Annotated in this window: 36 protein-coding genes; 19 read left to right on the top strand and 17 right to left on the bottom strand. The window is 57.1% G+C overall.

Features of this window, described 5'->3' with window-relative positions; translation table 11 throughout:
- Positions 1-645: 645 nt before the first annotated feature.
- Both Q1Q75_RS15420 and Q1Q75_RS15415 read left to right on the top strand, forming a co-directional pair.
- A complete protein-coding gene (locus tag Q1Q75_RS15420; protein WP_300672425.1) occupies positions 646-1,191 on the top strand; it encodes a transposase in 546 nt (181 codons plus the stop codon).
- 283 nt (positions 1,192-1,474) lie between these two features.
- Entirely contained in the window at positions 1,475-2,239 is a 765-nt protein-coding gene (locus tag Q1Q75_RS15415; RefSeq protein ID WP_300672423.1) for a YaaA family protein, read from the top strand.
- A gap of 260 nt (positions 2,240-2,499) precedes the next feature.
- On the opposite strand, the gene fliW is transcribed toward Q1Q75_RS15415, so the two are convergent.
- The 10 genes from fliW to Q1Q75_RS15365 all read right to left on the bottom strand — a co-directional run bounded on the left by fliW (position 2,500) and on the right by Q1Q75_RS15365 (position 12,129).
- Complete coding sequence (gene fliW / locus Q1Q75_RS15410; RefSeq protein WP_300672421.1) at positions 2,500-2,952, bottom strand: flagellar assembly protein FliW; 453 nt, start codon at positions 2,950-2,952, stop codon at positions 2,500-2,502.
- A gap of 4 nt (positions 2,953-2,956) precedes the next feature.
- Entirely contained in the window at positions 2,957-3,217 is a 261-nt protein-coding gene (gene csrA / locus Q1Q75_RS15405; protein ID WP_300672419.1) for a carbon storage regulator CsrA, read from the bottom strand.
- 21 nt (positions 3,218-3,238) lie between these two features.
- Positions 3,239-4,528 (bottom strand): flagellar hook-associated protein FlgL, encoded by a 1,290-nt coding sequence (gene flgL / locus Q1Q75_RS15400; RefSeq protein ID WP_300672417.1) that lies wholly within the window; start codon positions 4,526-4,528, stop codon positions 3,239-3,241.
- A gap of 238 nt (positions 4,529-4,766) precedes the next feature.
- The gene (gene flgK, locus Q1Q75_RS15395; protein WP_300672415.1) at positions 4,767-7,499 is read right to left on the bottom strand and encodes a flagellar hook-associated protein FlgK; all 2,733 of its coding nucleotides are present in this window, start codon (positions 7,497-7,499) and stop codon (positions 4,767-4,769) included.
- A 2-nt stretch (positions 7,500-7,501) separates the two neighbouring features.
- Positions 7,502-7,987 carry a flagellar protein FlgN gene (locus Q1Q75_RS15390; RefSeq protein WP_300672413.1) on the bottom strand — a complete coding sequence of 162 codons (486 nt, stop codon included), beginning with the start codon at positions 7,985-7,987 and terminating at the stop codon, positions 7,502-7,504.
- Between the two features lie 121 nt (positions 7,988-8,108).
- The gene (locus Q1Q75_RS15385) at positions 8,109-8,453 is read right to left on the bottom strand and encodes a rod-binding protein (RefSeq protein ID WP_300672411.1); all 345 of its coding nucleotides are present in this window, start codon (positions 8,451-8,453) and stop codon (positions 8,109-8,111) included.
- 10 nt (positions 8,454-8,463) lie between these two features.
- On the bottom strand, positions 8,464-9,561 hold the full coding sequence (locus Q1Q75_RS15380; protein ID WP_300672409.1) for a flagellar basal body P-ring protein FlgI: 1,098 nt from the start codon (positions 9,559-9,561) through the stop codon (positions 8,464-8,466).
- A gap of 41 nt (positions 9,562-9,602) precedes the next feature.
- A complete protein-coding gene (flgA, locus tag Q1Q75_RS15375) occupies positions 9,603-10,592 on the bottom strand; it encodes a flagellar basal body P-ring formation chaperone FlgA (RefSeq protein WP_300672407.1) in 990 nt (329 codons plus the stop codon).
- Between the two features lie 9 nt (positions 10,593-10,601).
- A complete protein-coding gene (gene flgG, locus Q1Q75_RS15370; protein WP_300672405.1) occupies positions 10,602-11,384 on the bottom strand; it encodes a flagellar basal-body rod protein FlgG in 783 nt (260 codons plus the stop codon).
- 67 nt (positions 11,385-11,451) lie between these two features.
- Positions 11,452-12,129, bottom strand: coding sequence for a flagellar hook-basal body protein (locus Q1Q75_RS15365; protein ID WP_300672403.1), 678 nt, complete (start codon positions 12,127-12,129; stop codon positions 11,452-11,454).
- A 610-nt stretch (positions 12,130-12,739) separates the two neighbouring features.
- Here Q1Q75_RS15365 and gspG point away from each other — a divergent pair.
- The 13 genes from gspG (at position 12,740) to Q1Q75_RS15300 (ending at position 25,115) form a co-directional block, all read left to right on the top strand.
- Positions 12,740-13,195, top strand: coding sequence for a type II secretion system major pseudopilin GspG (gene gspG, locus Q1Q75_RS15360; RefSeq protein WP_300672401.1), 456 nt, complete (start codon positions 12,740-12,742; stop codon positions 13,193-13,195).
- Between the two features lie 106 nt (positions 13,196-13,301).
- Positions 13,302-13,814, top strand: a complete 513-nt coding sequence (locus tag Q1Q75_RS15355) for a type II secretion system protein (RefSeq protein ID WP_300672399.1) — start codon at positions 13,302-13,304, stop codon at positions 13,812-13,814.
- Positions 13,798-14,211 carry a prepilin-type N-terminal cleavage/methylation domain-containing protein gene (locus Q1Q75_RS15350; protein ID WP_300672397.1) on the top strand — a complete coding sequence of 138 codons (414 nt, stop codon included), beginning with the start codon at positions 13,798-13,800 and terminating at the stop codon, positions 14,209-14,211. Before Q1Q75_RS15355 ends, Q1Q75_RS15350 begins: the two co-directional genes overlap by 17 nt.
- On the top strand, positions 14,208-14,885 hold the full coding sequence (locus tag Q1Q75_RS15345) for a type II secretion system protein (RefSeq protein WP_300672395.1): 678 nt from the start codon (positions 14,208-14,210) through the stop codon (positions 14,883-14,885). Before Q1Q75_RS15350 ends, Q1Q75_RS15345 begins: the two co-directional genes overlap by 4 nt.
- The gene (locus Q1Q75_RS15340) at positions 14,878-15,978 is read left to right on the top strand and encodes a type II secretion system protein GspK (protein WP_300672393.1); all 1,101 of its coding nucleotides are present in this window, start codon (positions 14,878-14,880) and stop codon (positions 15,976-15,978) included. Before Q1Q75_RS15345 ends, Q1Q75_RS15340 begins: the two co-directional genes overlap by 8 nt.
- Positions 15,979-16,066: 88 nt before the next feature.
- Complete coding sequence (locus Q1Q75_RS15335; protein WP_300672391.1) at positions 16,067-17,521, top strand: PilN domain-containing protein; 1,455 nt, start codon at positions 16,067-16,069, stop codon at positions 17,519-17,521.
- Positions 17,518-18,039, top strand: a complete 522-nt coding sequence (locus tag Q1Q75_RS15330; RefSeq protein WP_300672389.1) for a hypothetical protein — start codon at positions 17,518-17,520, stop codon at positions 18,037-18,039. Before Q1Q75_RS15335 ends, Q1Q75_RS15330 begins: the two co-directional genes overlap by 4 nt.
- 14 nt (positions 18,040-18,053) lie before the next feature.
- The gene (gene gspN, locus Q1Q75_RS15325; RefSeq protein WP_300672387.1) at positions 18,054-18,920 is read left to right on the top strand and encodes a type II secretion system protein GspN; all 867 of its coding nucleotides are present in this window, start codon (positions 18,054-18,056) and stop codon (positions 18,918-18,920) included.
- Between the two features lie 10 nt (positions 18,921-18,930).
- The gene (gene gspC, locus Q1Q75_RS15320; RefSeq protein ID WP_300672385.1) at positions 18,931-19,812 is read left to right on the top strand and encodes a type II secretion system protein GspC; all 882 of its coding nucleotides are present in this window, start codon (positions 18,931-18,933) and stop codon (positions 19,810-19,812) included.
- 42 nt (positions 19,813-19,854) lie between these two features.
- The gene (gene gspD / locus Q1Q75_RS15315; protein ID WP_300672383.1) at positions 19,855-22,008 is read left to right on the top strand and encodes a type II secretion system secretin GspD; all 2,154 of its coding nucleotides are present in this window, start codon (positions 19,855-19,857) and stop codon (positions 22,006-22,008) included.
- Positions 22,008-23,732, top strand: a complete 1,725-nt coding sequence (gene gspE / locus Q1Q75_RS15310; protein ID WP_300672381.1) for a type II secretion system ATPase GspE — start codon at positions 22,008-22,010, stop codon at positions 23,730-23,732. Before gspD ends, gspE begins: the two co-directional genes overlap by 1 nt.
- A complete protein-coding gene (yidD, locus tag Q1Q75_RS15305; protein WP_300672379.1) occupies positions 23,725-24,159 on the top strand; it encodes a membrane protein insertion efficiency factor YidD in 435 nt (144 codons plus the stop codon). Before gspE ends, yidD begins: the two co-directional genes overlap by 8 nt.
- A 29-nt stretch (positions 24,160-24,188) precedes the next feature.
- Entirely contained in the window at positions 24,189-25,115 is a 927-nt protein-coding gene (locus Q1Q75_RS15300) for a hypothetical protein (RefSeq protein WP_300672378.1), read from the top strand.
- Between the two features lie 1,440 nt (positions 25,116-26,555).
- Here the strand turns inward: Q1Q75_RS15300 and Q1Q75_RS15295 are convergent.
- The 6 genes from Q1Q75_RS15295 to Q1Q75_RS15270 all read right to left on the bottom strand — a co-directional run bounded on the left by Q1Q75_RS15295 (position 26,556) and on the right by Q1Q75_RS15270 (position 35,874).
- Entirely contained in the window at positions 26,556-29,096 is a 2,541-nt protein-coding gene (locus Q1Q75_RS15295) for a DUF748 domain-containing protein (RefSeq protein ID WP_300672377.1), read from the bottom strand.
- A gap of 63 nt (positions 29,097-29,159) precedes the next feature.
- Entirely contained in the window at positions 29,160-30,389 is a 1,230-nt protein-coding gene (locus tag Q1Q75_RS15290; protein WP_300672376.1) for a type II secretion system F family protein, read from the bottom strand.
- Positions 30,390-30,460: 71 nt separating this feature from the next.
- Complete coding sequence (locus Q1Q75_RS15285) at positions 30,461-31,093, bottom strand: type II CAAX endopeptidase family protein (RefSeq protein ID WP_300672375.1); 633 nt, start codon at positions 31,091-31,093, stop codon at positions 30,461-30,463.
- Positions 31,072-32,496, bottom strand: a complete 1,425-nt coding sequence (locus Q1Q75_RS15280; protein WP_300672373.1) for a HEAT repeat domain-containing protein — start codon at positions 32,494-32,496, stop codon at positions 31,072-31,074. The genes Q1Q75_RS15285 and Q1Q75_RS15280 overlap by 22 nt, the downstream gene beginning before the upstream one ends.
- 185 nt (positions 32,497-32,681) lie before the next feature.
- A complete protein-coding gene (locus Q1Q75_RS15275) occupies positions 32,682-33,500 on the bottom strand; it encodes a crotonase/enoyl-CoA hydratase family protein (protein ID WP_300672371.1) in 819 nt (272 codons plus the stop codon).
- 331 nt (positions 33,501-33,831) lie between these two features.
- Entirely contained in the window at positions 33,832-35,874 is a 2,043-nt protein-coding gene (locus tag Q1Q75_RS15270) for an FAD-dependent oxidoreductase (protein ID WP_300672369.1), read from the bottom strand.
- A 508-nt stretch (positions 35,875-36,382) separates the two neighbouring features.
- On the opposite strand from Q1Q75_RS15270, the gene Q1Q75_RS15265 reads away from it, so the two are divergent.
- The gene (locus Q1Q75_RS15265) at positions 36,383-37,870 is read left to right on the top strand and encodes an SDR family oxidoreductase (protein ID WP_300672367.1); all 1,488 of its coding nucleotides are present in this window, start codon (positions 36,383-36,385) and stop codon (positions 37,868-37,870) included.
- 15 nt (positions 37,871-37,885) lie between these two features.
- On the opposite strand, the gene Q1Q75_RS15260 is transcribed toward Q1Q75_RS15265, so the two are convergent.
- Complete coding sequence (locus Q1Q75_RS15260; protein ID WP_300672365.1) at positions 37,886-39,421, bottom strand: sensor domain-containing diguanylate cyclase; 1,536 nt, start codon at positions 39,419-39,421, stop codon at positions 37,886-37,888.
- 423 nt (positions 39,422-39,844) lie between these two features.
- On the opposite strand from Q1Q75_RS15260, the gene Q1Q75_RS15255 reads away from it, so the two are divergent.
- From Q1Q75_RS15255 to Q1Q75_RS15245, 3 genes are all read left to right on the top strand, one after another.
- A complete protein-coding gene (locus tag Q1Q75_RS15255; protein ID WP_300672363.1) occupies positions 39,845-41,428 on the top strand; it encodes an AMP-binding protein in 1,584 nt (527 codons plus the stop codon).
- A gap of 406 nt (positions 41,429-41,834) precedes the next feature.
- Complete coding sequence (locus tag Q1Q75_RS15250; RefSeq protein ID WP_300672361.1) at positions 41,835-43,577, top strand: ExeA family protein; 1,743 nt, start codon at positions 41,835-41,837, stop codon at positions 43,575-43,577.
- Entirely contained in the window at positions 43,574-44,341 is a 768-nt protein-coding gene (locus Q1Q75_RS15245; RefSeq protein ID WP_300672359.1) for a general secretion pathway protein GspB, read from the top strand. The genes Q1Q75_RS15250 and Q1Q75_RS15245 overlap by 4 nt, the downstream gene beginning before the upstream one ends.
- Positions 44,342-44,714 lie beyond the last annotated feature (373 nt).

The following is a 44,714-nucleotide window of genomic DNA, read 5'->3' as shown; positions in this document are numbered from 1 at the left end:
GGCTTGCGTTACGTTAGAAGGTGCGGGAGCCGCACCCTACGCGCGGGAACCGGAGGTGTCGGGGTAATGGTAGGGTGCGGCTCCCGCACCGATTACCGCCCAAAAATCCAACACCGCTTTTTCTTGGGGTTGCCCGTGGTGGGGAAATGGATCAGGAGAAAAGGCCGGAGGCTTGCGTTACGTTAGAAGGTGCGGGGGCCGCACCCTACGCTCGGGAACCGGAGGTGTCGGGGTAATGGTAGGGTGCGGCTCCCGCACCGATTACCTCCCAAAACCCCAACACCGCTTTTTCATGGGGTTGCCCGTGATGGGGAAATGTTTCAGGAGAAAAGGCCAGAGGCTTGCGTTACGTTAGAAGGTGCGGGAGCCGCACCCTACACTCGGAAACCCGGAGGTGTAGGGGTAATGGTAGGGTGCGCCGTGCGCACCGTTTACCTCCCAAAAATCCAACACCGCTTTTTCTTACGGTGGCCCGTGATGGTGAAATGGATCAGGAGAACAGGCCGGAGGCTTGCGTTACGTTAGAAGGTGCGGGGGCCGCACCCTACGTCTCGAGAACCTGGTGGGGTCACAGAAGGGGATCAATGGAAAGTTGTTTGTGTCGTCATCAATATCTTGTTTTTTTATAAAAATAAGAGGTCGCGCATGTCCAATTACAGTCGTGCATCAACACCTGGCGCATCGTTTTTCTTTACGGTGATAACTCACCGCAGACAGCCCGTTCTGTGCGAAGAGCCTGTACGGGCTGCATTGCGAACCAGCATTCAGCGTGTTCGGGAAGTAGCTCCTTTTTCTATCGAAGCATGGGTGCTTTTGCCGGACCATCTTCATTGTATCTGGACCCTGCCCGAGGGTGACGCTGATTTCAGCAGCCGGTGGTCCCGCATCAAACGGCATGTGACCATCTGCTGTGGCGATTTGTTCCCACGCCAGGGCTTCACGACAAAATCCCGTAAGGCTCGACAGGAAGGTACCTTGTGGCAGCGACGGTTTTGGGAACACCGGATCCGGGATGAACGGGATTTTGAAACGCACATGGATTATATTCATTTTAACCCGGTGAAGCATGGTGTCGTTGAACGGGTTGCGGATTGGCCTTGGTCCACATTTCATCGGTATGTGAATAGTGAGGTCTATGCACCCCATTGGGGCGGGGGTGGTGATATGACCGGTAATTTTGGCGAATCGTGACGGGAAAACGGTCGTGTGCCGGTGATGTACCGGAAAAGGGTAGGGTGCGCCGTGCGCACCATTGATCACACAAAAATCCAACATCGCTTTTTCTTGCAGTGGCCTGTTATGGTGAAATGGTTCAGGGGAACAGGCCGGAGGTTTGCGTTACGTTAGAAGGTGCGGGAGCCGCACCCTACGGTCGCATGTCCGATGATGACGCAAACCAGCTTTCGAGGTGTTTTCGTTACCGTGGCTTCGCCACCCTCGCCGCCTGAGGCAAGGTTTTTCAAGGAGAATTTTTATGATGATCACAATCCTCGCCCCGGCCAAGCGGATGGAGGCAGGGGCCCCGGTGTGGGCAGCAAATATGGAACGTCCTTTCTTCGAGGAGAGGACCCGGGAGCTGGTGGCGGTGTTGCGGGGGGGTTCCACGGACGAGATGGGGGCGCTCATGAAGGTCAGTGATGGCCTTGCCGCAGGGACGGTGGAGAGGTTTCGAAGCTTCTCATTTGGGGCCATGGGGACCACACCGGCACTTTTTGCCTACCGGGGAGATGCCTACCAGGGGCTGGATGCGGAGAGCCTTTCTCCGGAGGCCGTGGCCTGGGCCGTAGGGCGACTGCGGATTCTCTCCGGGCTTTACGGGGCGCTTTCGCCTTTGACGGGCGTTGAGCCGTATCGTCTGGAGATGGGACTTTTGTTGCCCGGCTTCGGGGTGCTCTCCAGGTGGTGGAAGGAGGCGGTGACGGATCACCTGATGGGGCTCATGGCGTCTGACGGGGTGCTTTTGAACCTCGCCTCGGGGGAGTACGCCAAGGCCGTGGATAAAAAGAGGCTGAGCTCACGGGGGCGTTTCGTGGACGTGGCGTTCAAGGAGAAGAAGGGCGATGCCCTGAAGACTGTGGCCATTCATGCCAAGCGGGCCAGGGGGGCCATGGCGCGGTGGGTCATCGAGAACCGGGTTGAGTGTGTGGATGATGTGACGGGGTTCGATGTGAATGGCTATCGGTTTGAGGAGGCTCTTTCAACGGAGAACAGTCTGTTTTTTGTGAGGGAAGCGACATAACCAAACCAATGCCCAGGGCCTCGTTCGCGGCCGATGGAAAAGGGTAGGGTGCGCTTGCGCACCGCCGATAAACCGGGGCGTTGGCCAACCGCCAAGGGACTATGAATGTTTGAGGTCAGGGGCTGGCGGTTCGCGTTGCGGTAGAAGGTGCGGGAGCCGCACCCTACGGCCCTCGCAGATTCGGTGGTGATACGGGATGGTTTTGGGAGATGGTAGGGTGCGCTTGCGCACCGCATACCTGGGGCTTCTTTTAGCCGCCTTTAGCCTTCCGCCCTTTCTTCTTCCGCCGCAAAAATCGAGTGTTTGGGGGAGTACCGCTCATCGGGGATAAGCAGCTGCAGGGCTTCATTCAGGCCGGTGTGGACGAGCAGGGGACCGGCGAGGTTGGCGGTGATCTCTTCGGGGCAGTCACCGCTGGCGTTGATGATGGTATAGAGGAAGAGCTCCTCGGGTTTTTCTACGGCCCAGTTCATCTCTTTCACGGCGGCGTCCAGATCGATGGCGTATTCGGTCAGGAAGAGAAAGGGGTCCATGAGGGCAAAAGCCAGGTCGGGGTCCTCCACACTCTGAAAGGTGAGGATGGGGTCGATCTCTTCGTGGGAGAGGAGGATGTACCGCTCTTTGCCTGGAAATCCGGGCATGCCTTTGGGCATGGAGACGATTTTCTCTTCATCGATGTCAACGGGGCCAAATTGTCGCGTAGGGATGATCAACGTGTTACTCCTTGTTTTTTTTGCCCGGTAGCATTTTTTTATTTTTCAGCATGGACGCCGCATGAACCAGGGTGTTTCGGTTCCTGTTGGCGGCGATGAGGTTCTCTTTTTCGATGCGTTCCACCACTTCGTCGCGCATGATGGTCACCTCTTTGGGGGCTTCGACCCCGATTCGGACGTTTCCCTTGCCGATATCCACCACATGGATGGTGATGTCGTCGCCAATACGGATTTTTTCGCCCGCTTTTCTTGTCAGTATGAGCATCAGTTTTTTCCTGTCTACGTGCTACTTGAGGTAGTTGAGAAGACTCGTGTTCAGGAGCCGTGATGTGGAAGCCAGGGCCGACTCATAGCCGAATTGTTTCAGGCGCAGGTCGGAGATGGCGCGCACCACGTCGGTGTCTTCCAGTTTGGACCGGTTGGCGTCATGGCTGAGGGCCAGGTCCTTCAGCAGGTCGTCTCGCGTGTCCAGGCGGTTGGCCCGTACCCCGGCTTCGGAGATGGAGCTCAGCAGCTTGTTGTGATCGACCCCGAGGCGGGAGATGGACTGGTGGAGCCCTTCTTTGTCGTTGCTCTCAAGGGCTGCTTTTAATTCGAACAGCGAGGTAAAAATGCCCCATTGAACCCCTCTGCGACTCACCAGGGGTTCCCGGGAGGCCTCGGTGGTGGCGTCATCGGTGGAAAACCCCATGAAGGCACCCACGGATTTATGACGGTTTTCACCGGTGCGGAAGAGAACAGAGATACGGTCGAGTTTGGCTGGCGCGAGGCCGTCTTCTTCGGCGATGGTAAAGGTTTCCTGGGCTTCATTCCAGGAGACGCGGTAATCGGTCCCTTCCCCTTTGTCGGCGGAGGCCCTTTCCATGGACATCTCCACGGCGTGGGCAAGCTCTTGCCGGGAATAGGTGCCGCCGTCTACCCTGGCGGTCAGGACGGTCTCTTCGCCGGGAAGGGCACCGGCCCTTTTTTCCGTAAAATCGAGGTAGTTGTTGGTCTCATCGATGAGGGCTGTGTTCGATGAGAAGATCTCTTTTCCGGCAAAGCCTACGATCATGTCGGACTGGGGGCCGATCTTGACCCGGAAGGGGGTGCTGTTTCCTTCGTAGGCGATGGAGGAGGGGAGGTCCTCGTTGTCGGCCTGAAAGGGCCGGATATCGCTTCGGCTTCCGGAGAAGATGTATTGGCCGTCCATGCGTGTGTTGGCCTGGTCGAGCACCCCCTTGATGAGGCCGCCCACCTCAAGGGCTGCGGTTTGGAAGTCATCGGAGTTTGCGATGCCGTTGGCCATGGCGATGGAGAGCTCTTTGGCCCTGGCCACCATGTCTTTGACACGTTCCATGGACTCCTCACTTCCTTCCAGCCACAAGCTGCCTGTGGCCACGTTGCGCTGAAGCTGAAAGAGATCGCTCATGTTGGTCTTCAGAGCCGCCACGCGACTCGCGTCCACCGGATCGTCCGAGAGCTTTCTGATACGCTTGCCCGAGGAGATCAGGGAGTTCTGGTCGAGGACATTCCGGTTTTTCCGGCTGATGTTCTCCTTGGACTGATTGTATAGGCTGGTGGTCGCTACCCGCATGAATCACACTCGTCAAAAAATGGCCCGGTCGATGGATGGAAGCACGTCTTCCATATGCACCGGCGCACGCGCAGGAACTCTGATGGTTACATATCAATTACATCTGTTATCGGCAAATGGTGCCTGAAACCTGAGCCAATGGGGCACCCCGTTTACGCTTACTTCCCTTCCCTTAGCCCTTAGCCTATCGCCCTTAGCCTATCGCCTTTAGCCTTTAGCCTTCAGCCTATCCCCTTTCTTACCTCATATTTAACAGCGTCTGAAGCATCTCATCGGAGGTGGTGATGAGTTTGGAGGCGGCCTGGTAGGCCTGCTGGTGGGCCAGCATGCGGACCAGCTCTTCGTCCACGGAGACGCCAGAGATGGTTTCCCTCAGGTCGGAGAGTTTTTCCACCATGACCTGTCCCATCTCTTTTTCTTTTCTGAAACTGGAGGCCCGAACACCGATGGATCCCAGCATGTCCCGGTAGAAACCGTCGGGCGTGGTGGTGAGGGACTCTGCCATGGCGCCCCGTTCGCGAGTGTAGGCGTAGTGGGACATCTCTTTTTCCATGTGCTGCATGTCCGCCATGATCAGGGCGTTGTCGTTGTTGATCTTGCCGTAGTCACCGGCGGCGGGCACAAAGGTTTCCGGCTCGGGACGAAAGCCCGTGAGTTCGGCCAGTCCAGGGGAACGATCCCACCGGAGGGTGAGCTGCTGCAGGGGGGATCCGTCGTTTTCAGAAAACTCGAAGCGGTTTTCGTTTTCCACATAGCGCACCTTGTAGGGGTTGGTGTGACCGGAGGTGGCGTTCATGGCCTGTTCCATATCATTGGCCAGGGTGTGAAAATCCCCTCGGGAGGTGAGCACTCTCGGGGTAAGGGCGATGGCTTTGGGGACATCATCTTCCTCGAAGTAGAGGATAGGAGGCCCTGCCGCGCCGAGGGTCACAGGGCGAATTTCCGGGTTGGTGACCTGGAGATTGCTGCTGATGGCGTCCGCATCGGCGCCACGCACACGGGCTGCGGCGATGTTGGAGGGGTCCTCCACCAGGTCGGTGATGTCCATGGTGCCGGCATCCTCGCCTTTGAAAAAAGTGTTCAGGCCGAGGGCTGCGGCCACGCCACCATCGCGTGCGCTGCTGTCGGAGAAGGCGTAGGCCATCCCGAAGTCGGGGCGGAGTTCAAAGGCGCCGTTGTGGTTGATGAAGGCTTTGAGGGCCACGTCGACGTCGCTGGCCTGTCGGTTGAACTGGTCGGCCAGGGAGAAGGTGGTCCAGTGCCAGGAGGATTTCTGGTCGACGGTTGTTTTGCCGTCAAGATCCAGGGGTTGTCCGGTGTCGCCGGTTTTTACCACAAAGCTGTCTCCGGTGAGGAGGGTCCCCTGATCGATGGCGAGGCTCATGCCGTCCACGTCAAACTGGGTCTGGTTGGGGTCTTCGATGCGTACGGTGCCCCTGCCAGTGCTGTTGGCCCATTCCAGGATGATGGGATTTTTTTCTGTGACGTTTTCGATGGAACCCGCCCCTTCAATGACGGTGAGGGTGTAACTGTCCCCGGCGCATCGGGCGCGTCCTTCGGGGATGCCCCTTAGTTTGATGGGGTTGGCGGCACCGGTCTCCGAGGTGTTGAACTCAAAGACGTTGCCGGCCACGAGGCGCCCTTTTCCCAGGTTAAAGCCGATGCCTTCCACGGGCGGGGTGGTGGTAAAGCTGTTTTCACCCGTCACGGCAAAGCGGCCCATGGCCACGGGGGTGCCGTCTTCGCTGAGGCGTTCCCAGCGCATGATGGGGTTGTCGGTTCCTGGACCCACGGTGCCGCCCTGCTCCACGGTGAGTCGATAGCTGCTCATGGGCATGGCGCTGCCGCTGAAGTTTTGGGGGGAGGTGGTGGATATCCCGGTGTCCAGCTCCACGGCGGTGGCGGGGTCGGAGCTGTTGAGTTTTTTTGTCCAGATTTTCATGCCCCCCTCATAGTCGATGCGGTTGCCGAAGGGGAGGTTGTAAAGTTTTCCATCCTGGGGTGTTTCGGCGGAGGTGATGGCGCTCTGGTGGTAGCGGGTGCCCACGCCCTGGCTGTGGACGAGGTTGACGCGCCACATCACCTCTTTGGCCAGGGCATCCAGATTCTGCTCGACTTCCGAGAGGATGTCGTCTTTGACGGTGAGCCAGCCCCCCAGTTTGCCTTGATCGATGGCGCGGGAGATGTTCACGGTCCCGCCGGAGGAGGTTTGCCAGCCGACGGTGCCGCGAGTGCTCGTCAGGTCGTAGGAGCGGTCTCCCACCACAAGGGGGTAGCCGTTTCCGGTCATGACGGAGAGGTAGCCGTTGGGTTGCTCCACTGTGTTGATGTTCAGGAACTCGGACAGTTCGGTGACGATATGGCCCCGCATGTCCCGCTGATCGTTGGCGGGCCGGGTGGCTTCGGTGATACTGATTGCGACGTTGAGCTTGGCGATTTTGTCCATGAGGGTGTTGACCCGTTTCACGCCGGCGCCAATGTCTTGACTGACGTTGGTTTTCAGGCGCGTCAGGTCGTTTGATAATGAATTGAACTGGCCGGACATGTTGCGGGCGGATTCCAGGAGTACCGCGCGTGCCGACGGGTCGTCCGGATGGTTGGCCACCTGGTGCCATCCCTGCCAGAACTCGCTCATGAGGGTCCCCAGGTGATGCTCGGAGTCGACGTTGAAGAGGGACTCCAGGTTGTCGATGTAGACAATGGATTCATCATAGGTGGCAAATTTGGATTTCTGGTCAATGAGACGTTCTTCCAGGCGCTGGTCTACATGCCGGTTGACGGAATCCATGGAGGCTCCGGACCCGAGCTGGAGGCTGCCGATGGTGTGGGGCCGGTTGGAGGTGATGGTCTCGCTTTGACGGCTGAATCCGGGGGTGTCCACGTTGGCGATGTTGTGGCCGTTGACGGACATGCCTCGGCCAGCCGTGGCCAGGGCTCCCTTGGCGATGTCCATGGTGAGGCGAAAACCCATGGTTACGCCTCCCCACGAATGAAGACAGAGCCGCCGGGCTCCATCAGGTGGCGATCCATGCCGTAAATTTTGGTGGAAGACGAGGAGGCGGTGAACATCTGGATGATCTCTTCAACGGTCTCCAGATAGTTTTGCACAAAGGAGACGCTGGACTCGGCAATTTTTCTGATTTTTCCTTTCATGAAGATAAGGGTCTCCACGGACCGGGCGATCCGGGCCTCGTCTTCGGGGAAAATTCGGGGCAGCTCGCGAAGGTGCAGGGGGGCGATCCCCGCTTTCAGGTTGAGGCGGGCCGAAGCGATCTGAAGGATCTCGTCTCGAAGGGATTCGATCTCCATGGAGAGGCGGCTTTTCTCTTCCGTGAAGGCCCAGAGGCGCTCCAGGACGATGGAGGAGAGACTGCGGCTCTCCTCTTCCACAAGGGTGAGAAGCTCGGTGTAGAGGGCCTCTTTTTTTTCAAGCAGGTCAATGATGGATTGCGATGCCATAAGCGTTCCCATGACTCAATGATGATGACCGGACGCTAAGGGGTCATTGAACGTTGGTTACCGTCCTGTCGAACTGTCGGCTGGGAAATTCTTTCCCAGCGGTTGCCTTATTATTGTCTTCTCACTTTATCTTTGCATCTTCTGTGCCAGTTTTTGCGTCTTTCGCGGTCGTGGCATCCAGCCTCTCCGCCAGTCGCCGGTAGAGGAGGTCCCCGACGCCCAGGGGGCTTCGTTGCTGGGTGAGGTGCTCGGCCATCTGTTCGTCCATCATGGACTCGTAGATTTTGCGTGCATGGCTTCCCCCGAAGATGGGGTCATCGCCTTCAGGTCGCATCTCTTTAAGCATCTGGGTGACGAAGATCGCCTCAAAGTTCCGGCATGCTTCTTTGAGCTTTTTCTTTTCCGGGTCGGTGGAGGGGGTGTCCGGTTTGTGGACGGCGGCTGCCGCAGCGGGTTTTATCAGCATGTGCTTTCCTTTATATGACCACGAGTTCTGCCTGGAGAGCTCCGGCGGCCTTGATGCTTTGAAAGATACTGATCATGTCTCGGGGGCTGACGCCGATGGCGTTCAAGGCATTGACCAACTCCTGGATGGTGGTCCCCTGGGGCATGAGCATCACCTTGGCCTCTTCTTCGGTGAGGTCGGTGCTTTTTTCTTTGGTGACGACGGTTTGACCTGGGGCAAGGGCATTGGGCTGGGAGACATTTTTTGTCTCCGTCACGGTGAGGGTGAGGTTGCCATGGGCCACCGCCACGGTGCCGATGCGGACGTTTTCACCGATGATGACGGTGCCGGTCTTTTCGTTGACCACGATGCGGGCCGGGGTGTCCGGGGTGACGGTGAGATTTTCTATCTTGGCGATGAACTCGGTGACCCGGCCTTGCATGTAGGCCGGCATGGAGAGCTGCACGGCTCCTGAGTCCAGGGTGCGGGCGGTTTTTTTCCCGAAGGTGTCGTTGATCTTCAGGGCGATCCGGCTGGAGGTGGTGAAGTCCGGATTGTTGAGGTTTAAGATCATGCGGTGCTTATGGGAAAAACCGGTGTTGAGCTCTCGTTCCACATTGGCGCCATTGGCGATGCGACCGACCAGAAGGTGGTTTTTCTTGGCTTTTGCGTCTCCGGCACCCCCGATGGCCAGGGCGCCCTGGGCCAGGGCCCTGGGCTCACCGTCGATGCTGCGCAAGGGGGTGAGGAGCAGGGTTCCGCCTGCCAGACTCTTGGCGTTACCGATGGAGGAGATGGTGATGTCGAGTCGTGCTCCCTTTCTGGCAAAGGGGGGAAGAGAGGCGGTGACTATGACAGCGGCGGCGTTGCTCAGTTTCAGGGAGCCTTTGTCCACCTTGACCCCCATGCGGGTCATCATGTTGGCCAGGGAGTCCTGGGTAAAATCGGCGCCTTTTTTGTCTCCGGTACCGGCAAGTCCCACCACGATGCCGTAGCCGGTCAGCTGCAGGGGCGTGGCTCCCTGAATGGAGGTAATATCCTTCAGGCGCTCCGCGGTTGACGAAAGGGGCAGGCCCAGGAGCAGGAGAACGATCAGGGCGATGGACTGTGTAATCAGGTGTCTCTTCATGACTCTCTTTGGTCTTTTTTTTGGGTCAAAAGATGATGCCATCATAAAAAAGGTTCCACGCGGCATGCGCCGGTGATGCGGCAAGGGATAATTTTTCCTGAGCGGCTGTTTTTTACCTTGATAAAATCCCCTCTGCCGCCGGTTTCTCGGGCGATGCCGGTGGCGGTGATGAGGAGCCCTCCTAAGGTGTACCGGATGCGGACGCCATCTCCCCGTTGCACCAGAGGCGAGGCTTTGACCAACGTCGTGGTGAGCAGGGTGCCGGAGCCGATGGGGCGGGTCGCCATGCGTCCGATGGCCTGGATCGGGTCGGTGAGGATGTCATGGTCAGAGGGGGGCACCGGGCGTAAGGCCAGGGTGATGTGGGCTGATGTGAGCTTTTCTCCCTGGCGGAGGGCGGTGTGGGTGATCACCACGTTTTTAAGGACGCTGGCTTTTCCGCTGAGGGTGATCCGCCCCATGGTCTTGCCGTTTACGAAGACGGCAACCGGGAGTTCTACGCGGTTTTTGCGGATACGGGCTCTTTTTTTATCGGGGGTAAAGGACAGGGTCCCTAAGGGAAGGGTGCGTCGTCCTGTGACGCGAAACCCGGTAATGGATACGGGCTCTTTCCATGTGGCCCTGGCCAGGGATTCGAGAAAAGGGACCAGGTGTTTGTCGGTCAGGGTCTGTCCTTTGCGGAACACACAGATTCGATGGGGTGTGTTGATCGTCAGGGCGTTTACGCCTGCAAGCAGGGAGAGCTTGCGGACAAGAAAGGCACCGGGGACGAAACGCTCTTTGCCGGGCAGGGGGGCATTCATCACGGGGGTGTCGGCGTGGGGTCTGAGGGCGACGGGAAGCGGGCATGAGAAGAGATCGGCGACTCGGACGGTGGCACGCGTTACCTCTACCCGGGGGCGCATGGCGGGGGCATTTTCCGCATGCAGGATCCCGGGCAGAAGCCAGAGGAGGATCACCATCCAGAGGCACCCGGGCATGGGGCGGCTTCCGGTGATGGAGAATTTATAGGGAGCGTTGTTCAAGATCACACCCGGTCCTTACCGCTTGAGGTTGTTGGCGGTTTCCATCATGCGGTCACCGGTCTGCAGAGCCTTGGAGTTCGCTTCGTAGGCGCGCTGGCCCACGATCATCGCCACCATTTCGTCCACGATGTTCACGTTGGACATCTCCAGAGACTGGTTGGTGAGGGAGCCGAAGCCGTCGGCTCCTGCGATCCCTTCAATGGCTTCACCGGAGCCTTCGGTGGGGCGCAGCAGGTTGCCACCCATGGCGAAGAGGCCGGCGGGGTTGGCAAAATTGTAGAGGGGGACCTGGGCGGTCAGGAGGACGGTGTCGCCCTGGCCGTGGGCGGTGAGGGTGCCGTCTGAGGTGGCGGTGACCAGAACCGTGTCGGACGGAATGGAGATCTCAGGCTGAAGACGGTCCCCTGCGGGGCTGGTGATGAAGCCTTCACTGTCCAGGGTGAAGTTGCCGGCACGGGTAAAGACTTCCTGCTCGCCGTGAAGGACTTTAAAGAAACCGTCGCCTTCAATGGCCATGTCCAGATCATTGCCGGTATGGACGTAGTCCCCTTGGGTAAACACTTTCTGGACGCTGGAGGGTTTGACCCCCATGCCGACCTGAATGCCCGTGGGGACCTGCCCGCCTGATGGGGTGGGAGCCCCTGCGATAAGCTGGGTCTGGTACATGAGGTCCTGAAAGTTGGCCCGGCTTTTTTTAAAGCCCGTGGTGTTGGCGTTGGCCAGGTTGTTGGAGACGGTGTCGATGTTCATCTGCTGGGCGCCCATGCCTGATGCTGCTGTCCAGAGTCCTCTCATCATGATGTCTGCTCCCTGTTAAAGTGTGCGTGGTCTTTGGTTAATGCCCTTAATGCCCGTATTCATTTCTTTACGCCGGACGCCCCATCTGGTTGGCCCGTGCATCGGTCTCATCGCTGGTTCGCATGACCTTTCCGGATGATTCGTACATTCGCTGGGCGTCGATGAGGTGGGTCATCTCGGTCACAGCGGTAATGTTGGCCCCTTCCAGGCTTCCCTGCCGGAGTTTCGCCTCTGTGGCAGGTATTTCACGGCCTTGGTCGGCGTTCAGGGAGAACAGGTTGCTTCCCTCTTTATTCAGGGCGCGCAGATCGGTCATGGTGACCATGTCCAGGCTGTCGAAGACGAGAGAGTCCATAATCACCTCTCCTTTTTCACCGAAGAAAATATCGTCTCCGGTGAGGGTCACGGGGCCGTTTTTTCCCATGACAGGGAATCCGTCCTGGGTGACCATGCGTCCGATGGCGTCCACGGTAAAGTTTCCGTCCCGGGTGTATCGTGTCCCAGAAGGGGTGTTGACCTTGAAAAAGCCTTCCCCTTCGATGGACAGATCCAGAGGGTTGCCTGTTTCAATAAGGTTGCCCTGGCTGTAATCGGTGGTCAGGATGGGGTTTAAGGCCCGGTCAAAAGAGAGGATGTCTTTTTTGAACCCCGTGGTGTTGGCGTTGGCCAGGTGGTTCGAAATCAGTTCGTGTTGTCTCTCTTTTCTTAAGCCCGCCTGTGCGGAACGTGTCATCTCAAACAGCATTGGGTGTCTCCTTGGTTTGTGCTTGGGACAGTAAGAATGCAAATGGGATGCCAACGTGGGCACTTTGAATCGATGCTGTGGATGATTGGGAAGAAAGCGATGAGATAACAAAGGGATGTCTTTAGAAATAAGCGAGCTCTTTCATCGTCCGTTTGGTTTGTGTGTGGGCAAATAATACCGGTGACGTCAGGATACCGACGCCGGGTCTTGTGGGTTTGACGCTGTGGCGGTGGTAAGGCGTGGAGGGTCTATCTCTTTTCATCGGTCATTATTTTCTGTTTGATGTGGGGTGGCGTCTGGAAAGGGCTGGCGTTGGCATTCTTCTTGAAGTTTGGGGAGAATTCTTATACTTATAGAAAGATGTTTTGCATGTCTGGTCTTCTGCGGCCTCAATGCACAGACACCTTTGTTTTCATGAATGATTTTGTAAACCGCCCAATGGTCGCTTTATGACGCACCCGAGATACATTGCTTTGCTGATTGTCCCCATCCAGGGGACGAACGAAATAAACGGGTCAAGCATTAGGATTTTCGCGGGCTTACCCTGTTTTTATATTGATTCCTGTTTAAAAAATACGATGCGCGGTTTGGCGCTGACCGGATGAGAGGCATGATGATGCAACCCCTTGTTTCTACGACTTCTTCCGAAGACGGATTTACCTTGATTGAAATGATCGTGGTGATTTTTATTCTCGGGCTTCTTGCCACCTACGTGGCGCCCAGGATCATTGGCAAAACCGATGACGCTAAAATTGTTAAGGCCCAGGCCGATATTCGCAGTATAGAAACGGCTCTGGATATGTATAAGCTGGATATTGGCTCTTACCCTACCACGGAACAGGGGCTGACGGCGCTGGTGGAGAAACCTGAATCCGGAAATACGACCAAATGGAATGAGGGCGGTTATCTCACCAAACGAAAAATTTCCAAAGATCCCTGGGGCAATGATTATATTTATGTTTCCCCCGGTTCCAATGGAGATGTCGATCTTTCCTCTAACGGATCCGATGGCATTCCCGGCGGTGAAGGAACCGCCAAAGATATCAACAACTGGGACATCGAATAACCAACCATAGGGGCGCGCCATGCGTCGATGGGGATGGAAAAGGGTGTTTCACGTCAATTTTTATTCCAGATGCCAAAAGTTAAGACCCAATGGAAGGGAAGGCGCGGTGCCGTGTGCCACCCGGCACCGGGGAGAGTCCGGGTTTACCTTCCTGGAGTTGGTGGTGGTGATGACCATCTTGTCTCTTCTCTTTTTTTTCTCCCTTCCCAGTCTCGAATCGTATATTTTCACCGACCCCTCCAAGAAGGTGGCACGTCTGATTGCCGCAACCGTTCAGGATTTGAAGCAGCGCGCGTTGACAGATCAAAAAGAGTATCGTCTCTATATCGCCACGGATGCCGGAGAGCTTTGGGTGGCCGACGCCTCCATGGATAAAAAAGCGTTGGCAGAGGCACGGAAAAGTGGGTTCTCGTTGCCCCAGGATATGGCGGTGGCCTTGCCCGGTTATTTATCGGCGGAAAAAGATGCCTCTTCGGAGGCCATGCTGCGGTTCTATCCCAGGGGGTACTCCGACGGTGCTGAAATTCTTCTGGTACGAGATGACCAGACGATGCGGCTTATGATTGAGCCCTTTCTTTCCCGGGTGGAGATTCTGGAGGACCATGACGGCGGTTTCTGACAAGCATCAGGCAATGAAACGTAACCGGGGCTTTACCCTTCTTGAGGTGATGATCTCCGTTTCCATTCTTACCATCGGTTTTTTTGCCATCTACAGCCTCTTTCTTCAATCCCTTTCTGCCTCAGAAGAGGCGCGGTTCATGCAAAAGGCCTCTTTTCTCGCAACGCTCAAGGAGAGCGCGTGGGGCCAGGACCCTTCGGAACTCTCCCAGGATGAAGGAGACTTTGGGTCGGAGTACCCTGGTTGGCGATGGAGTCTGGTGCCGTCAAAACTCGAGAATGAAGAGTTCGAAACGGTGGTCAAACGGTTGACAAGAGTGCGATTGGAGGTCTTTCGCGATGGCGGAAAACGCCGGTACGGGGTGACCCATTATCTCTTTGTGACGGAGGCCCCATGACCCCTGTCAAGCGAGACCAGGGCTTTACTCTCATGGAGGTGCTCGTGGCCGTTACCATCATGGGACTTGTGATGGCTACCCTGGGGACGGCCTTCAGGCAACTCTCCACGGGGGCAAAAATGCTTGAAGAGAGTGGCGATGACAATCTCGCCGTGGGGGAGGCCGCCCGATGGATTGGCCTTGATCTTGAAGCCCTTTATGTGGATCAATCCCCTCTCTACAGTGAGGCGGATTCCATGGATGAGGCGTCCCCTTATCGCTTTACCCTGGACCGGGAGATGGTGGGGGGGGAGGAGATGAGTCTTCTACGTTTTACCTCCTTGAATCACCTCCCCTTTGGCGGAAGTTCGCTAAGCGGCATTGCAGAAATTATCTATTTTGTGACGGAAGACGATGGGGCGCTTCAGCTTCATCGGTCGGACCGCCTTTTTTTTCATGATTCCTTTGAGCGGGCTGACGGGCATCCGGTGATGATGACAAAGGTGAAGGCGTTTTCGGTGGTCTGTATTGATGCCGAGGGGCAGGAGCAGGAGACCTGGGATTCTGAAAGCGATACCTTTGACCGGTCGACCCCCATGGGTCTCAAGGTGAGGCTCTCTCGAGGGGAGGGCGGTCATGTTCTGGAGACCTTTTTCCTCCTTCGCAGCCGACGAAAGGGGGCCCTTGATGGATAGGGACGGGGGCTTTTCCAATGAACGCGGGGTGGTTCTCCTGGCCACCTTGTCCATGATGCTGGCTCTTTTTGTCCTGGTTTTCGAAGCCAGTCGGCACGCGAGGCGGGAGCTGGCAACGGCGAGTTCAGCCTTCATCGTTTCCGAGCTTCGGGCCACGGCGGTTTCCGGTGTTCACGTGGGCATGGCTTTTCTTGCTGCGGACGGTAAGGAGGGGGGCACCGACACCGTGCAGGAGACATGGGCCGATGAAGAGGCCTTAGGCACATTTATCTCCTCTCTCACCTTTGAGAGGGGGAAGCTTGATCTGACCCTTACCGATGAGCTGGGCAAGGTGCAGGTGAATGCCCTGGTGCAGTATCCGGACGGCAAGCAGTTTAATCCTGATCAGAAAGCGTTGTGGGATAATTTTTTCGACCTCGTCAACAAGAGCAACGATGATATAGAGAGCCTGGGTGAGAACGTCGGGATCATTAATGCCATGAAGGACTGGCTCGATTACGGGGATGGCGACGCATCCACAGGGTTGTCCGGTGCCGAGGATGATTATTACCTCAACCTGGAGACGCCTTATCCTTGTGGCAACGGGCCGTTGCGGCATCTCTACGAGATGGCGCGGATAAAAGGCATTGATGAAGAGCTTTTAACCCGGGAAGAGGCGGGATATCGCCTGTGCGATCTCCTGACTGTCTACGGGGCGGAGTCGGCCCAGGCCAAAGATGATGGTGAGACGGTCCGGCGGTTTACCTACCCGGGCAAGGTCAATATCAACACCGCAGAGCTGCCGGTCCTTTTTGCATTGATGCCCGATACCTTGTCAGATATGGACAAGGAGATGGCCGCCACATCGATGGTAGAATACCGTTTCGATAAAGGGGAAGAAGGCTTTTTACATCCCCTGGACGGGGAGTGGTACAACACCTGCCCAGGCTGCGAGAACCATGGGATCAATAAAAAGATGCTTCGGACCGATTCCACGGTGTTTGCTATTATGTCGAGGGCCGTCGATGACGGCAGGTACGTGGAGATCCATGCCGTAGTGAGGCGGGATGGAGAAAAGCTGACTGTTCTCTCCTGGCAGGAGACGGGAACATAAATGGCCTTTCAACCAGGCTGTCGCCTGGCAATGAGGGTCGGTCGCCTTTTTGCGAGGTTGACGTGAATCATAAAAGGATTGGCTACGCGTGAAACTGACGGGAATAGAGATCACTGAGGAAGGGGCTGCCGCCGTGACGGTGGAACGGCAGTCCGGCGCATTGCGGGTGACGGCTTGCCGACGGGTGTCCCGTGGGGCGCTCTCCTCCGATACGGGTGCCTCAGCCGATGACTCGGAACTTTTGGCTGCCCTGGGCCGTGCCCTGACCGACCCGGGGGAGAAAGTCGCCGTTGTTCTTCCTGCCGCGGAGATGTGGGCCCGACGTGCCCACCTTCCCTTTCGGGACTCGAAAACCATTGATAAGGCGCTGCCCTTTGAGCTGGAGCCCACGTTACCGGTGCCCCTTGAGGGGCTTCGCATTATCTGGGAGAGCCGAGCGGCCGGGGATGGGGATTCAGAAATTATAGCACTCATCGGTGAAGAAAAGGGGCTTGAGAAACGACGACTTCAGCTTAAGGCGGTCGGCATGGAGCCGATGGTCCTGGCTCCGTCTGCGGTTGCTTCCGCTTTGACTCTTGCCCGCAATGAAGATGCCTTTTTTTTGACCTTAAGGCGTGTGAACCGGACCTGCACCCTTGCCGTGGTTTGTGACCGGAAATTGGTGTTTTTAAGAGTCCTGGAGCTACCGGCGGGCGATGGGGTTGAAACCATGACCCGTGAGGTGTGGCAGACCCTGGTGGCCCTTGCCGAAGGAGAAGGGCGTTGGACGAGGCCGGAAAAAATTCTGGTTTCGGGCTGGGATGATTTTCCAGAAACTTTGAAAACGCCCCTGGGCACAGTGCCCGTTGAAGGGGCGCGTCTTCTTTCCGCCACCGGCGCGGTGCTGGAAGAGGAGGTCAAGCCTCAATGGGAGGACGGGCCTTACAATGAAGCGCTTGCCGTGGCCTGTTCGGCTCTTTGCGGCTGGAAATATCCTGTTTTCTGGCGGCAGGGCTTTGCACCGATAGAGTTCATCGGCAAGCACAAAAAACGGGTTTTCTCCACGGGGGGGCTTGTTTTGGTCTTGCTCTTGCTTTTGGTGGCTCGGGCTGTGATAGGCGTTGAGGCGACACACCAGCAGCTCGTGGCCGTGGAAAAAAAGATGGCCGGTGTGTATCTTGCTACCTTGTCCGATGAAAAACGTGCTCCGGGCGCGGGCCTGCTTTTGCGATCCATAGAGGGGCGCGTGCGTGTGGCAAAAGAGGAGGCGATTTATGCCGGGCAGGGGGCCGTCCGGGTGCGGGTGATTGATATTTTGAAGGCGATCTCTACCCATGTGCCCAGTGACCTTAAAGTGAGCCTGACCCGGATGACCCTCGCCAAGGGGAAGCTGACGGTCTCCGGGCTTGCCGAAGATTTTGGAGCCATCGATACCCTGAAGGGTGCCCTGGAAAAGAGTGTTTTGTTTACTGGGGTGACCATCGCCTCCTCCAGTAAGGAGAGCGGGGGGGACCTGTTTCAGTTTAAGGTGGTCATAGCCCTTTCGGGTGAGGAGGCCTCATGATGGATTGGTTTGAACGATTGAGCAGCCGGGAAAAGGGGGCCGTGGCCCTGGCCTTGATTCTTGCCCTTCTCATAGGCGGGCGGGCGCTTGTCCAGTCGGCTTTTGGCGATGCGTCCATGGAACGTCGTCTCCTTGCGGTCAGGAAAGTCGAACTTCAGAAGATGGAGAGCCTGTCCCAGGAGTATCGCAGGCTCAAAGGGACCGCTGTGACGTCGTCAACGGCCTTGAAACCCGGAGAGACGCTTTATGCCTTTCTTGATGAAATGGCCGGTGTTTCGGGGATTCGTTCCCAGGTGAGTTACATGAAGCCCTCATCGGTCAAGAGCAGAGACGGGAAGGTGAGCCTTTCCGTTGTGGAGATGAAAGTGGTGGACCTTGCCATGGCGGAATTAACGGCGTTTCTTTATCGCGTCGAGACCACAGGAGATCTGGTTCGTGTCCGGGGCATTTCCCTGATGCGTATTGAGAAGAACCAACTGCTGACAGCGGTGATTTCGATAGAAACCGTGACCCTATAACAAGTGGAATTTTGATGAAAAAACGTCTTCTTTATACCTTTTGGATCGTGATATCCCTCTTTTTTTTTCTCAGGGTCCTTTTCCCGGGTGAGTTCGCCGAGGTATGGATTGAGTCCCATGTCGACCGTGAATTCGGGGCGGGTTCTCTGAATGTGGAGGAGGTGACGCCGGCCCTGCCTCTGGGGTTGACGGTCAAGGGGCTGGCTTTTAAGGTGGCGGAGCTTCCGCCGCTGACGCTCCGGGATATTCGACTGACGCCATCCTGGCTGACCTTGTTTTCCGCAACGCCCGGAGCGGAAATGCAGGCCTCCCTTTTGGGTGGAGAGGCCGAGGTGGATGGGCGGTTCCAGTATGAGGGGCGCCAGTGGCAGCATCTCAAAGGAAGGGTGGCGGATGTAGATCTCTCCACCCTGATGCCTTTTATTAAAGGGAGTATGCCGCTTGAGATATCGCTCTCCGGGCGTGGAGACGGTTCCCTGGATTTGTCTCGTGAAAAGAAGAAGGTGGAAGGGACGGGGCGTCTCAGTCTCTTTGATGTGACGGTGGGGTTTAAAGATCCCATTATTCCCGTTAAAAAACTGGAGTTCGCGTCCATTGCTGTCGATGTCGAAGTGGTGGGGCGTCGCCTGGCCTTCAGCCGGGTCCATGTGGAGGGCACGGAGGTGGACGCAGAGTTGAGTGGGACCCTCACCCTTTTGAACCGGATTGAATCGAGCCGCATTGATATCCGTGGTACCGTGAATCCGGATCCCGGTTTTGTCAAAGACCTCACGGATCGGATTCCCCTGGCGATGCTTGCGGATCCAAAACTGCTAAAGCGGGGGCGTATTCCCCTTCGTATCAGCGGGACCCTGGAACATCCCAAGGTCTCTTTTAAATAAGGTTGATCTTATGACGGACAGAGTTTTTACAGCACTGCATCTTTTCCTCTTGACGGTGATCTCGGCCCTTGCCGTGAGCCTTTTTTATCAGGGGGTGACCTTGAAGATTGGTTTGCCCGAAAAGCGAAGTGGCTCAGGAGCTGTGGCCGTTACGGGGAACGGGAGGCCTCTGGCACAGACGACCCTGTCCCAATACGATGTCCTGATGACCCGGAATCTCTTCGACCTGGCCGTGCCCGGCAAAGAGGTGGCAAAGGTCGAAGAGACCATTGACGTGGAGAGCCTCGCCGAGACACGGTTGCGTTTAAAGCTCTGGGGCACGGTGTCCGGGGGCGGGGAGACGGTGACCCGGGCCATTATCGAGGATGAGGTGACCCGGAAACAGGATCTTTACAAGGTGGGGGACACGGTTCAGGAGGCTGTGATTAAGCTTGTGTTGAGGGACCGCGTGGTGATGCGTTATAAAGGCCAGGACGAGGTGTTGATGATGGAAAAAGAGAAAGCCACCGCGTCGGGCTCCCGCAGGACGTCATCAAGATCGAGAAGCCGGAGTCCCTCGACGAACTCCATCAAGAAAAAGGTGAATTTGAAACGAGACACCGTCAACGATGCGATGATGAACATCAACACCCTGATGAAGGACGTCAGAATAAAACCCCACTTTCGCAATGGGCAGCCGGAAGGGATGGCGGTCAGCGGGATCAAGAGCGACTCCATTTTTCGCAAGATGGGGATCCGGAACGGGGACATCATTATCGGCGTGGACGGACAGAAAATAGAATCGGTGGATGATGCCATGTCTCTTTACGGCACTCTGAAATCGTCCAGTGAGATTCAGCTGGATATCAAGCGGATGGGTCAGATTCAGACCATTGAATACACCATTGAATAGCGGAATCTAAAGGACCGAATAAAGATGAGTATGAAAACGGCAATGAGACGATTTGCGGCGTGTGCAGTGGCAGGAGTTCTTTTCGCGTGGCTTCCGGTGGTGCACGTGGACGCACAGGAGCCCCTGGTCCCGGCAGGGGAGACCGTTTCCATTGATTTTAACGATGTGGATATTCGGGTCCTGATCAAATATGTCAGTGAGATGACAGGGAAGAACTTCATTATTGATCGCAAGGTCTCGGGCAAGGTGACCATCATCTCTCCGGGGCAGATCAGCGTGGAAGAGGCATACCATGTGTTTGAATCGGTGCTGGATGTTTATGGCTTCTCCGCCGTCCCGTCCGGAACCCTGGTAAAGATTGTCCCGGCGCGTGAGGCCCAGAAGAAGAGCGTGGCCACGCGGTTGAAGTCGGAGGCCGTGGATTATTCCGATAACATCGTCACTCAGCTGGTTCCGTTACGGTACGCCGACCCCTCGGAGTTGAAAAAGCTCTTTGCTCCCTTGATCTCCCGCAACAGCTCGATCCTGGCGTATAAGCCGACCAACACCCTGATCATTACGGATCTGGCCTCCAACATCAATCGACTCATGAAGATCGTGGACAGCGTGGATGTGACCGGGGTGGGGCAGGAAATTTCGATTCTTCCCCTGGAGTATGCCGACGCCGGGAAACTCACCAGCCTGCTGACCAGTGTGTTCAAGGGCACCTCCAAGAAGACCAAGAGCGCCGACAAGGCGACCTTTGTGGCGGATGAACGGACCAACACCATTATCATCCTGGCGGGAAAGGGAACCACCGAAAAGATTATCAAACTCGTGAAGATGCTGGACCGTGAAGTCCCTCGGGGCAAGGAGCGTATTCATGTGGTGTACCTGGAAAATGCCATAGCCGAAGACATGGCCAAGGTGCTCCAGAACCTCTCCAGTAAAAAACAGGCGGCGGATAAGGGGAAAAAGGCAGCCATTGCTTCTGAGAGGGTGAACATTATCGCCGATAAGGCCACCAACAGCCTGATCATTATGGCGGAAAAGAGCGATTATATCATCCTTGAAGAGATCATTAAAAAACTCGATATTCCCCGTAAGATGGTTTATATCGAGTGCCTCATCATGGAAGTGAAGGTTGAGGCTGGCTTCGCCATGGGCGTGGAATGGACCGTCGGGGATGATACGACCATCGGGGGGCGGGATTCGGCCTTCGGCGGGGGATTTTCAGGCAGCGATAAACCCTTTGCTGCCTTGGGCAGTGCCGCTTCAGGAGCTCTTCCCAGTGGTTTTTCCCTCGGGGTCTTTTCCGAGGCCATCGATATCGGTGGGGTGAAATTTCCCTCGCTGGGAGCCCTGATCAACGCTTACAACAAGGACTCCAACGTTCAGATCCTCTCCACCCCCCAGGTGTTGACCCTGGACAACGAAGAGGCGAGTATCGTGGTGGGCTCGAAAATTCCCTATCTCACCAAGTCCAGCAGTGGGGACAGCACCTACAACCAGTATGAATACAAGGACGTGGGTATTACCCTGAAGATTACCCCCCAGGTGAGTGAAGACAGGCGGGTGCGCCTGAAGATTTTTCAGGAGACCAGCCGGGTGTTTGGGGACCTCACCTCGGAACCCACCACCCTGCAGCGCAAGGTGGACACCACCGTGGTGGTGGAGGACAAGAGCACCATTGTCATCGGCGGGCTTATAGACAAGAGCCTGAACACCACGGAATACAAAGTGCCTTGTCTCGGGGACATTCCGGTGATTCGGTATCTTTTTTCCTCTTTATCCAATACGGAAGACCGAACCAATCTCTACATCTTTCTCACCCCCCGGGTGGTGAGCAGCCGGGCGGACGCCGAGAATGTCATGGTGGACAAACGGGAACGCATCGACCACCTGCGTGAGGGACATATCAAGCTCTACAACGAGGAGGAAGAAAAGGCGCTCCAAGAGAAAGCGCACCGGTCCGTAATTTCAGAGGACGAGGCCTCAGAGGACGAGGCCTCCGAGGACGAGGCAGAGGCCTTTGAGGTCGAAGCTGAGGAGCCCGCGGCGAAAGATGTGCCGGTACCCGTTTCGTCTGTGGATACCGTCATTACCCTGGATGCAGATCATGGCGGCGAGGGGCCGGAGGTTGAGGTGGAGGGCGCAGAGGTTCCCGCCGATATCCCGGCATCGATGGACTCTGCGGGTACCGAGGGGGACGAGTGATGATGCCCATCGCACCGGAGACCCCGTTCCGGAACCTTCTGGCGACCCTGATTCATGAAAAGTTTGGCCTCGATGAGGCCTTGCTGGAAGAGGTCCTTGTCTACGCTGAATCCCAGGGGATTCATTATGGTGAGGCGCTTCTGAAACGGCGGGTGTTGAGCGAGTCCAAGTTTTTGACCGTCCTTGCCGAAGTCTATGCCATGGAACTCGTGGACACCGTGGATATCACTGGGATGAAGGGTGAGTTTACAGAGTTTATTCCCATTCAGTTTTTGAAAAAACATTACATGGTGCCCTTGATTCCTGAAGATGGGAATGGCCCGGTGCGACTGGCCGTGAACGATCCCTGTGCCCTTCAGGCCGCGGATGATCTGGCCCGTCGCCTCTCCTGTGGCCCCCTGGCCAAGGTGATCGCTCCGCGCAGCCGGATCCTTTCGGCCATCAACACCTTTTATGACATGAGCCGGGGATCGGCCCAGGATCTGGTTCAGGACATGGAGGAGAGCGGCAGCGATATTCTGGCCGATATGGAGGAGACCGCCGATCTCCTGGATGATACCAGTGATTCGCAACTTATCCGGTTGGTGAACCATATCATCTCCCAGTCCATCAAAGCGCGGGCCAGTGATATCCACATTGAACCCTATCAGGACAGCTTTAAAATCAGGTACCGTGTGGACGGGATCCTCTACGACCTGTTAACCCCGCCCCGCTGGATTCAGACGGCCCTGGTTTCCCGTATCAAGGTGATGGCCAAACTCAATATTGCAGAAAAAAGGCTTCCCCAGGACGGGCGCATTGATGTCCGGATTGGAGAGCACGATGTGGATATCCGAGTCTCCACCGTGCCCACCACCCATGGTGAGCGCGTGGTCATGCGACTTTTAAATAAATCGGGTTCGCTCCTCACCCTGTCCGAGTTCGGCATGAGTGACTCCACCTACGCCACCATCGGCCGTTTGATCCAGAATCCCAACGGCATTATTCTGGTCACCGGCCCCACGGGCAGCGGAAAGACCACCAGCCTTTACGCCATTATCTCTGCCATCAATTCACCGGACAAGAACATCATCACCATTGAAGATCCCGTGGAGTATCAGCTTAAGGGCATCGGCCAGATTCAGGTGAATCGAAAGATTGACCTGACCTTTGCCCTGGGGCTTCGCTCCATTGTCAGGCAGGACCCGGATGTGATCCTGGTCGGAGAGATCAGGGACAGAGAAACCGCGGAGATTGCCGTTCAATCGGCCCTTACCGGTCACCTGGTTTTTTCGACTCTTCACACCAACGACTCGGCCAGCGCCGTGACCCGTCTGGTGGATATTGGCATCGAACCCTTTCTCCTTTCATCCGCCATCAAGGCGGTCATCGCCCAACGCCTGGTGCGTAAGCTCTGTCCCCAATGCAAGGAGCCCTATCATCCCGACCCGGATCTGCTGCGTCGCGCAGGGATTAATGCCGAGCGCTCCCATGGAGGGAATTTTTACCGGGCCGTGGGGTGCGAGGCTTGTTTTCAGACCGGTTACAAAGGCCGGATGGCCATTTTTGAAATCATGGAAGTGGATGAACATCTCAAAGGGGTGATGGTGAAAACCTCCGATGCCAACCTGATTAAAGGGGAGGCGGTGCATCAGGGGATGGCCACGCTGCGGGATGATGGAATTGACAAGGCGTTGCACGGGCTAACGACCATTGAAGAGGTGCTGCGGGTGAGTCATGACTAAGGGCACTGACAAGCCCCGGGCAGGAAGGGTAGGGCACCTGCTGATGGGCCTTTTTCTTTTTTCGGGGCTGCTTTTACCGGGAGGTGTTGGCGCCGAAACCTCTGATAATCCCCTTCTTTTTTCGCTTTTTAAATCATTGATTTCAACCACCGACAGCAAACGGTGCAGCCATGTGCCCTCTTGTGCCCGGTATGCCAAAGATGCCGTGACGAAACACGGCCCCGTTAAAGGGCTTGTGCTCAGCTGCGATCGGTTGATCCGGTGTGGCGGCAACGATACAGAGCGCCTTCCCCAGGTGGTGGTGGGGGGTGAGCGGTATGCCTGGGATCCGGTGTCATCCAATGATTTCTGGTGGGGGAGTAATGAAACGCTTAAAAAAAAAGGGACGCCCCCCGTTTTACCCCTGCATTTTAAAGGGTGGGATTGAACCCACGGACAGAGGAGTTTTTTCATTTGATGAATCGTCACGCCTTTTCAGCAGGCCTTCTGGGCCTGTTTCTTTTTTGTCTGACCGTTACGTCCGCTGTTTCAGAAACGATCATTTTAGATGCAGAGGATCAGTTCGGCTATGCCCGGACCCTTTATGAGCAGGGGGAGTTCCCCGGTGCGGCTGCCGAGTTTTCACGGTTTATCCATTTTTTCCCGGAGGCGCCTCAGCAGGCTGCGGCCCATTACGCCCGGGCACTGGCTTTCTATATGGATGAACAGTATGAAAAAGCGGGAAAATCCTTTGGCCGATTTCGACATCGTTTCGACTCCTCCGCGCTTGCCCTGGCCGCTGGCATGATGGAGGCCATGTGTCACAACCGCCTTGGCGATCCGGCAGGGGGCGTGGTGCTTCTCTCCAATCTTCAGGTGGAGTTTAAAGGGGATGCCGAGGCCCAGCATCTGCTCCTCACCCGCCTGGCCTGGACCCGCCTGGCCATGGGTGACCTGCCGCGCGCCGAGGCCGCTTTTAAGGCCTCTGCAGGGGATGTGGTCCGCTCTTGCGGGGTTCAGGGCATCCTGAACAGCCTGGACCAATTCAAAGCCCTGCCTGAAAAATCCCCCACCCTGGCCGGGGGCTTCGCCCTGATTCCCGGGGGTGGGTATCTTTATCTCGGCCGTTATCAGGATGCCACCGTGGCCTTTTTGCTGAACGTGGCCCTGGGACTCGCCGCTGCCGAGAGTTTCGATGACGGCAATAACGCCCTGGGTGCCCTGATCTCCTTTGTCGGCTTCGGATTCTATTCTGGAAGCATCCACGGCTCCTACACCGGTGCCCTGAAAGCAAACCGCCAATCCCGCGAAAGCCTCTGGAAAGAGATGCTCCACTGGGGCGATGAACTCGAAAAAAACCAAAGTAAATCCTGCCTCGGTCTGACCCTGACGATTCCTTATTAAAAATAGGCCTCCGGCGGCGAGGGTGGCGAAGCCACTTAGGCAAAAACACCTCGAAAGCGGGTTTGCGAATGCGCATCGGGGGGCGTCACTCCGGGCTGAAATGCGTCCGCATTCGCGTGGAGTGCAAGGAAACGCTCAGTGCGGCGCAGTATCAGCCCTGATGGGGCTCAAAGCAAACGCATTGTCACCATGAAGCTCAAGCTCATGAAGTGTCTTCGTCTCCGGCTACGCCGCTAAAAGAGTCTTGAGGCCTCGATCATCGTTTCGGCCATCAGCGTGTCTACATCACCACCTGATCACCCTTGTCCCCTGGAGCGCCGCACTCCGGTGCGGCATTTATGCGATACCGGTGGGATAGAGAGCCGCTCGTCGGGATGTGATAACGGATGGGAGGCAAGTTTTGGCTGTGAAGGTTGTTCGGGCTGGGGCCAAGCCTCCGCCCAAAAAAGCCGCGGCGGAGCACGGCGCGCCCAGTCGGGAGCCGTGGTGAATCCACTCCATTCTCAAAATCCTGGCATTGTTCCTGTTCGGTGGCCCCATTTCTCTTCAACTTCTTAACGGTGCTGTTTTTCGGGCGCGCCGTGCTCCGTCGCGGCATTTACGCGATACCGGTGGGAGAGAGCCGCTCGTTGGGAAGTGATAACGGATGCGGGGTAAGTTTTGGCTGTGAAGGTTGTTCGGGCTGGGGCCAAGCCCCCGTCCAAAAAAGCCGCGACGGAGCACGGCGCGCCCAGTCGGGGGCCGTAGAGAATCCATTCCAATGTGAAAACCCTATCGGTGTTCCGGTTCGGTGGACCCTCTCTCTTCAATTTATCATCGGTGTTGTCTTTCGGGCGCGCCGTGCTCCGTCGCGGCATTTACGCGATACCGATGGGAGGAAGCCGCTCGTCGGGATGTGATAACGGATGCGAGGCAAGTTTTGGCTGTGAAGGTTGTTCGGGCTGGGGCCAAGCCCCCGGCAAAAAAAAGCCGCGGCGGAGCACGGCGCGCCCAGCAGGGTGCGGTGGTGCCTCCACTCCGTTGTCAAAACCCTGGCAGTGTCCCCGTTCGGTGGTCCCATTTCTATACACCTCGCCACCGGAATCTCTCTTGATTTCACAAGAGCTGAATCGTTACCTTTAATCGTAACTATTCAGCTTCATCCTGTCTCTGGCTGGTCTCTTTTTGAAAAAAGTTTCGTAAAAACGTTTCAGCCCGTAGGGTGCGGCTCCCGCACCGTTCAACGTCACGCAAACCTCCAGCCCCGTCTCAATATTTATCACAAAATGCGGCGTTGCAGGTTTATCGGACGTTAATCGGTGCGCACGGCGCACCCTACCTTTCACATCGACAAGGTTACCTAAGGCCAGACCCTTTATACGGTTTCCTTCTTCATCGACCCTGCCGTATCGGTGCGTGGCGATTGGGTGACATGAGCTGAATAGTTACCTTTAATCTTTGTTAAAGCGTCAGCGTTGCTTCTGGTTTTTCCTGTTTCGAGACGGTGAAGCGGGGGGTACAGAGGTGGATGCGGGCCGGGTTGATTCCGTGTTGGACCAGGATATCGTGGATGGAGTCGGCGCGTTGTCTGGCCAGCTCCAGGTAGAGGGTTTTATCGACTTGGGGAAGGGGTGTTTTTTCGTTTTTCAGGAGGGGGTGGGTGTTCCCTTCCGTTGTCTCTTCTTCCAGGGTCAGGTCCTCGATCACCGCGTTGGCGCAGACGGTGAGATTCAGGACCTCTTTTTTCTTCATGAGGTCTGCCACGACCTTGAGGTAGGCGAGGCCCGCCGAGCTGGGGGTGGGGCTTCCCAGCTTAAAGCTGACGGGGTCCAGGTGGATTTCTGTCATGAGTTCGCCTGCTTTGTCGGCCACCATGAGCAGGGCTCCGTAGGGTTGCAGCAGGAAGGAGAGGTATGAGACGGAGGCCTTGGTGATGGCTTTGGTCATGGCTTTCTGGATGATGCTGTTCAGGCTGATATCGGGGTTGCGAATATCGCCGGTGACGGGGAGGGCAAGGTGGATGGTGCCGTGGTCGTCCTCCAGAATGGAGAGGGCGTAGTCCAGGGGCAGGGTGAGATTCTTCATCACCTGGTCGATGGTCTCCTCATCGTCGGCGACCAGCTTAAGGTTACGCAGGGTGAGCTGGTTGGTGACGTCGAGGACTCCGGCGTTGATGTCGATTTTTGACACGGCGCTGACGTTGCCGGTGTCGATGAGGTACCCCAGGGCCTGGGAGCTGTAGGGCGAGAGGGGGGCCAGGTTGATATGGGTGATCGCGGCGTTCAGGTGTGCTGTGACATCGGCGGAAAAGGGTCGGACCGTGCCGGTAATCGAGAGGGCCTCATGGGTGCTCAGCGTTGCCTGGAGGGACAGGGGAAGGTCTTGCTCCGGTTTTGAAGAATCGATATTTAAGAGCTCGAACCGTTTGAGGGTGACGCCCTTATTAAAGGATGGGGTGACGCTTCGATCCGTAAAATGGAAAAATTTGTTTCCGAAAATCCGAAGGGTGTTGATTTTCAGTGTGAAGGCCGGGGGCTCATCAGGTGGTGGGGGAGGCTCGGCTGGGCTGTCCACTTGTGAGAAGGGTGCTTCAGTTTCTTTGGGCTGGGGAGGCATCAGGGCGGTCAGGCTCTTGAGAAAGGTAAGGTGGCCTTCCGGGTCTCGTTCCAGGGCGGTGGCTACGTTTCCGATGATGAGGGTGTCGGCGCTCAGGTCACGGAGATTGTTCAGGGCGATGCCCGTGAGGTCGAGGGAGCCTATTTCGGCTAAGGGGGGAAGCGCTTTGACTCCTTTGAGGAAGATGTGCGGCGTCCGGATATTCTTCAGGCCGTTTGCCTTGAGATCGTAGATGAAAAGCCGGGAAAGAGCCGCTAACTCGTCACGGCTGTCGGTGTCGGTGGCCAGGGCTTGATTGACACTCAGGTTGCCCCGTGCGGTCAGGCCATCTTCCCGTTTGGGTTGAACGCGCATCTCACCATTCCAGATCACCCCTTGATGGCGAAGGTGAAGCCCTGGCTTTGTCATCATGGCATTGAGTTCACTGTTGGCAAGGCGCCCCAGGCTGCGGAGGTCTGTCAGGGCGTTTTCGGCGTCAAGGGTTGCCCATAGATCGCCGAGCCAGGTCAGATCCAGATCGTTGAGGGTCACCCCCTGGCTTTTTACCTTTCCCCCTGCATTGTGCAGGGCCAGGGTGCCGGTCTGACTGAGGGTGGTCCCGGTTCCAGGGGTGTGGGTGAAGGCGAGGCGGGTATCGATGGAGAGGTCGCCTGTCAAGTCGGAGAGATGAGGCGTCGCCATGCGGTGAAAGGGCGCAAGGGAGAAGGGCTTGAGCTGAATACCGCCTCGGACGGCCAGGGTTTTGGCAAAGGGGGTGAGATCCAGGGAGATGAGAAGGGGGCTTGTGTTGAGGCTCCCTTTGATCTCAAGTCGGGCTTCTTCTTCGGGTGTCCATGCATGAAGATGGGTCAGGGATGCATCGGTAAGCTCAAGGTGAAGGGTCAGGTCCGGGATGGTGACGGCCATCGTGCTTTTTTGGATGCTGAGAGCATCGATCCCGATCTTCCAGGGATTTTCTGCCTTTATCGGGGAGGCGGGTTCCGGGGGAGGGGCCTCTGAAGGAAGTTTGATCCCGCCGATGGTGATTTGTTTCCCTTGGGTGATCGCAAGGTCTAACCCTTCCAGATGAAGGGATTCAATGCGTATACGGTTTTTCACAAGTTCTGTCATGGCCAGGTTGACGGAACATCGGGTCAGGGAGGTTGTCTCACCGCTTTGCGATCGCAGATGAACCCCCTCAACGGCCAGGGATCCGGTAAAGAGGTTGAGGTCCACATTGTCGATGTGAGCCTCCGTTATGCCGTTTTTCATCAGCCAGGAGAGAGCCACATGCTTTCCTGCAAAGGGAAGGGCCGTCAAGACAACCAGAAGGGTGAATGTCAGCATGGTGAGGAGGATGCCGACACGGGAAACCAGAAATGATTTTAAAGCGTGGTTTATTTTCACAGTTCTATCGCCGAGTAAAATGATGGATTGAGATGCCGCAGGTGATCCTGACGGCGATGGAATCTATCCGATGAACTGGTTCATGGTAAAGATGGGGAGGCAGATTGCCAGCACGATAAAGCCTACCGTCACGCCCATCACAAGGATGATGACGGGCTCAATGATGGAGGTGAGGCTTTCCAGAGAGGACTCCACTTCCCCTTCATACACGTCGGCGACTCGGCCGAGCATCTCTTCCAATTTACCGCTTTTTTCTCCCACCCGCACCATTTGCACGGCGAGGAGGGGAAAGACTCGGGATTGGCTCATGGCTTCTCCCAGCTCTCCTCCTTTTTCCACGTCACTGGCCGCACTGGATGCGGCATCGGAGAGGACGAGGTTGCCCGCCACGTTTCGAGCCACGTCCATGGCGGTGAGCATGGAGACGCCGTTGGTAAGAAGAGAGCCCAGGGTCCGTGAAAAACGGGTGACGGCGACCTTTTGAATGAGAGTCCCTATAATGGGGAGGCGGAGCAGCATCTTGTCGATCATGAGTGCGCCTTTGGGGGTCCCCTGGAACCGTTTAAAGGCGGTGATGAGAAGGATCAACAGCAGGGGAAAGACCCACCAGAAGGTGCCTAATATCTCGCCGCTGCGAAGGAGGATGCGTGTGGGCAGGGGCAGGGCCTGACCCAAGTCATCAAAAATTCCCGCCATTTTCGGGACGATGATGGTCATGAGAAAGTAGAGGATCAACACCCCGATACCCGTCATCAGGAAGGGGTAGGTGAGGGCGGCTCGGATGCGGTTGCTCAGGGAGAGCTGGCGTTCACCGATCTCAGCGAGGCGCTCCAGCACGATGTCCAGAGTGCCCGAGGCTTCTCCGGCCATGACCATGTTGATATAGACAGGGCTGAAAACGCCGGGGTAGGAGGAGAGGGCCTCGGCAAAGCTGCTTCCTTCTTCAATGCTGTCTTTCACCCGTGAGAAGACCTGCTTGAGCCGGGGTGTTTCCACCAGCTGGATCAGGGTGTCGATGGAGGCGACGAGGGTAAATCCCGCGTTGATCAACGTGGCCATCTGGCGGGTGGCCAGGGTCAGATCCCTGGGGCGCACGCGGTTAAAAAGGGCGCTGACTCGATTCAGGCTAAACCGTCCGGTGGAGAGGTTTTTATCCGACACCTCATGGACTTCGACGGGATAAAGCCGTTTGGATCGGAGTTTCTGACGGGCCGACTGGGCGCTGTCGCAGTCGATGATGCCGGTGGCGGTTTTCCCGTTGTTTGTCAGGGCATTGTATTCAAAAAGAGGCATGGGCTCAGTGTGGCTAAGGTGTGGTTGATGATGGCCTTGCAATCAGGCGAGTGAATCCTATCAATAATGCCTTATATCAGGGAAAGAGTAAAGAGTGCAGTGTTTCCCGCGGCATGGATGATGATGGGGACGAGAAGGTGGCCCTCTTTTTCAAAGGCGGCGGCAAAAAGAAGTCCCCCCACGAGCTGTGTCGCGGGCAAGCCGCCTTGTATGGCGTGGGCTGCGGCAAAAAGAAGGGTGGTGATAAGGATCGCCTGAATCATGCCAAAGGGGCGGAGCAGGCGGTAGAGGATACCGCGGAAGAAGAACTCTTCGGCGATGGGGGCCACCAGGCCGCCGGTGAGGAAGAAGAGGGCCAGGGTGGTGGGGTCTTGTGGCAGTCGCATCCTGATGAGGCCCAGGGGATTTATGCCTGAAAGGGCCAGCACCACGGCGCAAGTGGCCGCGAAGGCGCCAAACCCCAGGGACCAGGCCACGCCTTTTACAAAGGCTCGTTTGAGGGCTTCAGGTGAAAGACATCCTAACCCACCTTCGATGAACTGTTTTTTAAGACACAGGGCCATGACTCCAAGCTGAAGGGTGCGAAGGATGAGGAGGGAGGCCAGGGGGGGTGCCATGGGGGGCAGAAGCCGCATGGCTGTTTCCATCAACAGGACCCCAAGAAGGGCTGTGGCGCTTTGTTTTATCTGGGGTTTGGTCGCCATCCCAGCCTCCTCATGGCGCGATATCCATACCATTGCACGTACCATTCCGGTCGGGTGCGCACGGCCTCTTCCAGCTCTCGGAGGTAGCGGGGCTCCCGGGTTTTTCCCATGGCGCCCAGGGCCTGACACACCACATTGATGTCTCTGTCTTTGGACATCTGGAGAAGAAGTGCATGCTTCAGGCGGGGGGCTCGGATACTGGGGATGGCCAGGGCGGCGCGGTATCGTACCAGGGCGCTTTCATGATCGATGGCCCGGGTGATGACTCCGGTGGCGTCGGTGCTTTCTTTCGACAGAGTGGAGAGGTCGTCAAGGGCCGTTTGGGTACCCTCTGGAAGGGAGAGCCCCACGGCGAGAAGGAGCATGCAAAAGGCCGCGAACGCGGCCACGCCGACGGTGGATATTCGGGCCGCCAGCGCGAGGGGGCAAAAGAGCCCGGCCATGAGGGTGATGACGGTGTGAAAAAGAAGATAAAAGAGGAGAGGGAACCCCGTAAACAGGGCATACCAGGTGAGCGTTCGCAAGGGGGCGAAGGCATCGGCTTTTTGTGCAAACTCTCGGAACACCGGGGTGGGGTCTGTGAGAAACTGTTGCGTATTGACGGTGTGCTCCACCTTGGCGGTGCAAAGGGAAAGGGTGCCCTCGTTCCGGGTCAGTGTGTAATCCCAGGGTCCGGTTGAAACCGGCAGATGGCCCATTTTCCGGAGTGCGGATGTGATGGCGGGATCGGGCGCACCAGGGACATGAACCGTTAATTGACTCTTTTGATTCGGGCTTTTGAAGGCCTCCGCAGGATACAGAGTATAGGTATAGTAAAAATTTCGGACGGCGTTTCCTGCCGGGTTGTCAAAGAGGAAGGCATCCCGGAATCCGCTGAAGAGCCCTTGTGGGAGCAGCACATGGGTGCCTGCGATGCATAGGGCCAAGAGCACCGGGATCAGGGCATGGATAAGAAGAGAGGTGAGACGAACCCGTGTGACCCGTTCACCGGATGGCAGCAGGATAAGGTAAACCCCGGCAGCGCCGATGAGAAGGGGCGTGGTCTTCGTGGTGACCCCGATGAGAAGAAAAAAGAGGAGGCATAAGACGACATGAAGGCCCATGGCCCTCTTGCGGGAAAGCAGGCCCAGCCGGTGGAGAGACGGGGCAAAAATTCCGGTGCACAGGGCAAGGGCTCCTGAGGTCAGGGTAAAGAAGAGGGCGCCGCAGAGGGCCGCTTCCCAACTGTCCAGGGGCGGTCGGGTTGCCGGATTGGGGAGGGCCAGAAATCCTGCCTCCGTCACGGTTTGGGTCTTGGCCAGGAGGAGGAGGTTGCTCTTTCGCACAAAGAGGGTAGCGGCGATGTGGAACAGGGACAAGGCTGCCGCGCATTTTGAGATGGCTTTTACGTATCCGTTCATCATCGGCCGTTTGCGAGGGTGGAAGGGTGTCTGGTTGTTTCGACTATGTCATGGTTTTTCACAATTTAAAAGGGGCCGATTTTTATTGCGGGATAGGGCTTCAAGGTGATCGTAAAAAGCCCCCCTTCCGCTCTGGAAAGTGCCAGGCAGAAGGGGGGGCTTTGAATTTTATCGGGGGTCTGGGTGGATCAGGTCCCGGTGAATTTCGGTGCGCGTTTTTCGCCCATGGCGGTCACCGCCTCCATGAGGTCGTTGGAGGGGACGATGTTGCCACTGATCGCGGCCACGTATTTGAGCCCCTCGTCAATCTTGGAGGTGATGGCAGCGTTGAGTACATCTTTGGAGGCCTGGACGGCAATCGGGGCCGCTTCGGTGATCTCAGTGGCCAGGGCGCGGGCACCTTCGAGGAGGGCGTCGACATCCGGGAACACCTCGTTGACGAGGTTGACCTTCAGGGCCCTTGGGGCATCAATGAATTTGGCGGTGTAGGCCATCTCACGGGCAATGCCCTGGCCCACGATCAGGGGCAGGCGCTGAAGGACACCCATATCGGCGACCATGCCCACGGCGGCTTCTTTCAGGGAGAAGGTAGCGTCTTCCGTGGCCAGGCGGATGTCGCAGGCGCAGATGAGGTCCAGCCCGCCGCCGATGCATTTGCCCTGAACGGCGGCAATGACCGGTTTGCGGATGCGCTCAATGATGGTCAGGCCGTCTTGCATCATCATGAGTTTGCCCAGAAGGGGCCACTTGACACCCCCTTTCTGTTCCGGATCGAGGAGCTCGGGGAGCAGGCCGATGATTTCAAAGAGGTCGATGCCCGCGCAGAAGTCTTTTCCTTTGCCGGCCACAATGATGACGCGGACTTCCGGGTCTTCATCCAGCTCTTTGAAGACGCCCACGCTGTCGACCCAGGCTGCTGGGTTCATGGCGTTTTTCTTTTCGGGCCGGTTGAGCCACACCGTGGCTATGGGGCCATCTTTCTCCACCAGATAGTAGTCGCTCTGCATTTTTTACTCTCTCCTTATGCATTCATCTTTCGGGTTGAACACGGAAACCTTTGATTATGCCATACAGGCTGGCAGGGAAAGGCCCTGCCGGTATGTTGTATGCGATTCACAATCAACCCAAGCCAATCTGCCTTGTCGAAAGAGGTATTCTATCTTAGCAGGGCTTTAAAATCAATTGATACCTTAATTTTAGGGAATGCTTCGACGGGTGATTAATTGATTCTAAAATATGTTGTAGACGTAGTTTATTGGGGGTGTATGGCTCTTTGTTATGGCGACCCGGCCGCAAGGTATCGGCCCCTTGCGGCAGAGATGGGGGTCTTCGATGTTTTCAGGGTGCGCCTGGGGCGTCCAGCTGAAGCGCGGCCAGGAATCCTCCGTGGATGGCGTGGTTGAATTTTCCGGGGGTCAGCCCGTCACCGATGCGGGTAAAAGGGATGCCGAGCTCGGGCAGCCGGTCGGAAAGAGCCGTCACCGATTGGGACCCGGTGGCCAGGATGATCGTGTCAAATTCTTGGCTCCATTTTTCGTTTCCATCATGCCAGGTGACCTTTTTCGACGAAAGCCCCGTGACCTTTTTCGCCGAAAGCCCGGTCACCCGGGCGCCGGTAACAAGGTGCACCCCGTATCGTTTGATATGGTTCATCATGACCCATCGGGTGGAGCGGCCGAGATCCCCTCCGGCGCGAGGGGCCATTTCAAAAACGGTCACCTCATGGTTGCCGCTGAAGAGCCGTTCCCTCAACTTTTCAGGGGGTTCGGTGTCGTGAATAGAAAGAAAGTGGAACATCTCCGGGGAGAGTGTGCCTTTGACGGCAATATGAAGGGCGGTTTCAAGTCCCACGGCACCACCGCCGATGAGGGCCACCCGATGCCCTAGGGGACGGTCTTTTTTCAGGACGTCCCAGGAGGAGAGAATGCCTTCGATATCTGCGCCGTCAATGGGGGGGACCGCCGGTGCGGCCCCTTCGGCCACAAAAATATGGTCGGGCTGTTCTGCCCGGATGAGATCAAGTGTGACCGGGGTGGAGAGGGAGACGGTGACGCCGTGGCGGGTCAGCATGGCCCGGTAGTAACGGATGTATTCCAGGAGCTCCTCCTTGTGGGGCGGGGCGGCCGCGAGTTCGATTTGCCCGCCGATGGCGTCCCGGGTTTCGAAGAGGTGGACGGCATGGCCCATTTGAGCCGCTGTGACGGCGGCTTCGAGGCCAGCAGGCCCTGCCCCTGCCACCATGATTTTTTGAGGTGAGGCGGTGGGCTTGATGATCCGCTCCGCCTCGTATCCGGCCCTGGGGTTGCCGATACAGGAGACGGGGTTGCCGCTGAAAATTTCGTCGGTGCAGCCTTGGGAGCAGGCCACGCAGGGGCGGATTTCATCGACCCTTCCCGCTTTGGCCTTGGCGGGCCAGAAGGGGTCGGCGATGAGGACGCGGCCCAGGTTGACCATGTCGCAGTAGCCGTCGTTTAAGAGGCGCTCCGCGTCCATGGGGGTGGAGATGCGGTTGGAGGCCATGACAGGAACCGTCACCGCTTTTCGGATGGCGGCGGCCAGGTAAGCGTACCCGGCGCGGGGCAGGTCCATGGGGAGCTGGGGGACCTTTGATTCATGCCAGCCACCGGTGACGTTGATCAGGTTGACCCCGCTTTTTTCATAGGCCCGGGCGATAAGGGGGGTGATTTCATCGGTGTTGCCTTCGGGGACGAAGTCGTTTCCAGCCATGCGGATGGACAGGGGAAAGGCCTTCCCCACGGTTTTTCTACAGGCCGCAATGACCTCGGTGGGGAAGCGCAGGCGGTTTTCAAAGCTGCCGCCATACTCATCGGTGCGTTTGTTGGTTTTGGGGGAGAGGAACTGGGTGAGGAGATATCCCGCCGACCCAATGATCTCCACGCCGTCGAATCCGGCCTCTACCGCTCTCCCGGCGGCATCGGCGAAGGCGCTCTGAACGGTTCGGATCTCCTCTGAGGTCATCTCCTTCGGGGTGGCCTTGGTGTATTTCGAGTAGACGGCCGAGGGTCCTAAGGGGGTCTCTCCATTGATGAGGATGGGGTGGGAGTAAGCCCCTGCGTGGAAAAGTTGAATCCAGGGGGAGGCCCCTTCGGCCCGTATGGCATCGGTGACACGTTTAAAGTCGGCAATGGGCTTGTCGTGGTCCAGGCCGAGGACGGCCAGGCCGGAGCCGAGGAAGTCGACACCGACGGGGCCGACGGTGACGATGCCGGCGCCGCCCCGGGCGATCTCGGTGAAGTAGTGCAGGTAGCGGTCGTTTAACTTTCGGTCCCAGCTGTAAAGCAGGCCCAGGGATGGGTAGGCGATGCGATTTTTAAGGGTGAGGTGGTGGATGGTGATAGGAGAGAAAAGGGTCTCAAACATCGTGCCTCCTTGGATTAGACGGGTCGGTTATAGATGTCGAATGGGCTTTGCCTGGCCGGAGCCTGTTGTGTGGTGGAAAGGGGTGAGGCTTATGCCGGCAGTGAGGATCGGGGCCAGCTCGTTAGGGAGTCATCATGAAAAACCCGATGAATAAAGCAGTGTGCCTGTGGGGATCTTTTAAAAATAATTTTAACTTAACACGCCTTTTTCTTTTTTGTCCATGCTGTGTCAACCCTTTGAGACAAAACGTCTTTCTCGTGGGATGAGGTGGTGTATAATAGGGCGACAGGGCGGAGAAGCCCCTGAATAACAGCCAAACCCGCGGTTCAGGATGTGCCGCCAGGTCATGCGCTGTCCACGTCCAATGCAGACCCTCACCCTTCACGCGAATGCGGACGCCTTTTAACCAGGAATGACGACGGCCGAAGCACAATCGCAAACACGCTCTCAAGGTGGCGTCACCTTGCCGCCGGAGTTATGCTTTTCCCAATAAATTAAGGAGTGAACCATGGATGACCGTCCATTGATTTTGCTGACCGGAGCCACGGGGTATGTGGGAGGGCGTTTGTTGCGGGTCCTCGAAGGGGAAGGCCTCCGGGTGAGGTGCATGGCCAGGCGAGCGGCTTTTCTCAGGCCTCGGGCCGCGGAGGGAACGGAGGTGATCAAGGGGGACGTTTTTGATGTGGCGTCTCTGGATCGGTCCCTGGAAGGGGTTCATACGGCCTTTTATCTGATCCACTCCATGGGCGCGTCCGGTGGGTTTGAGGGGATGGACCGGAAGGCTGCGGAAAATTTTGCTTCAGCGGCAGCGCGGGCCGGCGTGCGGAAGATTATTTATCTCGGGGGGCTGGGCTCTGGTGAGGCCCTTTCGGTGCATCTTCGAAGTCGCCAGGAGGTGGGACGGATTTTGAGGGCCTCGCCGGTTCCTACACTGGAGTTCCGAGCGTCCATTGTCATTGGGTCGGGCAGCCTCTCTTTTGAGCTGGTTCGGGCGTTGACCGAGCGGCTTCCTGTGATGCTTCTGCCTCGGTGGGTTAAGGTGATGGCCCAGCCCATTGCCATCGAAGATTTGATTCGCTATCTGACCGAGGCCGTGGGGCTGCCCTTCACCGAGAGTTTGATTGTGGAGGTCGGGGGGGCGGAGCCGCTTTCTTATCAGGACCTGATGGAGGCCTATGCAAAGGAGCGGGGCTTTTCTCGTCTGATGATCCCGGTGCCGGTTTTAACCCCGGCGGTCAGCAGCCTCTGGCTGGGGTTGGTGACGCCGGTGTACGCACGGGTTGGCCGCAAGCTCATCGAGGGGGTGCGAAATCAGACGGTGGTGAGTGATCCGGTGGCCCGGAAGCTTTTTACCGTGAAGCCCATGAGCGCCCGGGAGGCGATTCGAAGGGCCCTGATGAATGAGGAGCGCGCCTTTGCAGAAAGCCGGTGGACCGATGCGGTCTCCTCGGCCGGAGGCAAACCCCCGGGGCCTGAAACCTCCTGGATGGGGGCTCGGTACATAGATCAGAGAAAACGACGGGTCCGTACCTCTGCAGGGCGGGCTTTCTCCGCTTTTGCCCGGATTGGCGGTCGCAATGGCTGGTATGCCTTTAATTTCCTCTGGCAGATTCGTGGGGCGGTGGACCTCTGGATGGGCGGGGTGGGGGTGCGGCGCGGGCGGCCCTACCGGCGTGAGCTTCGAAGCGGGGATCACCTTGACTTCTGGCGTGTGGAGCGGTTCGAAGAGGGGCAGCTTTTACGGTTGATCTCTGAGATGAAATTGCCGGGCAAGGCGTGGCTGGAGTTTGAAGTGAAACAGGACAAAGGAGGGGTGGTGATTCATCAGACCGCCATTTTTTATCCGTCCGGGTTGGTGGGGCGCCTTTACTGGTTTGCGGTGCTTCCGTTCCATGCCCTTGTGTTTCAGGGAATGATCCGAAACATGGTGCGATGGGCGGAGGAGAAGACGGATTCTCCCTTTACAAAGGAGCGTCGCCGCGGGCGCTTATTTTGATAGATGAGGCCCCTGTTACTCCCGCCGGAAGGGGTGGCTCTCTTTTTTTCGGGTTTTGGAGAGACGGCGGTCGGCTTCTTTGAGGGGGTCGTTGTTCCGATCGGGGTCGTATTCGGCCACGCCCATGCTGAGGGTGGCCGAAAAATCCGGGGTGCGCCACGAGAGCTCGCGCAGCGAAGAGTGAATGCGTCCGGTGACTTTTTCCGAGGCTCCCAGGTCGGTGTCGGGGAGGAGTATCAGGAACTCATCCCCGCCGAAGCGTCCCACCAGGTCCACCTCTCGAACGCATGCTAAGAGCAGTCGGCTGATGCGCTGGAGGACACGATCTCCAAAGGGGTGCCCGTAGATCTGGTTGATATGTGTGAAGCCATCGATATCGGCCAGGATCAGGGTGGCGGGTCGATGGGTCCGCTTGCTCTTTTTGAACTCGTGATCAAGCAGGGGGATGATGTGCCCCTTGCTGTAAAGCCCGGTCAGGGCGTCGATGGTGGACAGCTCGCTCAGTTTTTTGTTGGCTCTGTCAAGGGTTGCAATCAGGGCTTCCCGCTCTTCTTCGGATTTTTTACGTTCGGTGATGTCGCGGATCTCTGCCATGCGGACCATGCGTCCGTGGAGGGACAGGATGCGGCCCTTGACCTCAATGGGGAAGGGGGTCCCATCTTTGCGAATCCCCATGGCATCGAAGGGCTTTTCCTGGCCGGCGAGGATGTTGCTTTTGGCCTGGAGCTGGTATTCGGGGCTGATGAGTGTTTGGCCGTCCATGCCCACCAGCTCTTCCTGGCTGTACCCGGTGATGTCGGCCAGGGTTTTATTGCAGTCGATGATGCGTCCCCGCTCATGGATGATCACTCCGCCGAAGGAGGCCTCCTGAAGGCATCGAAACCGTTCCCGGCTCTCTTTGAGATCCTGTTCCGCTTTTTTTCGCTGGGTGATGTCCAGCATCACCCCGGCAATGCCAGCCACCTCTCCTTTTGGGGTCACCATGGTGGCCTTGCTGAAAAAGAACTCACGGGTCTCTCCATCTGCGCATCTGACACGGGCTTCGTAGAATTGAGTCCCCGGGGAATCAATGAGCTCCTGGTCCTTGGCATGGTATTTTTTTGCCAGCTCCGGAGGAATTTTGTCGGGCATGTCGGTGAGGGATTTACCGATAATATCGTCGGGGGCAATGCCCAGAATCATCGTGGCAAAGGCCTGGTTGCAGCCGAGGTAGGTTCCGTGGCGGTCTTTGTAAAAAACGGGGCTGGGCACGGTGTTGAGCACGGCGGCACTCTGTTCCATGGCATAGGTGGCTTTCAGTGTGCTCTCTTTCATCGCTTGGGTGATGGCGATATTCTTTGTTGTTAGAAGGATCATCCGCTTTTTTAAGGTGCGGTTCCAGTAGAGGAGGAGCATTAGCGCCATCAGGGCCAGGACGCCAAGGCCCCAGGGGGTGGTGGTGAGGTGTGTGTCCATGGCCTCGGAGGCAGCCTGGGATAGTGTGGGCATCAGAAGGACCCCGATGGAGAGATAAAGCCCCTGTGGTTTAGGGGGGGTTGAGATGTGGGCCATGACGGTCTCCCGTGCTGTCGGTGGGGTATGGGGGAGGAGAGGGGCGCCACCTCACTTCGAAAGGTGATGTGGTTAACTTATCTATTATAGAGAATAAACAGGGCTTGGGCAAGGCCCTCGGTCCGGTATGTGTTGGTGCGTTTCCGGTGGGGGCGGTTTTCGTTGCAGGGTCTGCCGTCATACGCTCATGGCGCCGGGTGTGATCAGGGGTAGAGGTTCTTCAGGGCCTGTGTTATGAAATAAGTTTTCTTAGAACGATTCCTCGTACAGGGTCTTCAACGATAAGGCTCTGTGGCTTTGATCATTATTTAATGGCCTCGCAGAAGGTTCGATCCGGGGTGCTGGCAGGCATTGCGGTCGACTGTCACCGCGATTCGTTCTCAATGCGGCTTTTGACGGTGCCATTTTTTACAGGGTTTCCTTATGCTGATTACGGATATACTGGCCGAAAACGCCTCCCTTTATGGTTGCGAGACCTCTCTCATTGAACGCGAGCCCGCAAAAAATCTCCGGCGTGAAATCACCTGGTCCCGATTTGATGCGTATGCCACAGAACTTGCCGTCGCCCTTCAGGGGATGGGGGTGAGAAAAGGGGGGCGGGTGGTTCAGCTGATGAGCAATTCCCTGGAGTGGCTCCCTATCTATTTCGGCATCCTTCGCACCGGCGCCTGGGTGGTGCCCCTGAACTTTCGATTTGATGCTGAAAAGATTGCCCTCTGCACCGACGTCTCCGAAGCGGAGGTGTTTATCTTCGGAGAGGAGTTCATCGGTCGCCTCGAAGAGGTGAGGGAGGGGCTCTCTTCCACCGTACGCCACTGGATTTTCGATGGCCCGGTCCGGCGTTGCCCCCAGTGGGCCATTCACCTGGGGAGCCTTCTGGACGGCAACATGGCCTCGATGGAACCGGTCTCTTTGACCCGGGCAGACACCGCAGCCCTCTATTTTACCTCCGGCACCACGGGCACCCCCAAGGCGGTGCGGCTTACCCATGGGAACCTTGCCTTCGCCTGCGAGGTGGAAAATGCCCACCATGGCCAGACCCATCTCGACAACTTTCTCTGTATTCCGCCTCTCTACCATACCGGCGCCAAGATGCATTGGTTCGGGAACTTCAAGGTGGGCGCCAGGACGGTGATCCTCAAGGGGGTGAAACCTGAGTATATTCTGCGAGTCGCCTCCGAAGAGCAGGCCACCATCATCTGGTTGCTGGTTCCCTGGGCCCATGATATCCTGATTGCCATTGAAAACGGGGATGTGGTGCTCACCGATTACAATCTCGATGCCTGGCGGCTCATGCACATCGGCGCTCAGCCTGTGCCGCCCTCCCTGATCGACGAGTGGAAAAAACTTTTTCCCCGCCATGCGTACGATACCAACTACGGCCTGACCGAATCCTCGGGGCCCGGCTGCATTCATCTCGGCATTAAAAACGAACACAAGGTGGGTGCCATCGGCTTGCCCGGTCACGGCTGGGAGGCAGAAGTGGTCTCCTTGAACATGACGCCTCTGCCCGGGGGCGAAACCGGAGAGCTGATTGTGAAAGGCCCCGGTGTCATGACCGAGTACTACAAAAATTCCGAAGAGACCTCCCGGTGCATCGTGGATGGGTGGCTCCGCACGGGAGATATGGCCCGAAAAGACAAAGACGGCTTTATCTGGCTTGTGGACCGCAAAAAAGATCTCATCATCTCCGGCGGGGAGAACATTTACCCTGTGGAGATCGAAAATCACATCATTACCCACCCCGATGTCCAGGATGTGGGCATTATCGGCTACCCCGATCATCGTCTGGGGGAGGTCGTGGCTGCGGTGGTTATGATCAAGGAGGGGCGCTCGATGACGCGGGATGCCCTGGAGTCCTTTTGCGAGAATCTTCCCCGCTACAAACGCCCGAGAAAAATCTTTTTTGGTGAGGTGCCGAGAAACCCCACCGGTAAAATTGAAAAACCAAAGCTCAGGCGTAAATACATCCGCACCAACCGAGATTTTCGAAAGCTGTACGAATAAACGTCAGCCCAGGGTTCCCCCTTGGGCGATAACGAATCTAACCCGGATATTTCATGGGGAAATTGCTTGTTTTTCTCGCTCCCAGGCTCTGTCCGGCACTTACCCTTGTGATAATGCTGTACACGTTTTGCTATCGCAACACTTCATGGGTAAGTGCCGGGCTCTATCTGGGAACGAGAGAGAACCACGCTCGAGATCTATCAAAAAATGTGGCCGAAACGATGACTAAGGCCCGAATCTAAAAGCCAAAGCGCAGCGGCTCTTCTTCCGATCGCCCATAGCCGATGGCCCCTCTCCGTTCTGTTTTCCAACACCCGTTTTTCTATGACCGTGGCCCGAACGATGAGCAAGGCCCAAGTGTTTCTCTGTGGTCCCATGTTTTCACTCACAAGCGAAGGCAACAAACATGTACCGACAACATTTCCATTTGAGGGAGAGGCCCTTTCAGTTGGTGCCGACGCCTTCCTACCTGTTTCCTTCCCGTTGTCATCAGGAGGCCCTGGGGCACCTGACCTATGCGCTGGAGAGTGGCGAGGGCTTTGTGGAGCTCACCGGAGAGGTGGGGACCGGCAAGACCACCTTGTTGCGGACCTTTCTTGACGGGCTGGATGAGACGGTGGCCGTGGCCTGCATCTTCAATCCCACCTTGAACGCCGTGGAGCTGCTTCAGTCCATCAACCGGGATTTCGGGGTCTCCACCGACTCCACCAGCCGGTCCGACCTCACGGCAGCACTTCAGGGATTTCTCATTGAAAACAGGGAAGCCGGGAACAAGGCGCTCCTTGTGATCGACGAGGCCCAGAACCTCTCCATTGAGGTCCTGGAGGAGCTTCGCCTCCTCTCCAACCTGGAGACCACCCGCGCCAAATTGCTTCAGATCGTTCTGTGCGGACAGCCGGAGCTTGGGGTGATGCTGGAGCGCTATGAACTCCGGCAGCTGGCCCAGCGGATCTCTCTGGCTTGCCGTCTGCGGCCTCTCTCCGCGGTGGAGACCCATCGCTATATCGTCCACCGTCTGGTCAGGGCTTCTTTTGACGGAAACGCCTCTCTTTTTACCCGGCGGGCGAGGGAACGGGTGTTTCGTTATTCTCGGGGGACCCCACGCGTCATCAACATCTGTTGTGACCGGGCGCTTCTCTGCGCCTATGTGGCTGGAAGAGAACGGGTGGATGTGACCTCCGTGAAGGAGGCCCTCGCGGAGCTGTCGGATCGGCCCTATATGCAGGTGCCCTTTCTGGGGCGGTCTCCCTGGGTGTGGAGGGGCGCTCTCCTTGGGGTGGCGTTGATCCTTGCGGCAGGGATGTTTGTTTTCGGGCGGTCTTTTCAGGCCCCTGTTCCCCCGCCGTCGCTGGCGTCAGCCCAGGCTGAAATTTCGGTGCCTGTGGCGGAAGAGGCCCCGACTCTGGAACCGGTTTCCGCTTCTCCGGCGGAACCCGGAGCCGGTCTTCTGCCTGTTATGGAAGAGCCCGTTACCTACAGCCTGTTCGATCTGTTTGATGACGCGGGTATTTCGAATTCGACTCCCTGGGGAATTCAACGGATCATGAAACAGTGGGGGCATGAGGTCACGGTGTCTGAACTCCCTCCCATTGGTGATTCTTACCTTCTTTTTTCTGCAGCGGCCGCCCCGATGGGCATGGAGGTCATGCCCGTGGATGAAGATTTTGATCTGGCCCTGGCGTTTCAGTTGCCGACCCTGGTGCTTTTTGACGCCGGAAACCGGAGGCCACTGGCCCTGGTTTATGAGGGGGAGGGAGAGCGGGATTTGCTGCGGTTTCATTCGTCCAAGGGGATCGTGGAACTTTCCCGATCCGATGCGGCGCGGCTCTGGGCGGGGCGGGCCATCATCGCCTGCGCCAACCCCCTGGGCTTTTCCGAGGTGGTGACGGCACAGTCCGGGCCCCAGGAGGTGATCGCCCTGGAGTCGGCTTTATCCAGGGCGGGATTCATCCAGGTCTCTGTGGATGGTCTGTTTGACGGGGGAACGCTGGCGGCGGTTTACACCCTTCAGGATACCTATGGCATTCTCAGGGACGGCAAGGTGGGGGCGCTCACCCGCGTGGCCCTGGCCAGTGCGTTAAAAAATGGGTTGCCCGATCCCGGTTCGCCGAGGACGCCCCAGGCGCGGCAGGGAGGAGAGACACCATGAGCTCAGTTCTTGAGGCATTGAAACGTATGGAAGAGGACCAACGGCGCGGTGGCGTGACGTCCTTTTCAGAGGTAGCAGACCCGAAGCCCCGGGGCAAACGACGATTTTTATCTCTTTTCTCGGTGTTCGTGGCCGGAGTGGGGGTGGCTGTGGCGGGGGTTTATCTGGTCCAAGGGCTTGTGCCGTCTCCTTCCGCCGCTGTTGTGGTTCCGGCATCGGTGGCTGTAAAAGCCGTGGCGGCTCCTGTGGATCATCGGTCGGATCATCGGGCGGCTTTCACAAAAGCCCCCGAAAAAATATCTGAGAAGACCTCGGTTTTTCGGGTGGTGGCCCCCGGGGTGCCCCCGGAGACAGGCCCTGTCCACACACCGACCGCTGAAAAAATCAGTCCGGACGTTGGAGCATCAGCGCCGATGAGCCCCCAACCTCCCTTGCAAAAAATAATTCAGACCGACCCTCCGAAAGAGACCGTGGCCACGGCTGGGGTCCCTCCCCTTTCAGAACCCGATTCGATGCCAGGGGGGGCTGCGCCCGATCCTTCCTCTGAAGAGGTCCGGAACCTCCCGGCGGCCGATGCCTCCACCTACCACCTTCAAGGCGTTCGGTGGTCTGCCACGCCCTCCCGGCGTATCGCGGTCATCAACAGCCAGATTATGCGGGAAGGTGCCGGCGTGGACGGCGCAAAGGTGGTGATGATTACGGCAGATGGGGTGGTGCTGGACGTGGCGGGGGTTCGGCAGTTTTTGCCCTTTGGGCATAGATAAAGCGTGGTGAGAAGTAACGATTCAGCCCTAACCCGGATATTTCATGAGAAAACAATCAGGACTTAGGAATAATTCGTAATTACAGCTCTTTGTAGTAATATTTTAAGTCGTTTCAAAAATGCAAAATGTAATCCACGGTATTCTGTTTGATTTTCTCACCCTTCGGGCGAGCCGGGTTAGGCAAAAACACCTTGAAAGCAGGTTTTTGTGCAGTATAAACTCTGTACATTGGGTATTGTTGGCAACCTGTAGACATAATGATTGCCAAGTAGAACCTGCGCTCCATGAAAAGCGTGGATTATGCATTATATTAAGAAAATAACGCACAGAGCCAAAATCATGGAGGCAGGTATGGAACCAATTTTATCGTATG

This window comes from Desulfoluna sp., assembly GCF_030145185.1.
Classification (GTDB): Bacteria; Desulfobacterota; Desulfobacteria; order Desulfobacterales; family Desulfolunaceae; genus Desulfoluna.
The sequence above is the reverse complement of the archived record's forward strand: the minus strand, read 5'-3'. Positions and strand labels throughout refer to the sequence as shown.

What these genes read in the sequence shown, in the direction of transcription:
- yidD (WP_300672379.1), top strand. Translation starts at nt 23,725, where the DNA reads ATGACTAAGGGCACTGACAAGCCCCGGGCAGGAAGGGTAGGGCACCTG.
- gspG (WP_300672401.1), top strand. Translation starts at nt 12,740, where the DNA reads ATGATGATGCAACCCCTTGTTTCTACGACTTCTTCCGAAGACGGATTT.
- flgG (WP_300672405.1), bottom strand. Translation starts at nt 11,384, where the DNA reads ATGATGAGAGGACTCTGGACAGCAGCATCAGGCATGGGCGCCCAGCAG.
- Q1Q75_RS15280 (WP_300672373.1), bottom strand. Translation starts at nt 32,496, where the DNA reads ATGATGAACGGATACGTAAAAGCCATCTCAAAATGCGCGGCAGCCTTG.
- Q1Q75_RS15415 (WP_300672423.1), top strand. Translation starts at nt 1,475, where the DNA reads ATGATGATCACAATCCTCGCCCCGGCCAAGCGGATGGAGGCAGGGGCC.
- Q1Q75_RS15385 (WP_300672411.1), bottom strand. Translation starts at nt 8,453, where the DNA reads ATGCTGATAAAACCCGCTGCGGCAGCCGCCGTCCACAAACCGGACACC.
- flgL (WP_300672417.1), bottom strand. Translation starts at nt 4,528, where the DNA reads ATGCGGGTAGCGACCACCAGCCTATACAATCAGTCCAAGGAGAACATC.
- Q1Q75_RS15275 (WP_300672371.1), bottom strand. Translation starts at nt 33,500, where the DNA reads ATGCAGAGCGACTACTATCTGGTGGAGAAAGATGGCCCCATAGCCACG.
- Q1Q75_RS15260 (WP_300672365.1), bottom strand. Translation starts at nt 39,421, where the DNA reads ATGGCCCACATCTCAACCCCCCCTAAACCACAGGGGCTTTATCTCTCC.
- Q1Q75_RS15330 (WP_300672389.1), top strand. Translation starts at nt 17,518, where the DNA reads ATGATGGATTGGTTTGAACGATTGAGCAGCCGGGAAAAGGGGGCCGTG.
- Q1Q75_RS15290 (WP_300672376.1), bottom strand. Translation starts at nt 30,389, where the DNA reads ATGCCTCTTTTTGAATACAATGCCCTGACAAACAACGGGAAAACCGCC.
- Q1Q75_RS15350 (WP_300672397.1), top strand. Translation starts at nt 13,798, where the DNA reads ATGACGGCGGTTTCTGACAAGCATCAGGCAATGAAACGTAACCGGGGC.
- Q1Q75_RS15345 (WP_300672395.1), top strand. Translation starts at nt 14,208, where the DNA reads ATGACCCCTGTCAAGCGAGACCAGGGCTTTACTCTCATGGAGGTGCTC.
- Q1Q75_RS15380 (WP_300672409.1), bottom strand. Translation starts at nt 9,561, where the DNA reads ATGAAGAGACACCTGATTACACAGTCCATCGCCCTGATCGTTCTCCTG.
- Q1Q75_RS15365 (WP_300672403.1), bottom strand. Translation starts at nt 12,129, where the DNA reads ATGCTGTTTGAGATGACACGTTCCGCACAGGCGGGCTTAAGAAAAGAG.
- Q1Q75_RS15340 (WP_300672393.1), top strand. Translation starts at nt 14,878, where the DNA reads ATGGATAGGGACGGGGGCTTTTCCAATGAACGCGGGGTGGTTCTCCTG.
- Q1Q75_RS15270 (WP_300672369.1), bottom strand. Translation starts at nt 35,874, where the DNA reads ATGTTTGAGACCCTTTTCTCTCCTATCACCATCCACCACCTCACCCTT.
- Q1Q75_RS15255 (WP_300672363.1), top strand. Translation starts at nt 39,845, where the DNA reads ATGCTGATTACGGATATACTGGCCGAAAACGCCTCCCTTTATGGTTGC.
- Q1Q75_RS15390 (WP_300672413.1), bottom strand. Translation starts at nt 7,987, where the DNA reads ATGGCATCGCAATCCATCATTGACCTGCTTGAAAAAAAAGAGGCCCTC.
- csrA (WP_300672419.1), bottom strand. Translation starts at nt 3,217, where the DNA reads ATGCTCATACTGACAAGAAAAGCGGGCGAAAAAATCCGTATTGGCGAC.
- Q1Q75_RS15300 (WP_300672378.1), top strand. Translation starts at nt 24,189, where the DNA reads ATGAATCGTCACGCCTTTTCAGCAGGCCTTCTGGGCCTGTTTCTTTTT.
- Q1Q75_RS15420 (WP_300672425.1), top strand. Translation starts at nt 646, where the DNA reads ATGTCCAATTACAGTCGTGCATCAACACCTGGCGCATCGTTTTTCTTT.
- Q1Q75_RS15245 (WP_300672359.1), top strand. Translation starts at nt 43,574, where the DNA reads ATGAGCTCAGTTCTTGAGGCATTGAAACGTATGGAAGAGGACCAACGG.
- gspD (WP_300672383.1), top strand. Translation starts at nt 19,855, where the DNA reads ATGAGACGATTTGCGGCGTGTGCAGTGGCAGGAGTTCTTTTCGCGTGG.
- Q1Q75_RS15265 (WP_300672367.1), top strand. Translation starts at nt 36,383, where the DNA reads ATGGATGACCGTCCATTGATTTTGCTGACCGGAGCCACGGGGTATGTG.
- flgK (WP_300672415.1), bottom strand. Translation starts at nt 7,499, where the DNA reads ATGGGTTTTCGCCTCACCATGGACATCGCCAAGGGAGCCCTGGCCACG.
- Q1Q75_RS15285 (WP_300672375.1), bottom strand. Translation starts at nt 31,093, where the DNA reads ATGGCGACCAAACCCCAGATAAAACAAAGCGCCACAGCCCTTCTTGGG.
- gspC (WP_300672385.1), top strand. Translation starts at nt 18,931, where the DNA reads ATGACGGACAGAGTTTTTACAGCACTGCATCTTTTCCTCTTGACGGTG.
- gspN (WP_300672387.1), top strand. Translation starts at nt 18,054, where the DNA reads ATGAAAAAACGTCTTCTTTATACCTTTTGGATCGTGATATCCCTCTTT.
- Q1Q75_RS15250 (WP_300672361.1), top strand. Translation starts at nt 41,835, where the DNA reads ATGTACCGACAACATTTCCATTTGAGGGAGAGGCCCTTTCAGTTGGTG.
- gspE (WP_300672381.1), top strand. Translation starts at nt 22,008, where the DNA reads ATGATGCCCATCGCACCGGAGACCCCGTTCCGGAACCTTCTGGCGACC.